The sequence below is a fragment of the Pedococcus bigeumensis genome (assembly GCF_006438965.1).
Lineage (GTDB): Bacteria > Actinomycetota > Actinomycetes > Actinomycetales > Dermatophilaceae > Pedococcus > Pedococcus bigeumensis_A.
Window position 1 is genome coordinate 168,162 of the sequence record NZ_RCZM01000003.1, and the last position, 56,449, is coordinate 224,610.

53 protein-coding genes (2 of these 53 only partly in view) are annotated in these 56,449 nt (G+C 70.5%); 30 read left to right on the forward strand and 23 right to left on the reverse strand.

Translation table 11 applies throughout. The features are described from left to right. From rraA to EAH86_RS09240, 10 genes are all read left to right on the forward strand, one after another. Nucleotides 1-359, forward strand: partial view of a ribonuclease E activity regulator RraA gene (rraA, locus tag EAH86_RS09190; RefSeq protein ID WP_140739497.1) — the 3' portion only. Its footprint begins 115 nt before the window's first position; only the last 359 of its 474 coding nucleotides appear in the window; its start codon lies beyond the left edge, outside the window; the stop codon is at nt 357-359. 148 nt (nt 360-507) lie between these two features. Next, complete coding sequence (locus tag EAH86_RS09195; RefSeq protein ID WP_140739500.1) at nt 508-1,269, forward strand: IclR family transcriptional regulator; 762 nt, start codon at nt 508-510, stop codon at nt 1,267-1,269. 54 nt (nt 1,270-1,323) lie between these two features. After that, a complete protein-coding gene (locus EAH86_RS20205; protein ID WP_161988613.1) occupies nt 1,324-2,055 on the forward strand; it encodes a M15 family metallopeptidase in 732 nt (243 codons plus the stop codon). 35 nt (nt 2,056-2,090) lie between these two features. Next, nucleotides 2,091-2,681, forward strand: a complete 591-nt coding sequence (gene mobA / locus EAH86_RS09210) for a molybdenum cofactor guanylyltransferase (RefSeq protein ID WP_161988614.1) — start codon at nt 2,091-2,093, stop codon at nt 2,679-2,681. Further along, a complete protein-coding gene (locus EAH86_RS09215; protein ID WP_140739513.1) occupies nt 2,678-3,655 on the forward strand; it encodes an NAD(P)H-quinone oxidoreductase in 978 nt (325 codons plus the stop codon). The genes mobA and EAH86_RS09215 overlap by 4 nt, the downstream gene beginning before the upstream one ends. A gap of 49 nt (nt 3,656-3,704) precedes the next feature. After that, a complete protein-coding gene (locus EAH86_RS09220; protein ID WP_140739516.1) occupies nt 3,705-4,067 on the forward strand; it encodes a DUF1304 domain-containing protein in 363 nt (120 codons plus the stop codon). Nucleotides 4,068-4,250: 183 nt separating this feature from the next. Beyond that, nucleotides 4,251-4,901 carry a PadR family transcriptional regulator gene (locus EAH86_RS09225; protein WP_140739519.1) on the forward strand — a complete coding sequence of 217 codons (651 nt, stop codon included), beginning with the start codon at nt 4,251-4,253 and terminating at the stop codon, nt 4,899-4,901. Continuing rightward, nucleotides 4,898-5,635: an ABC transporter ATP-binding protein gene (locus EAH86_RS09230; protein WP_140739522.1), complete on the forward strand. Its 738-nt coding sequence runs from the start codon at nt 4,898-4,900 to the stop codon at nt 5,633-5,635. Before EAH86_RS09225 ends, EAH86_RS09230 begins: the two co-directional genes overlap by 4 nt. 8 nt (nt 5,636-5,643) lie before the next feature. After that, nucleotides 5,644-8,499 (forward strand): ABC transporter permease, encoded by a 2,856-nt coding sequence (locus EAH86_RS09235; protein WP_140739525.1) that lies wholly within the window; start codon nt 5,644-5,646, stop codon nt 8,497-8,499. A 135-nt stretch (nt 8,500-8,634) separates the two neighbouring features. After that, entirely contained in the window at nt 8,635-9,240 is a 606-nt protein-coding gene (locus tag EAH86_RS09240) for a bacterial proteasome activator family protein (protein WP_140739528.1), read from the forward strand. 21 nt (nt 9,241-9,261) lie between these two features. On the opposite strand, the gene EAH86_RS09245 is transcribed toward EAH86_RS09240, so the two are convergent. Further along, nucleotides 9,262-10,542 carry an MFS transporter gene (locus tag EAH86_RS09245; RefSeq protein ID WP_140739531.1) on the reverse strand — a complete coding sequence of 427 codons (1,281 nt, stop codon included), beginning with the start codon at nt 10,540-10,542 and terminating at the stop codon, nt 9,262-9,264. Between the two features lie 82 nt (nt 10,543-10,624). On the opposite strand from EAH86_RS09245, the gene EAH86_RS09250 reads away from it, so the two are divergent. Continuing rightward, the gene (locus EAH86_RS09250; protein WP_140739534.1) at nt 10,625-12,280 is read left to right on the forward strand and encodes a DUF885 domain-containing protein; all 1,656 of its coding nucleotides are present in this window, start codon (nt 10,625-10,627) and stop codon (nt 12,278-12,280) included. A 131-nt stretch (nt 12,281-12,411) separates the two neighbouring features. Here EAH86_RS09250 and EAH86_RS09255 read toward each other — a convergent pair whose 3' ends face one another. Together EAH86_RS09255 and EAH86_RS09260 are read right to left on the reverse strand one after the other, a co-directional pair. Then, nucleotides 12,412-14,067 carry an FAD-binding dehydrogenase gene (locus tag EAH86_RS09255; protein ID WP_140739537.1) on the reverse strand — a complete coding sequence of 552 codons (1,656 nt, stop codon included), beginning with the start codon at nt 14,065-14,067 and terminating at the stop codon, nt 12,412-12,414. A gap of 9 nt (nt 14,068-14,076) precedes the next feature. Further along, complete coding sequence (locus EAH86_RS09260; protein WP_140739540.1) at nt 14,077-14,757, reverse strand: HAD family hydrolase; 681 nt, start codon at nt 14,755-14,757, stop codon at nt 14,077-14,079. 71 nt (nt 14,758-14,828) lie between these two features. On the opposite strand from EAH86_RS09260, the gene EAH86_RS09265 reads away from it, so the two are divergent. Continuing rightward, nucleotides 14,829-16,478, forward strand: a complete 1,650-nt coding sequence (locus EAH86_RS09265) for a metallophosphoesterase family protein (RefSeq protein WP_140739543.1) — start codon at nt 14,829-14,831, stop codon at nt 16,476-16,478. Nucleotides 16,479-16,513: 35 nt separating this feature from the next. Continuing rightward, a complete protein-coding gene (locus EAH86_RS09270; protein WP_140739546.1) occupies nt 16,514-17,125 on the forward strand; it encodes a DUF5701 family protein in 612 nt (203 codons plus the stop codon). A 16-nt stretch (nt 17,126-17,141) separates the two neighbouring features. Here EAH86_RS09270 and EAH86_RS09275 read toward each other — a convergent pair whose 3' ends face one another. The 3 genes from EAH86_RS09275 to EAH86_RS09285 are packed head-to-tail and all read right to left on the reverse strand — an operon-like array spanning nt 17,142 to nt 19,623. Next, nucleotides 17,142-18,059, reverse strand: a complete 918-nt coding sequence (locus tag EAH86_RS09275; RefSeq protein ID WP_140739549.1) for a sucrase ferredoxin — start codon at nt 18,057-18,059, stop codon at nt 17,142-17,144. Continuing rightward, complete coding sequence (locus EAH86_RS09280; protein ID WP_140739552.1) at nt 18,056-19,297, reverse strand: cupin domain-containing protein; 1,242 nt, start codon at nt 19,295-19,297, stop codon at nt 18,056-18,058. The genes EAH86_RS09275 and EAH86_RS09280 overlap by 4 nt, the downstream gene beginning before the upstream one ends. 29 nt (nt 19,298-19,326) lie before the next feature. Next, complete coding sequence (locus EAH86_RS09285) at nt 19,327-19,623, reverse strand: BatC protein (RefSeq protein WP_140739555.1); 297 nt, start codon at nt 19,621-19,623, stop codon at nt 19,327-19,329. Nucleotides 19,624-19,885: 262 nt separating this feature from the next. Here EAH86_RS09285 and EAH86_RS09290 point away from each other — a divergent pair, with 262 nt between their 5' ends. Then, a complete protein-coding gene (locus EAH86_RS09290) occupies nt 19,886-20,935 on the forward strand; it encodes an SGNH/GDSL hydrolase family protein (RefSeq protein WP_206665791.1) in 1,050 nt (349 codons plus the stop codon). 92 nt (nt 20,936-21,027) lie between these two features. Here the strand turns inward: EAH86_RS09290 and EAH86_RS09295 are convergent, their stop codons facing one another. The 11 genes from EAH86_RS09295 to EAH86_RS09345 form a co-directional block, all read right to left on the reverse strand. Beyond that, nucleotides 21,028-22,305 (reverse strand): sugar ABC transporter permease, encoded by a 1,278-nt coding sequence (locus tag EAH86_RS09295; protein WP_140739558.1) that lies wholly within the window; start codon nt 22,303-22,305, stop codon nt 21,028-21,030. Then, nucleotides 22,302-23,129, reverse strand: a complete 828-nt coding sequence (locus tag EAH86_RS09300) for an ATP-binding cassette domain-containing protein (RefSeq protein WP_140739561.1) — start codon at nt 23,127-23,129, stop codon at nt 22,302-22,304. Before EAH86_RS09300 ends, EAH86_RS09295 begins: the two co-directional genes overlap by 4 nt. Before the next feature lie 142 nt (nt 23,130-23,271). Next, entirely contained in the window at nt 23,272-24,357 is a 1,086-nt protein-coding gene (locus tag EAH86_RS09305; protein WP_140739564.1) for a substrate-binding domain-containing protein, read from the reverse strand. A gap of 93 nt (nt 24,358-24,450) precedes the next feature. Next, nucleotides 24,451-25,647: an ROK family transcriptional regulator gene (locus EAH86_RS09310; protein WP_140739566.1), complete on the reverse strand. Its 1,197-nt coding sequence runs from the start codon at nt 25,645-25,647 to the stop codon at nt 24,451-24,453. A 25-nt stretch (nt 25,648-25,672) separates the two neighbouring features. Continuing rightward, nucleotides 25,673-27,523 (reverse strand): glycoside hydrolase family 3 protein, encoded by a 1,851-nt coding sequence (locus EAH86_RS09315; protein WP_140739569.1) that lies wholly within the window; start codon nt 27,521-27,523, stop codon nt 25,673-25,675. 109 nt (nt 27,524-27,632) lie between these two features. Beyond that, nucleotides 27,633-29,303 carry a glucoamylase family protein gene (locus tag EAH86_RS09320; protein ID WP_241668300.1) on the reverse strand — a complete coding sequence of 557 codons (1,671 nt, stop codon included), beginning with the start codon at nt 29,301-29,303 and terminating at the stop codon, nt 27,633-27,635. Nucleotides 29,304-29,402: 99 nt separating this feature from the next. Further along, complete coding sequence (locus EAH86_RS09325) at nt 29,403-30,230, reverse strand: carbohydrate ABC transporter permease (protein ID WP_140739572.1); 828 nt, start codon at nt 30,228-30,230, stop codon at nt 29,403-29,405. Between the two features lie 7 nt (nt 30,231-30,237). Continuing rightward, complete coding sequence (locus EAH86_RS09330) at nt 30,238-31,194, reverse strand: carbohydrate ABC transporter permease (protein ID WP_140739575.1); 957 nt, start codon at nt 31,192-31,194, stop codon at nt 30,238-30,240. Nucleotides 31,195-31,196: 2 nt separating this feature from the next. Beyond that, complete coding sequence (locus EAH86_RS09335; RefSeq protein WP_140739578.1) at nt 31,197-32,468, reverse strand: sugar ABC transporter substrate-binding protein; 1,272 nt, start codon at nt 32,466-32,468, stop codon at nt 31,197-31,199. A gap of 67 nt (nt 32,469-32,535) precedes the next feature. After that, the gene (locus EAH86_RS09340) at nt 32,536-33,564 is read right to left on the reverse strand and encodes a LacI family DNA-binding transcriptional regulator (protein WP_241668301.1); all 1,029 of its coding nucleotides are present in this window, start codon (nt 33,562-33,564) and stop codon (nt 32,536-32,538) included. A 146-nt stretch (nt 33,565-33,710) separates the two neighbouring features. After that, nucleotides 33,711-34,652: a sugar-binding transcriptional regulator gene (locus tag EAH86_RS09345; RefSeq protein ID WP_161988615.1), complete on the reverse strand. Its 942-nt coding sequence runs from the start codon at nt 34,650-34,652 to the stop codon at nt 33,711-33,713. A 126-nt stretch (nt 34,653-34,778) separates the two neighbouring features. Here EAH86_RS09345 and EAH86_RS09350 point away from each other — a divergent pair, with 126 nt between their 5' ends. The 6 genes from EAH86_RS09350 to EAH86_RS09375 all read left to right on the forward strand — a co-directional run bounded on the left by EAH86_RS09350 (nt 34,779) and on the right by EAH86_RS09375 (nt 42,116). Continuing rightward, nucleotides 34,779-36,143, forward strand: coding sequence for an ABC transporter substrate-binding protein (locus EAH86_RS09350; protein WP_241668302.1), 1,365 nt, complete (start codon nt 34,779-34,781; stop codon nt 36,141-36,143). Next, complete coding sequence (locus tag EAH86_RS09355) at nt 36,143-37,087, forward strand: carbohydrate ABC transporter permease (RefSeq protein ID WP_140739590.1); 945 nt, start codon at nt 36,143-36,145, stop codon at nt 37,085-37,087. The genes EAH86_RS09350 and EAH86_RS09355 overlap by 1 nt, the downstream gene beginning before the upstream one ends. Before the next feature lie 61 nt (nt 37,088-37,148). Further along, nucleotides 37,149-38,030: a carbohydrate ABC transporter permease gene (locus EAH86_RS09360; RefSeq protein WP_140739593.1), complete on the forward strand. Its 882-nt coding sequence runs from the start codon at nt 37,149-37,151 to the stop codon at nt 38,028-38,030. Further along, complete coding sequence (locus EAH86_RS09365; RefSeq protein WP_140739596.1) at nt 38,027-39,547, forward strand: mannitol dehydrogenase family protein; 1,521 nt, start codon at nt 38,027-38,029, stop codon at nt 39,545-39,547. The genes EAH86_RS09360 and EAH86_RS09365 overlap by 4 nt, the downstream gene beginning before the upstream one ends. A gap of 4 nt (nt 39,548-39,551) precedes the next feature. Then, entirely contained in the window at nt 39,552-40,574 is a 1,023-nt protein-coding gene (locus tag EAH86_RS09370) for an NAD(P)-dependent alcohol dehydrogenase (protein ID WP_140739599.1), read from the forward strand. Nucleotides 40,575-40,700: 126 nt separating this feature from the next. Then, on the forward strand, nt 40,701-42,116 hold the full coding sequence (locus EAH86_RS09375; protein WP_140739602.1) for a xylulokinase: 1,416 nt from the start codon (nt 40,701-40,703) through the stop codon (nt 42,114-42,116). Nucleotides 42,117-42,157: 41 nt separating this feature from the next. Here the strand turns inward: EAH86_RS09375 and EAH86_RS09380 are convergent, their stop codons facing one another. Then, on the reverse strand, nt 42,158-43,375 hold the full coding sequence (locus EAH86_RS09380; protein WP_140739605.1) for an MFS transporter: 1,218 nt from the start codon (nt 43,373-43,375) through the stop codon (nt 42,158-42,160). Between the two features lie 121 nt (nt 43,376-43,496). Between EAH86_RS09380 and EAH86_RS09385 the strand changes: the two genes are divergently transcribed. Together EAH86_RS09385 and EAH86_RS09390 are read left to right on the forward strand one after the other, a co-directional pair. Further along, nucleotides 43,497-43,952, forward strand: a complete 456-nt coding sequence (locus tag EAH86_RS09385; protein ID WP_140739608.1) for a MarR family winged helix-turn-helix transcriptional regulator — start codon at nt 43,497-43,499, stop codon at nt 43,950-43,952. Nucleotides 43,953-43,990: 38 nt separating this feature from the next. After that, entirely contained in the window at nt 43,991-44,479 is a 489-nt protein-coding gene (locus EAH86_RS09390) for a cupin domain-containing protein (protein ID WP_140739611.1), read from the forward strand. Between the two features lie 7 nt (nt 44,480-44,486). Here the strand turns inward: EAH86_RS09390 and EAH86_RS09395 are convergent, their stop codons facing one another. Continuing rightward, the gene (locus tag EAH86_RS09395; RefSeq protein WP_140739615.1) at nt 44,487-46,010 is read right to left on the reverse strand and encodes a PucR family transcriptional regulator; all 1,524 of its coding nucleotides are present in this window, start codon (nt 46,008-46,010) and stop codon (nt 44,487-44,489) included. A gap of 102 nt (nt 46,011-46,112) precedes the next feature. On the opposite strand from EAH86_RS09395, the gene EAH86_RS09400 reads away from it, so the two are divergent. The 6 genes from EAH86_RS09400 (at nt 46,113) to EAH86_RS09425 (ending at nt 51,801) form a co-directional block, all read left to right on the forward strand. Next, nucleotides 46,113-47,381, forward strand: a complete 1,269-nt coding sequence (locus tag EAH86_RS09400) for an NAD(P)/FAD-dependent oxidoreductase (protein WP_140739618.1) — start codon at nt 46,113-46,115, stop codon at nt 47,379-47,381. A gap of 163 nt (nt 47,382-47,544) precedes the next feature. Continuing rightward, a complete protein-coding gene (locus tag EAH86_RS09405; protein WP_140739621.1) occupies nt 47,545-47,844 on the forward strand; it encodes a metal-sensitive transcriptional regulator in 300 nt (99 codons plus the stop codon). A gap of 49 nt (nt 47,845-47,893) precedes the next feature. Next, on the forward strand, nt 47,894-48,112 hold the full coding sequence (locus EAH86_RS09410; RefSeq protein WP_140739624.1) for a heavy-metal-associated domain-containing protein: 219 nt from the start codon (nt 47,894-47,896) through the stop codon (nt 48,110-48,112). Beyond that, entirely contained in the window at nt 48,109-49,077 is a 969-nt protein-coding gene (locus EAH86_RS09415) for a hypothetical protein (RefSeq protein WP_140739627.1), read from the forward strand. The genes EAH86_RS09410 and EAH86_RS09415 overlap by 4 nt, the downstream gene beginning before the upstream one ends. Continuing rightward, nucleotides 49,067-51,352 (forward strand): heavy metal translocating P-type ATPase, encoded by a 2,286-nt coding sequence (locus EAH86_RS09420; RefSeq protein WP_140739630.1) that lies wholly within the window; start codon nt 49,067-49,069, stop codon nt 51,350-51,352. The genes EAH86_RS09415 and EAH86_RS09420 overlap by 11 nt, the downstream gene beginning before the upstream one ends. A gap of 83 nt (nt 51,353-51,435) precedes the next feature. Then, complete coding sequence (locus EAH86_RS09425; RefSeq protein WP_206665792.1) at nt 51,436-51,801, forward strand: hypothetical protein; 366 nt, start codon at nt 51,436-51,438, stop codon at nt 51,799-51,801. Nucleotides 51,802-51,969: 168 nt separating this feature from the next. Here the strand turns inward: EAH86_RS09425 and EAH86_RS09430 are convergent, their stop codons facing one another. Further along, a complete protein-coding gene (locus tag EAH86_RS09430) occupies nt 51,970-53,082 on the reverse strand; it encodes a lysylphosphatidylglycerol synthase transmembrane domain-containing protein (protein ID WP_140739633.1) in 1,113 nt (370 codons plus the stop codon). A gap of 148 nt (nt 53,083-53,230) precedes the next feature. Next, complete coding sequence (locus tag EAH86_RS09435; RefSeq protein ID WP_140739636.1) at nt 53,231-53,590, reverse strand: UBP-type zinc finger domain-containing protein; 360 nt, start codon at nt 53,588-53,590, stop codon at nt 53,231-53,233. Between the two features lie 135 nt (nt 53,591-53,725). Here EAH86_RS09435 and EAH86_RS09440 point away from each other — a divergent pair, with 135 nt between their 5' ends. Further along, complete coding sequence (locus tag EAH86_RS09440) at nt 53,726-54,223, forward strand: DUF427 domain-containing protein (protein ID WP_140739639.1); 498 nt, start codon at nt 53,726-53,728, stop codon at nt 54,221-54,223. A 31-nt stretch (nt 54,224-54,254) separates the two neighbouring features. On the opposite strand, the gene EAH86_RS09445 is transcribed toward EAH86_RS09440, so the two are convergent. Further along, entirely contained in the window at nt 54,255-55,205 is a 951-nt protein-coding gene (locus EAH86_RS09445; protein WP_140739642.1) for a hypothetical protein, read from the reverse strand. Next, entirely contained in the window at nt 55,198-56,118 is a 921-nt protein-coding gene (locus EAH86_RS09450) for an amidohydrolase family protein (RefSeq protein WP_241668303.1), read from the reverse strand. Before EAH86_RS09450 ends, EAH86_RS09445 begins: the two co-directional genes overlap by 8 nt. A 90-nt stretch (nt 56,119-56,208) precedes the next feature. Between EAH86_RS09450 and EAH86_RS09455 the strand changes: the two genes are divergently transcribed. Next, nucleotides 56,209-56,449: the 5' portion of a VOC family protein gene (locus EAH86_RS09455; protein ID WP_140739645.1), read on the forward strand. Its footprint extends 230 nt past the window's final position; only the first 241 of its 471 coding nucleotides appear in the window; the start codon lies at nt 56,209-56,211; its stop codon lies beyond the right edge, outside the window.

Here is a 56,449-nt window from a genome sequence, read left to right on the forward strand (position 1 = left end):
CCATCCGGTGCCACCGCGACAACGCGATGGTCAAGGCCACCCTCACCGAACCCGGTGCCGGACGGGTCCTCGTGGTCGACGGGGGCGCGTCCCTGGAGTCGGCCCTGATGGGTGACCTCATCGCGGCCAGCGCGGTAACCAACGGCTGGGAGGGTGTCGTCATCCACGGCGCCGTCCGCGACGTGACGGCGCTGCGCGACCTCCCGCTCGGCGTGCTCGCGCTCGGCTCCAACCCGCGCAAGAGCGCCAAGGACGGAGTGGGCGAGCGCGACGTGGTCGTCAGCTTCGGCGGCGTCGACTTCGCCCCGGGGCAGCGGCTGTTCGCCGACGAGGACGGCATCCTCGTCACCCGAGCCTGACGCCAGCGGGCCGCCCGCCCGCCGGCCGCCGGCTCGCCTGGCCACAACACCCTGGGGTATGCCGCGAGCGCACGTCCGCCCGCGGCATACCCGATGGTCGTGGCCGGAAAGCCGCGCCCGCGCGTCTCGCACCTGAGACACTGGCGAGGTGGCCAACGCACCCGCCGCCCGGCACACCCTCCAGCTGCTGACCCTGCTCGCGCGGCACACCGAGCCGCTCCCGGCGGGGTCGATCGCGCGCGAGCTCGGACTGCCACGCTCGACGACCTACCACCTGCTGGCGGTGCTGAGGGACCACGGTTTCGTCACCCACCTCGAGGAGGAGCGGCGCTACGGCCTGGGCGTCGCGGCCTTCGAGCTGGGCTCGGCCTACCAGCGTCAGGCCCCGCTGCAGCGCATCGCCCGCCCACTGCTCGGCCGGCTGGTCGATACGACGACGCACAACGCCCACCTCGCCGTGCTGCACGGCCGCGACGTCCTCTACGTCATCGAGGAACGCGCACCCGGGCGGCCGCTGCTCGTCACCGACGTCGGAGTCCGCTTGCCCGCGACCCTGACCGCGAGCGGCCTGGCCATGCTGGCCCAGCTGCCGGCCGCCCAGGTCCGCGCACTGTTCCCGCACCGCGACACCCTCGTGCAGCGCGACGGTCACGGACCCACCTCCGTCAGCGAGCTGCGGCGCGAGCTCACCGAGGTGCGGACGCGCGGGTACGCGCTCGAGGACGACTCGGTCAGCGTCGGGCTGTCGTCGGTGGCGCGGGCGGTCCTCGACCACACCGGGCACCCCGTGGCCGGTGTGGCGCTGACCTTCCCGCGGGACGAGGTCGACGAGACCGAACGCAGTCGCCTCGTGGCCGCCGTGACGCGGGCTGCCGCCACGCTGTCGGCCCGGATCGGCGGGGTCCGCTGACATCTGCCCCTCTCCTGCCACACTCGTCTGGGCCACAGCAGAGGGGGTGAAGCCATGACCACGACGCACCTGTCGGCTGGTCGACGTCGTCGTCAGCGGCTGCGCCGCACCCTGGTCGTGACCGCCGTCCTCGTTGTCGGTGGCGGAGCAGCCGGGTATGCCGCGTGGCACGACGGCGACTCCACCTCATCTGCGGCAGCGTCCCCGGCTGCCGGCCAAGCCGGCGCGCGTGCCTCATCCGGGGCCCCGGGGAAGGCCAAGTCGGCCAAGCCGGCCAAGCCGGCCAAGCGCAGCGTCGGTTCGACGTCTGGAGCCGGTGCTGGCGCGAAAGCGGTTGCAGGCAAAGGCTTTCCACCGGTGGTGATCGACCGCATCCCCACTCCGACGACCAGCCTGCCGTTGTCCGCACCGATCCCGGGTACGACGAACATGCAGCCCGCCGCTGCCTCCGCCTTCAAGCGAGCCTTCGCCGACGCGAGGGCCGACGGCCTGACGCCGGAGATCCGCTCGGCCTGGCGCAGCGCCGAGTGGCAGCAGATCCTGTTCGACCGGGCCGTGACGAAGTACGGCTCACGCACGGAGGCCTCCAAGTGGGTGCTCTCCCCGGCGAGGTCGGCGCACGTGAAGGGCTACGCGATCGATGTCCACCCGCAGGCGATGGCCAGCTGGCTCGAGGAGCACGGCCCGGCGTACGGGCTGTGCCGCACCTACGACAACGAGTGGTGGCACTTCGAGTACCTCGCGACCTCCACCTGCCCACCCCGTCAGCCCACCGCAGCAGGCTGAGGGCCGCGAGCACGCCCGCCCCCCACAATGGCGGGGTGAGCATCCCCTCCGTGACGGCCATCGTCCTCTGCGGTGGCGCCGGGCGCCGGTTCGGTGGCGACAAGACCCGCGCCGACCTCGCGGGCAGTCCGGTGCTGGACCACGTCCTCGACGGCCTTCCGTCCGCCTGGCCGGTGGTCTGCGTGGGCGACCCCCGCCCCACCGCGCGCCCCGTCGCGTGGTGCCGCGAGGACCCGCCCGGCGGCGGACCGGTGGCCGCGATCGCTGCTGCGCTCCCCCACGTCGACAGCCCCGTCGTCGTCGTGCTCGGCGGTGACATGCCGTATGCCGCGAGCCCGGCTCCCGACCTCGCCTCCCGCCTTGCCGTAGGCCCGGGCCTCGACGTCGTGCTGGGCCGCGATGGCGACGGGCGGCTGCAACCGCTGCTCGCGGCATACCGGACCGAGGCGTTGTGCGCTGCACTGCCGAAGCCTGCGGCCGGGACCCCGCTGATGCGGCTGCTCGACTCGCTGCGCACCCTGGTCGTCGCGCTGCCGGAGGGCGCCGCCCTGGACGTCGACACCACCGCGGACCTCGACCGGGCGCGTCGTAGGCCGCGTCCAACGCGCCATAGGCTCGACCCGTGAAGGCGATCACCATCCCGCAGCCCGGCGACGCTTCGGCGCTCGTGCTGACCGACGTCCCCGACCCGCTGCCGGCTCCCGGCGAGGTCCGGATCCGGATGGCGGCGGCCGGGGTCAACCGCGCGGACGTCATGCAGCGGATGGGCTTCTACGCGCCCCCTCCGGGTGCGTCGGAGTACCCCGGCCTCGAGGTCAGCGGCACCGTGGACGCTGTGGGCGACGGCGTTGACGGCTGGAGCGCGGGTGACGAGGTGTGCGCGCTGCTGTCCGGAGGGGGCTACGCCGAGCTGGTCTGCGTGCCGGTCGAGCAGGTCCTCCCGGTGCCGACCGGCGTCTCGCTCGCCGACGCGGCAGCCCTGCCCGAGGTCGTGAGCACCGTGTGGTCCAACGTGTTCATGACGGCGAATCTCCTTCCGGGACAGACCTTCCTGGTACACGGTGGGTCTTCCGGCATCGGCACGATGGCAATCCAGCTGGCCCGTGAGGTTGGGGCCCGCGTCGCGGTCACCGCCGGGTCGGCCGACAAGCTCGAGGTCTGTCGGGAGCTGGGCGCCGAGATCCTCGTCAACTACCGCGAGCAGGACTTCGTCGAGAAGCTGCGCGCGGCCACCGCCGGTGCCGGTGCGGACGTGATCCTCGACAACATGGGGGCCAAGTACCTCGCTCGCAACGTGGATGCGCTCGCCCCGAACGGGCGGCTCGTGGTGATCGGCCTGCAGGGTGGCGCCAAGGCCGAGCTCGACCTGGGCCAGCTGCTGCGCAAGCGGGCGGCCGTGATCGCGACCTCGCTGCGCGCCCGGCCTGCAGACGAGAAGGCGACCATCGTCGCGGCCGTTCGCGAACACGTCTGGCCGCTGATCGGGGCCGGTCGGGTCCAGCCGGTGATCCACGGCCGCTACCCGCTCGCACAGGCGGCGGAGGCGCACCGCGAGCTCGAGGCCAGCGGCCACATCGGCAAGATCCTGCTGACCCCCTGACCTGAGCGAGTCGCCCGCACGGGCTGGCCTCGTCTGCCACCCTGAGGCCATGAACGCTGTCGCCACGGTGCTCGTCGCAGTCGTCGCCCTCATCCACGTCTACATCGTCGTGCTGGAGATGGTCCTCTGGACGACACCCCGCGGTCGGGCCGCCTTCGGCCTCACTCCGGAGTTCGCCGAGCAGACCAAGGCGCTGGCCGGCAACCAGGGTCTCTACAACGGCTTCCTCGCGGCCGGCCTGGTGTGGGGCATCGTCGGCCCGGACCACCTGCGCTTCGGGTTCCAGGTGTTCTTCCTGCTGTGCGTCGTCGTCGCCGGCCTCTACGGCGCGGCCACGGCGAGCCGCAAGATCCTGTTCGTCCAGGCGGTCCCGGGCGCCCTCGCGCTGGCCGCCGTCCTCCTCGCCCGCTGACCACCAAGGGCCAGGGCTCGCACTTCTGGGCACCTGTCCCCCATCCGGGTGGCGGTTCCGGTCACGCACCCGACACCCGTGGCCAGAGGTGCTTGACGCAGCACCTCTATACTCGGTATACATCTCTTCACCAGTGGTAATACTGGGTATGTAGGGGACACACAACGGGGATGGTGGGGCCGGATGTCGGTCAAACAGGGGCTCTTGGCCCTGCTGGCGACGGAGCCGATGTATGGCGCGCGGTTGCGCGCCGAGTTCGAGTCCAGGACCGGAGGGACCTGGCCGCTCAACGTCGGGCAGGTCTACACGACGCTGGCCAGGCTCGAACGCGACGGCCTGGTCGAGGCGATCGGGGAGGACGCCGAAGGGCGGATCTCCTACCGCCTGACCCGCACCGGCCGCGCCGAGGTCGCGATGTGGTGGGCCTCACCCGTCACCCGGGAGACCACCCCCCGTGACGAGCTCGTCATCAAGCTCGCCCTGGCCGTCACGGTCGACGGCGTGGACGTCAACCGCGTGGTGCAGACGCAGCGGACCGCCACCCTGCGCCACCTGCAGGACCTCACCCGCCTCAAGCAGCGGGCCACCACCCACCACGAGGCGGCAGCCGACGGCGACGGCCAGGTCGACCTCGCCTGGCTGCTCGTCCTGGAGAACCTCATCTACGCCGGCGAGGCCGAGGTCCGCTGGCTCGACCACGTCGAAGCCCGCCTGGTCCGCGAGGCGAACCGCCCGCGCAAGTCCGCCGACGGCATACCCACCACTGTGCAGGACGGCACCACGGACAGTGCGACACGGATGGTCAGCAACGCACTCAAGGGGGGAACACGATGAGCAACGCACCGAGCAACGACGTCATCCTGCGCCTGGACAACGTCACCCGTGTCCACGGCACCGACGGCACCGCAGTCCGGGCCCTGGCAGGGGTCAGCCTCGACGTCCGGGCTGGGGAGCTCGTCGCCGTGATGGGCCCGAGCGGCTCCGGCAAGTCCACCCTGCTCAACCTCGCCGGCGGGCTGGACGCGGCCACCAGCGGACAGGTGATCATCGAGGGACAGAGCATCGGCACCCTCAAGGGCGACGCGCTCGCCAAGCTGCGCCGGCGCCGGGTCGGCTTCGTCTTCCAGGACTTCAACCTGATCCCGTCGCTCACCGCCGTCGAGAACGTCGCCCTGCCGCTGGAGCTCGACGGCCAGCGGGTGGGCAAGGCGCGGCGCCGGGCCATCGACGCCCTGAGCATGGTCGGCGTCCAGGACCTCGCCGACCGCTACCCGGACAAGATGTCCGGCGGCCAGCAGCAGCGCGTCGCCATCGCCCGCGCGCTTGTCGGCGACCGCCGGCTGGTGCTCGCCGACGAACCCACCGGGGCCCTCGACTCGCACACCGGCGAAGGCGTGCTGCGCGTGCTCCGCGAGCGCTGTGATGCCGGCGCGGCCGGCCTGCTGGTCACCCACGAGGCGCGGCACGCGGCCTGGGCCGACCGGGTCGTGTTCCTGCGCGACGGCGTGGTCGTCGACAGCACGGGGACACCTGACACGGCCGAGGCCCTGCTCGAGCCGACCGCCTGAGTCGCGCCATGACCACCCTCATGGAACGAGAGGCACCAGCAGGTATGCCGCGTGGTTCCGACCGCGACGAGGACCAGAGCTCGCGACTGTCCCGGTGGCGCGCCTCGTGGCGGGTTGCCCTGCGGATGGCCAAGCGGGACGCCTGGCGCTACAAGGGACGCAGCGTCCTCGTGCTCATCATGGTGGCGCTGCCGGTCGGCGTCCTCGTGGGCACCCTGGTGTTCGCGACGAGCTCGTCGGTCAGCAGCGTGGAGCGCATCCCCACCTCCCTGGGCAGTGCACAGGCCCTCATCCAGGGGCCCTCGGAACAGGTGGTCTGGCAGACCGCAGACCCCAACGAGGGCTGGTCCACCGACTCGAACAGCCAGCCCGACAAGGCGACGCCGGTGCCCGGCTTCAACCCCGGTGAAAGCCTCGGGTCCGCAGCCAACGTCGCAGCGCTCCAGCAGGTCACCGGCGGCACGGTCGTGCCGGTCGGGGAGATGACCCTGCGGCGCGTCCTCGACGAGAGGCGCACGCGCGGCATCCAGGTGGCGACCTTCGCGGCCGGCACGGTCGACCTCGGGACGAAGGCCACGCTGGTCTCCGGACGGTGGCCCGCCACCGCGGGCGAGATCGCCGCAACGCCCTACGGCATCAGCCGGGGCATGCCGGACCACGGCACCACCACGCTCCGCTCAGCGGGCAAGAGCATCGACGTCACCGTCGTCGGCGTCGCCAACTTCTTCAACGGGTGGGGGGGACAGCCGGACGCCATCTCGGCGCGCCCTCTCGACCCAGAGGCGGTCCTCGACTGGCAGTACCTCCTCCTGCGCGACGCGGGGGTGCCGTACTCCGAGGTGAAGAAGCTCAACGCCTACGGGCTCCAGGTGACCAGCGCCGAGGCGCTGCGCAACCCGCCCTCCCCGGCCGCGCTGCCGCCGACGATGCGGCAGATGCAGGACTACGCGGCCCGGGACGTCCAGACCATGGTGGCCATCGGCGGCGTGTTGCTCCTCCTGGTCACCACCCTGTTGGTCGCCCCGGCCTTTGCTGTCAGCGCCTCTCGTCAGCGGCGGACCCTGGCGCTCGCCGCCAGCAACGGCGCCGAGACCCGGCAGCTGCGGCGCAAGGTGCTGGCCCAGGCCCTGCTGCTCGGAGCCCTGTCGGCCATCGTCGCGGCCGGCCTCGCAGTCCTGGCTGTGCGCGTGGTGATGTGGGTGCTGGTCGCCCGGCGACCCTGGACCACGTTCCGCTTCTTCGAGGTACCCCTGTGGGCCGTCGCCGCGGTCATCGTGATGGCCGTCGTCAGCGCCCTTGTCGCGGCGCTCATCCCCGCCTTGCGACTGCGGCGGCTCGACATCGTCGGCGTGATGAAGGGCCAGAACGTCTCACCCCGGCTCAACCGGGTGGTGCCCGTCCTCGGAGTCCTCCTTGCCGGCACCGGCGGCGTCGGCCTGGTTGCCGCGGTGGCGACCAAGCAACGTGAGTACACGATCGCAGGGCTGGCCATCGCGCTCACCGTGGGCGCCCTCATGCTCGTCCCCCTCGTCCTGGTGGTGGCGGGCCGGCTGTCGGCCCGGCTGCCCGTCGCCGCGCGGATGGCCACCCGGGACGCCGCCCGTCACCGGGCGCGCTCCGTGCCGACGGTCGCCGCGATCATGGCCGGGGCTATCGCCCTCACGGCCTTCAGCATCGGGCTCGCGAGCGACACCGAGCAGTCCATCCGCGACTACCAGCCCCAGCAGCCGGCCGGTCAGGGCGCGATCTTCGTCGCCAGCGACCTGTCCGTGCTGGCGCCGGGCGCAGTCGACCCGGCGCTGGAGGATGCCGAGGAGCTCGTCCGCGGCCTGACGCCCGACCTGGTCTCGACGAGGCTCGCGCAGGTGACGACGCCGTTCGACCCCAAGAACCCCAACGCCCCAGTGCCGTTCGTGACGGTCGTCAAGCCCGGCTGCACGGTCGACCGGGCCGTGACCGACGCCCAGTCCGACCAGCAGAGCGGACGCCCGGTGTGTCAGCTCCTCGGCACCAACGGGCAGCGCAGCATCGCTGTCCTCCCGGCCGCGGACATCACCCGCCTGCTACGCCTGTCCCCCTCGGACTCAGCGCGGGTCAGCAACGGAGGAATCGCCGTCAACGAGGCCGCCCTGATCTCGACGGCTGGCACGGTCGCGGTCGCCAGCGGGACGGTCACCACCAACCAGAACACCGGTCTGGTCGAGTCGCTGAAGGACACCCGTACTGCCGCCCTGCCTGCCGTGGTCGGCAAGCTCCCGATGGCCCAGGGCCAGTACGGCGGTGTGGTCACGCCCGAAACCGCCTCGAAGCTGGGCTGGTTCGTCGGCAGCTACTCCCTGCTGCTTCGCAACCCCGATGGCGCGATCAGCAAGGCCGACGAGAAGGCCCTGTCCGAGCAGCTCGGCGAGGACGGCGGGGTCTACGTCGAGCGAGGCTTCGTCCGCGACGACATCCTCATCATGCGGATCTTGTTCGTGGCCTTCGGGCTGCTCTTGCTCATCGTCACACTGATCTCCACGGCGCTCGCTCTGGCGGAACAGCAGAGCGACATGGGCACCCTGGCGGCGGTCGGTGCCACCAAGGGCACGAGGCGCCGACTCGCCGCGGCGCAAGCTGCGACGGTGGCCTTCATCGGTGCCCTGGTCGGGATCGCGGTGGGGCTGGCCCCCGGCATCGCCGTCAGCTACCCCCTGACCGCGGACTCCTACGACCCGGAGACCGGTCGCCAGCTGGCCCCTGACCCGATCACCGTCATCCCGTGGTTGCCCCTCGGCCTTCTGCTGGTGGCCGTGCCCGTGATCGCTGCGCTGCTCTCCGCGGCAGCGATCCGGCGAGCTCCGGCGCTGACGCGGCGGGCCGACTGAGACGGGTCCACCGCGGGATGTCGGTCGGGGGGCCGACACCCGCGGTGGACCGCACCTCCCGCATCACCGTGATGGCTTCCCCCTCTGCACCTGGACCGACCACACCCGGGGCAGCCCTGGCGCCCGTGGGGCAGGATGGGTGACATGAGCCAGACGCCAGACGAGCAGCAGACCGACCCGGCCGGCAACGGCGATCAGCAGCAGCGGGTCGTCGTCGTCACCCAGGACGGCATGGGCATCGCCCCGCACCGTGAGGGTGAGGACGGGCCCACCAACCCGGCCGACCTCGTGGAGCAGCCGGCCAAGGTGATGCGGATAGGGTCGATGATCAAGCAGCTCCTCGAAGAGGTCCGCAACGCCCCACTCGACGAAGCCGGGCGGGCCCGCCTCGCGGAGATCCACCGCCGCTCGATCAAGGAGCTCGAGGACGGCCTCGCCCCCGAGCTGATCGACGAGCTCGAGCGGATCGCGTTGCCCTTCAACGAGAACGTCCCACCCACCGACGCAGAGCTTCGGATCGCCCAGGCCCAGCTCGTGGGCTGGCTGGAAGGCCTGTTTCACGGCATACAGACCGCGCTCTTCGCCCAGCAGATGGCGGCGCAGCAGCAGCTCCAGCAGATCCGTCGCGCCCTGCCGCCCGGCCACGCCCCCGAGGGCGGACAGGGCATGGAGGGTATGCCGGGAGCTCCCGGCCTGCGCCCCGACACCGGTGAGGGCGGCCCCACCGGTCAGTACCTCTAGGGCCGGCCCTTCCCGGGGCGGTCAGGCCGTTCTGCCCGCTCGTGTCAGGGCGTCCTCGGCTGCGACCCGGCGCAGCGGCGAGAGCCAGGCGTAGGCCGCCCCCACGAAGCCCACACAGACGAGGCCCACCATGGCCGGTCGCACCGAGAAGGCCGTCGCGAGAACCCCGCCCGCCACTGACCCGACCGTCCAGCCAAGACCCCAGGACATCATCCGGCCGGCCGTGTTGACCCGCCCGAGCAGGTGCTCCGGGGTGACCTGCATCCGGTAGGTGAGCGAGGTGATCAGCACGAGCTGGTAGGCCACGCCCCACACCACCATGCCCACACTCGCCAGCACCCAGCTGGGGGCGAGCGCGGTGGCGAGACCGGCGACCGCAGACACGGGGATGGCTCCCAGCGTGACCCGGGCGGCGGGATAGCGGCGCAGCAGCACCGGGGTCAGGGCGGAGGCGGCGACTCCGCCGATGCCCCAAACCGCGAAGACCAGTCCGAACCGCCACCCGGACGTACCGATGTGGAGCACCTGGTCCGCCCACGGGACGAACAGCGCGACGAAGCCGGCACCGCCGGCGGACTGGAGGGCTCCCACGATCGTGTTGGAGCGAACTCCGGGATGACGCCAGAGAAAGGTCACTCCTTCGCGGATGTCCTTGAACACCACCGATGGTCGCAACGGAGCGAGGTTGGCCCGCACGGTGGACAGGGCGCGACGGACCATCCGGATGAGGAGTGCCGACACCAGGAAGCTGAGCGCGTCGACGGCGAGCAGGGTCGATGGGTGGGCCACCGCGAGGGCGAGCCCCACGGCGGCCGGGACCACCAGGTCGAGGACGCCACCCACGCCCCAGATGGCCGCGTTGGCCTCGCCGACCCGCTCCCGGCCGACGAGCACCGGGAGGGCCCCGAAGTTCGCGCCGTCGAAGAAGGTGAACAGGCTCTGGGCGAGGAGTCCGGCGATGAGGACGTGGGGCACGGTCAGGACGTCCAGCCAGTGGGCGACCGGGACCGACCCGATGACAACGACGTTGGCGAGGTCGGCAGCGACCATCACGCGCTTGCGGTTCCAGCGGTCGCTGAGCGCGCCGGCGAAGAGACCGATCAGCAGATAGGGCAGCGCGTCCAAGGTGGTCGTCAGCGCCGTCAGGGCCGGCGAGCCGGTGAGTGTGTAGACGAGGACGGGCATCGCCACCACGGTGATCAGCGAACCGGTCAGCGAGACGATGCGCGCAGCCCAGTAGAGCCGGAAGTCGCCGTCGTTGCGCAACCGGCCCCGGTCGCCAGTGCTGCTGTCGCTGCTCACCGGCCCGAGTCTGCCGGTTCAACCCCACTTCAGCTCAACCCTCGAGTTCCAGCGGCCCGGTCGGGCCGGTACGTTCGAGGTCATGACCGACTCGGTGCAGCAGCTGGCGGACGACTTCCACGACTACCGCATGCGGACCTCGCCCACCTGGGCGCACATGCTCGGCGACTACCGGTTCGCCGACCAGTACGAAGACGGGTCGAGGGCAGCGGAGGATGCCGAGATCGCTGCCCTGCGTGAGTTTGCCGCCCGCGCCGAAGCCATCCCTGACGAAGGCCTGGGCGGGCCCGACCGGGTGACCCGCGACATCGTGGCCTTCGACGCGACCACGTCCGCCGACGTCGGCGAGGCGCACTCGTCCGAGTTCGGTGTAGACCCGGTGTTCGGAGTGCAGGTCGCCCTCGGCGTCGCCATCGCCGGCCTGTCGCTGCCGACGGCCGAGGTCGCCGACGCGATGGTGCCCAAGTACCGCGGCATCGCGCAGAGCATCCGCGACTTCGCCGAGCGGCACCGCGAGGGAGTGGCGGCAGGACGCACCCCCGCGACCTTCGCGGTGGAGCGCGCGATCGAGCAGATCGAGCGATGGCTGGCCACCCCCCTCGCCGAGGACATGCTGCTCACCTCCACGACCGAACCACCCGCCGGCTACGACGTCGAGGCGTGGCGCGGCCGGCTCTCGGACGTCATCGCGACCGACGTCCGGCCCGCCCTCGAGGTGTTCCGCGACGTGCTGCGCGACGAGGTTGCGCCGGTCATGCGACCGGACGAGCAGTGCGGTCTGTCCTGGCTCCCCGACGGCGGGCAGACCTATGCCCGCCTCCTTGCCCGCGACACCACCACGACCCTGTCGGCCGACGAGATCCACCAGATCGGCCTGGACCAGATCGCGTCCCTGGCAGAGGAGTACCGCACCCTCGCGCCCGCAGTGGTCGGCACCGACGACCTCCCGTCCATCTACCGCGCGCTGCGCGAGGACCCCGCGCTCCGGCACTCGAGCACCCCCGACATCGTCGCTGCGTGCGAGGCGGCGTTCGCCAAGGCCCGGGGCGTGATGCCCGAGTGGTTCGACCGCCTCCCCGTGGCCGACTGCGTGGTGAAGTCCACCGACGTGGGCGCTGCTGCCTACTACTACCCGCCGGCCGACGACGGCAGCCGCGGCGGCACGTTCTACATCAACACCGCTGACCCGGCGCACTGGGGCCGCTACGAGCTCGAGGCGCTTTCCTACCACGAGGGCATCCCGGGCCATCACCTCCAGCTGGCGATCGCCGGCGAGCTGACCGACGTGCCGAAGTACCGCAAGTTCACGATCTTCAACGCCTACGCCGAGGGCTGGGGGCTCTACACCGAACGCCTCGCCGACGAGATGGGCCTCTACACCAGTCCCCTCGAACGCCTCGGCATGCTGACGATGGACTCCATGCGCGCGTGCCGCCTCGTCGTCGACACCGGGCTGCACGCGATGGGCTGGAGTCGGCAGCAGGCCGTCGACTACATGGTCGCCAACTGCCCGCTCAGCGTGGGTGGTGTCAAGGCCGAGATCGACAGGTATGCCGTGCACCCGGGTCAGGCGTGCGGCTACATGATCGGGCGCCTGGAGATCCTGCGGATCCGTCGCGAGGCGCAGGAACGCCAGGGCGAGCGGTTCGACATCAAGGCGTTCCACAACGCGGTGCTCGACGGTGGCAGCGTCCCGCTGGCCGTGCTCGACACCGTGGTCCGCACCCGCCTCCCCTGAGCCTGCCCGCCAGTCTGTGCACAGACTCTGGGCCAGGTGCGCACTGATGCGGTCTCTGCGCACAGGTGCCAACGTCTGTGCACAGACCTTGGCGGGGGTCGGGGGTATGCCGGGTGGTCGCCTCGGGTGGGTCAGCTGACGGCCGCTGCCGCTGCGCGTCCCGCGGTGCGGCCGGAGAAGATGCAGCCGCCGAGGAAGGTGCCCTCGAGCGCGCGGTAGCCGTGCACCCCACCGCCGCCGAACCCGGCGACCTCGCCCGCGGCATACAGGCCGGGCACCGGCTCACCGGACGCGGTCAGGACGCGCGACGAGAGGTCCGTCTCGAGACCACCGAGGGTCTTGCGGGTGAGGATGTTGAGGCGCACCGCGATGAGCGGGCCGGCCTTGGGGTCGAGGATCCGGTGCGGGGTGGCGGTGCGAATCAGCTTGTCACCACGGTAGTTCCGCGCGCCGTGGATCGCCGTCACCTGGGCGTCCTTGCTGAAGTCGTTGTCGATCTGCCGGTCGCGGTCGACGATCTGGCGCTCGATGTGGGCCAGCTTCAGCGGCGCATCGGGGGTCAGCGCGTTCATCTTGGCAACCAGCTCGCCGAGCGTGTCGGCGAAGACGAAATCGGCGCCCTTGTCGAGGAACGCCCGGACCGGTGCGGGCATGTCCGCTCGCGCTCTCCCGAGCACGTCCTTGACCGACTTGCCGGTCAGGTCCGGGTTCTGCTCCGACCCGGACAGCGCGAACTCCTTGCCGATGATCTTCTTGGTGAGGATGAACCAGCTGTGGTCGTGCCCGGTCTGGCGCAGGTGCGACAGGGTGCCTAGGGTGTCGAAGCCGGGGAACAGTGGCGCAGGAAGCCGGTCGCCGTTGCCGTCGAACCACAGCGAGCTCGGCCCGGGCAGGATGCGGATCGCGTGGGACGGCCAGATCGGGTCCCAGTTCTCGATGCCCTCGACGTAGTGCCACATCCGGTCGCGGTTGACGAGACGACCACCGGCGGCCTCGGTGATCGCGAGCATGCGACCGTCGACGTGGGCCGGCACTCCCGTGAGCATGTGGTCGGGCGCCGTGCCCAGCCGCGAGGGCCAGTTGGCCCGGACGAGGTCGTGGTTGGCCCCGATGCCACCACTGGTGACGACGACTGCTTGCGCGGTCAGCTCGAACTCGCCTGCGCTGTCTCGGTTCGTGGGTCGCCCGCGGTCGGCGCCGTCGGGGGCGAGCAGGGTCCCGCGCACGCCCGTGACCGTGCCGCCAGAGGTGACCAGCTCGTCGACCTGGTGGCGGTGCCGGATCTCCACCCGACCGGACGCAACGTGCTCCGCCACCCGTCGCAGGAAGGGTGCCAACACCCCGGGACCGGTCCCCCAGACGATGTGGAACCGCGGCACCGAGTTGCCGTGCCCGGACGCGGAGCCGTCACCGCGCTCGGCCCAGCCCACGACCGGGAAGAACCGCATGCCCTGCCCGTGCAGCCAGGACCGTTTCTCCCCCGACGCGAAGTCGACGTAGGCGCGCGCCCACTGGGCCCCCCACTTGTCCTCGTCCTCGAGCCGGTCGAACCCCGCGGAGCCCTGCCAGTCCTGCCACGCGAGGTCGACGCCGTCCTTGATCCCCATCCGCCGTTGCTCGGGGCTGTCGACGAGGAACAGTCCGCCGAACGACCAGTGGGCCTGCCCACCGAGGTTGGCCGCACTCTCCTGGTCGACGACCAGGACGCGTCGTCCCGCGTCGGCGATCTCGGCAGCAGCGACGAGTCCGGACAGCCCGGCTCCGACCACGATGACGTCAGCGTCCATGGGCCCAACCTACGGGCCGGTAATCGCCGCCGTCACGTGAACGCGGCCAGCCACCACGGAGAACCGCACGTCCGCCAGCGTCGCCACGACAGCGTCGGCCACGAGGTCTGACTCGGCAGTCGTCGTCGTGACCGCGAGGGTGGTGCACCCGGCAGCGCGGGCCGCGTCGAGACCACCGGGCGCGTCCTCCACCACCAGGCAGTCGGCCGGGTCGACCCCGAGCCGCGTGGCCGCGAGCAGGAACGGGTCGGGGTGGGGTTTGCCCTGGGCAACGTCGCTCGCGGTGACGACCACCCCTGGAGCAGGGAGCCGTGTCGCGGCCAGTCGCGTGTCAGCCAGCGGACGCGTGCACGAGGTGGCGATCGCGCACAGCTCCACCTGGCCGGTCAGGGCAGCCAGCGCGTCGAGGGCGCCCGGCAGCACCGTGATGCCGTCGGTGTCAGCGATCTCGATGGCTTCGATCCGGTCGAAGGCGGCGTCCAACCGCTCGGGGGGCAGCAGCGTTGCGATGATGCCCTTTGCGGGCACGCCGTGGAAGCCGGTCAGCCGCCTCGGGTCGACCCCCTCTTCCTGCGCCCACCGCACCCAGGACCGGATGACGACGGGGATCGAGTCGATCAGCGTGCCGTCCATGTCGAACAGCACCGCCGCGAAGGTGCGGCCTTCGAGCGTCCCCAGGCTGCGCGGCATACCGCAACCCTAGGAGGTCGCGAGTGGCGAAGCGGCGGTGGTCCAGCAGCGGAGCCGGTTACGGTGGAGAGGTGAGCACGCCGCCCGATAGCCCACACCGGTGGCGTCGTGCGTCCCGGTGGCTGCTGCGGATCGGTGCGCTCGTCCTCCTCTTCGTCGCCTGCAACAGCGGTGGTGTCGCCGCGACCACGCTGTTCCCGAGCAGCGCCGACACGCTCAACTACGGTGCCGACCTGCACTTGTCGCTGAGTCCGGGTGACACGTCGGCGATCCAGAGCCCGACCATCTTCGGCGACATCCGGATGGACTTCGGTGGTGTGGTCCCGGCTCCTGGCGTGGTGGCCAACGTGCACGTCAAGGAACGCATCACCGACCTGCTCGCCCGGCCCAACATCTCCGTGCGGTCGCTCCAGCCGGGCCCGCTCGAGCTCGAACGTGCCGCCCGCGGTGGAGCCATCGCGCTGGGGTGGCGGTTCGCCGTGGGCGCCCTCGTCGTCGCCCTCCTCGCCCTCGGCGGGTATGCCGCGTGGCGGCGGCGGGCGCCCCGGGTGCGGTGGTCAGCGGTGGTCGCCTCCGTCTGGGTCGCGTCGTGCCTGGCGACCTTCGGCGTGATCGGGGTGACCTACCAGCCGGAGCGGCTCGACAGCTTCACGACGACCGGGATCCTCGGCACGGTCCAGCGCAACGCCGATCTCCTGGAGGGCGTCGAGACCCGGGCCGAGCAGGTCACGCCCTACCTCAAGAACCTGCTGGCCCTCTCCGCTGCGCTGCAGGGCAAGTACGCCCCCCAGGCGCTCGACCAGCCCGTGGCCGCGCGGCTGCTCCTGGTGTCGGACATCCACGGCGGGAACCAGTACCCCCTGATGAAGACGATCGTCACCCAGGAACGGATCGATGCGGTCATCGACTCGGGCGACCTGGTCAACTTCGGCAGCGCCACCGAGGCGGAGGCGGCCGGCATCTTCGAGGGCATCGCCTCCCTCGGGGTCCCGTACCTGTTCGTCAAGGGCAACCACGACGGCCGGACCGACGTCGACCGTGAGCTGCTGGACCGGCTGGCCAAGGTGCGCAACGTCGTGCTGCTCGAGCCCGACGCCCAGACCTACGCGGTCGAGAGCATCCACGGGGTGCGGATCGCCGGCTTCAACGACCCGCGGTGGTTCGGCGACGACAACACCAACAACGCGGCCAAGCAGAAGCCGGCGGCGGCCCGGTTCAACGCTGCGATGGCCGACCAGCCGGTCCCGGACATCGTCGTCTCCCACGAGCCAGCTGCCGCGAAAGACGTTGCCCGGGCGGGAATCCGGATCAACGGCCACATGCACGTGAGCCAGCTCGAGGGTTCGCGGATCGGTGTCGGCACCTTTACCGGGGGCGGGCCCTTCAGCCACTTCATCGCCGGCGACACCGCAGACGGTGGCAGTGGGAACAAGGCCGATGCCGGGGAGCTCACCGGCCAACCCTCGGCGTTCGACATCGCGACGTTCGGCACCGACTGTCGGCTGGCGTCACTCACCCGCTACCAGTTCCGCAACGTCATCGAGGGGCGCCCAGCCTACGACGACGTGACCCTCATCAACGGGTCCCGGATCGAGGACAAGGCACCCGACCCGGCGCCGCCTGCCAGCGAGGCCGACGCCACGAGCACCGCGACGCCGACCCGGACCTGTGCGACCACGATGGAGCAGACCCGGGAACGCGTGACCGTCGCCCCACGTTGAAGCTCGGCCACCAGCACCGTGCCCAGAGGAGAACCGTGACCGGGACCGAGTTCGACCGACAGCTCCAGACCTACCTCGACGCCAAGTACCCGACCCTCGCGGGCATCGACGAGAGCGAGTTCGTCGAACTCGTCGAACCGTTGCGGGACAAGGCCTCCGACGCCACGGCCACGAGCGATGGCCGGATCCCGTTCGCCCTCGTCGTCACGTCCCGGCTGGTCAGTCCGGACCAGGTGCTGCCGACCGTCCACTGGAAGGCCACCACCGGCTGGACCGAGTACACCGCCGACGACCTGGCCGGCTACCACCCGATCGGAGGTGTGGACGTCCCGGACCACGCGGCATACCTCGCCACCGACGTCGACACCGGGAAGGCGACCCTCGACGTGCGAGCCAAGGACGCCGTGCCACTCATCGAGGGAGAGGGGCGTACGGCGCTCACGATCGACGAAGGCGTCAGCCTCCTCGCGCTGTGGCCGGGAATCCTCAAGGACCGCAACGCCTTCTTCCTTCCGGGCTCGAGGGATGCGAGCAAGCGCGTGGCCGCCCTGTGGGTCAGCAAGGGGCACCCGCGGCTGGGCTGGTGCTGGGAGGGCAACCCGCACACCTGGCTGGGATCGGCGTCGTGCGGCGGCAGGGTCGCCTGACCCCGCCGAGCTGCGTTCAGTCGTGGCGGTCGGCCAACGAGGTCGTCCACACGAAGGCCGACGCGTCTGACTCGGCCCGACAGGTGAGCCGAGCGGCGGGCTGCCGCGTCCGGTGCACCGTCACCTCGGTCCGCGCCGGCACCTCTCCGGCACCGAGCACCTCCACGCGCCAGTCGTCAGCGGTCATCTCCACCGCGCCGGGCCGGACGTCGCCCACGGCTGCGGGGCCGTGCGCACGCAGCACTGCGGCGAGGGCGGCCTGCACGGGCGGGGGGTGAGCTGAGAAGCCGCGGAGGTGTTCGGTGTCGACGGTTCCGAGCAGGTGTCGCTCCAGGACGTCGACGGCGGACTCTGGGTCGAGGCTGCCGTACACGGTGCCGTCCGGGACCACCAGGACGTTGGCGGCGAACCGGTCGCCGCCGATGTGGGTGCACTCCCAGGCCTGGTCCGGCCACCGGGCGGCGAGAGCCAGCGCGACGGGTCTGCCCCGCACGGCGCAGCAGATGTCGTGCCGTCCGTGGGTGCAGACGAGCAGCAGCGGGGGGGGCAGGCCTGCCGGACCGGGTTCGTGGGAACCGTGAGCCGGACCCTCGACGAGCACGGCGAGGGCCGCGCGCAGGTCGTCGGACTCAGTCCAGGTCCCCCACTGCTGGCGGCCGTCCAGGTCCACCACGCCCCATCGCCGCCAAGCCCCGCGGCGAGCGCCGGCACCGCGCTCGACGGGCCGACGGACGAGGACCACGCGTCCCCGGACGGACAGGGCAGCTCGGTGCAGACGGTCCGCCATGTCCGGGCTGATGCCGTCGCTGTCGAGCGCCACCGGAGCCCACCCACCCGGGTGCTCGACGAGCAGCCAGCGCGTGGCCGGCGCCGCGGTGCCGATCAGCGGGTCGCCACGTTGCCGTGCGGAGGTCGAGCACCTGGGGGTGGTCATGCAGGGACGACGACGCCGGAGCGCAGGAGAGTGCGGGTGAGCTCCAGGCCGAGCTCGGCCGCTGTCGCGGTGCCCCTGTCCAACAGCCCTTCGATCGCCGCCAGATCGGTGCGTTCGACGGCGGTCGTGCCGACCCGGCTGCGCAGCACGGTGCGACCACCTGCGGCCGGCAGCAACACGGCAGCGACATGGGCACGAAGGGCAACCCTCGACGTCTCGGTGAGGGCGTTCGCCGCCTCGGCCTGGGCCAGTGGCGCCAGTGGCGCGGGGCGTTGAGCGGCTTGGGCCGAACCCGCCAGCCCGGCGAGGAGGTCACCCGCATCGACCTGCTGCAGCGCCTCGAGCAGCGCTGCCCGTACCGCCTCGACGTCGTGGGGGGCCGGCCCCTCCCCCAGCAGGTCGGTGCCGAGCGGTAGGGCCAGGCGCATCTCTGGTGACCGGCTGGCCCGGGTCAGGGCGGTCTTCACGAGCTCGTCCGCGACCTGGCGGCGGGTCCACGGGTGGACCCCGATGGTCAGGTGGATGCTCGTGCCGCCCAAGGCCGTGGCCGAGTGCAGGTATCCGCGCGGTAGGTAGAGGCAGTCACCGGGGGCAAATGTCTCCTCGATCAGTGGCTCGTTCTGCGCGGCCTCCTCGACGGCGCCTCGCCGGGCGGTCCATGGCTCGTCGCGCAGCGGCAGCTCGTGCACGGGTGGGCGGATCCGCCACCGCTTCTCGCCCGCGATCTGCAGTACGAAGACGTCGTGGACGTCGTAGTGGTCGCTGAAACCGGTGTTCTCCGGCGGGGTGACGTAGGCGTTGACCTGCACCGGGTGGCCGAGCTCGCCGGCCAGCGTCTGGGAGAAGTCGATGATCGGGCGCCAGGTCCGGTGCAGCCCCTGCAGCACCAAGGTCGCGCCCTCGGAGAAGTGGTGCAGCACCGCGTCGTCGCTGACCTGGTCACCGATCGCTGCGCCGATCCCCCCACCACGGGTGAAGGTGCGGTCCTCCAGCGTCGTGCCGTCGCGCGCCATCCGCAGGAACGGCGTCCGCAACCCACGACCCGAGACGAGCTCGTCGACCCCGTCGGCGGAGAAGAGGTCGCCGAAACCCGCCGGCAGGTCGGCAGCCCGGCTGAGCAGGGGTTCGCGCGACCAGTACCGCTCGGCGAAGTCGGTCGGCGTGACCGCCACGAGGCGCGACAGCACCGAGTGCCCACCGCTGCCGGTGGGCACTCGGTGCGGTGACGTGGTCGTCACCCGGTCACCGGGTCGCTGCTCGGCGACCGCTACGCCTGGCCGTCGGCGCCACCGTCCGCGCCACCATCAGCGCCGCCGTCGTGACCTCCGGTGTTCGCGCCGCCATCCGCCGGCCCGTCACCCGCGCCACCGTCAGCGCCGCCATCGGCACCACCGTCGTGTCCGCCTGCGTTGGCGCCACCGTCAGCCGGACCCTCACCTGCGCCACCGTCGGCGCCGCCATCGGCACCCCCGTCGGTGCTGCCCGGCATACCTGCCGCCCCGCCGTCAGCTGGTCCCTGGCCGCCTTCGTCGTCGCTTGCTTCGTTCAGGGGGGTTTCGGTCATGGCTGGATCTCCCTACCTTCGGGCGGCGCCTCGTCGCGTCGCTGTCCCTTCCTATGCCACTGCGGCGCGCGCCGCCACTCAGAACCTGGCGTTTGTGCAGGTCAGGGCGCCGGAACAGGTGTCGGCGCCGACTCCTTCGGGTGCCACCGGCCAGTCCCCACCGGAGGTAAGAACTTGGCAACGGTTCGTCCTCACCCCGCCATGCCCGCCTCCGCAGCCCTACTGTGCGATCACCGATCCACTGGACTGCAGGGAGAGATCAATGGCGATGACCCGCACGTTCGGCGTAATCGCGGCACTGGGTGCCGCAGCCGCCCTCACCGTGTCAGCAGCACCCGCTCAGGCCGCGAACTCCTATGTGGCACTGGGGGACTCGTATGCCTCAGGTACAGGCACCAGGACCTACATCAACGACGGCACGTCGTGCCAGCGGTCCGTGTACGCGTACCCGTCGCTCATCTCGGCGAGCAAGGGACTGACCCTCAACTTCCGGGCGTGCTCTGGTGCGAAGGTCGCCGACGTCACCAACACCCAGCTGAGTGCGCTCACCACCGCGACGACCCAGGTGTCGATCTCGGTGGGCGGCAACGACGCCGGCTTCGCTGACGTCCTCACCGAGTGCGCCCAGCCCGGCTGGATGAGTGACTGCAACGGCGCGATCGACGGCGCGCAGAGCATCATCAACAGCACGCTGCCCGCCAAGCTCGCCACCCTCTACGCCTCGATCAAGGCGAAGGCGCCGAACGCCAAGGTCGTCGTCGTCGGCTACCCCCGGATCTTCCAGGGCGAGGACTGCAACGCCTTCACCTGGTTCTCACCGGCCGAGGAGACCCGGCTCAACCAGACCGCCGACCTGCTCAACAGCAAGACGTCGGCGCAGGCCAGCGCCAAGGGCTTCACCTTCGCCAACCCGACCAGCCGGTTCGTCGGCCACGCGGTGTGCGACAGCACCGAGTGGCTCAACGGCCTGTCGAACCCGGTGGGCGAGAGCTACCACCCCAACGTCGCCGGCCACCGCGACGGCCTCGCCCCGCTCGTCAGCACACCACTGACGGGCAGTGCCTTCAAAGTCAGCAGTGTGACCCTGCGCAAGGCTGAGCTGTCGGCCGACCGCATGGCCGGCCACCAGCGTCGCTACGCGGCTGTCGATGCCTTGATCGCACCCGAGCAGTTCCGCACGCCCGACCTGACGACCGCCGCTGCCAAGGCCGCGGCGAAGCGGGCGGGTGTCGACCTCGGCTCACGGGCCAGCATCGACGCCGCGGACCGCACATGGTCCCAGCGCCAGGCCAAGGAGCTCGCCGCGCGCTGAGCCGCTCCAGCAACGGGGCCAGCACAGGACAGGAGGGGTATGCCGGGTGGTGACCACCCGGCATACCCCTCCTGTCGTTGTGCGGTGAGACCTCAGGCGCGACCGTGCGCGGCGCGGCTGCGACGGCTCAGGGAGTCCACGATCACCGCGAGCAGCAGGACGCCGCCGGTGATCATGTAGCGCTCCGGAGAGCCCAGGTTGACCAGGCTCAGGCCGTTGGAGATCGACTGGATCACCAGGATGCCCAAGAGGGCGGAGTAGGCCGAGCCGCGCCCACCGAACAGCGAGGTGCCACCGATCACTGCGGCCGCGATGGCGTTGAGGTTGGTGTCCGTGCCGCCGCTGCCCTGGTTGGCCGACGCGAGGCGTCCGGCCGCGAGCAACCCGCCGAGCGCTGCCAGCGTGGAGCAGAACACGAACACGGAGATGTACACCCGCTTGACGTTGATACCGGCCCGCCGGGCTGCCTCGACGTTGCCACCGATCGCGAGCACCGAACGGCCCCAACGGGTCCGCTGGATCACGAAGTCGAAGATGACGACCAGCGCGACGAACAGCAGGAACATGTAGGAGACGCCGCGGTCGCGGTTGAGAACGTAGACCGGGATGCTGAGCAGCAGCAGGATGGCCACCGCCCGCACCCCGAGCGTCACCACGGGAGTCGTCGAGAGGCCCGCAGCGGTGCGCCGCTGGTTGGCGCGCAGTCGGGTCGCGAGATAGACGAGCACCACGACGACGACGAGGATGTAGGACGCCGCGTCGGACAGGAAGCTGGCCTGGGCGAACTTCACGAGCCCGGAGTCGAACGGGATGTTGATCGACCCCTCCTTGCCCAGCACCTTGAGCTGGAGCCCGAGGAACGCGAGCAGGCCGGCCAGCGTGATGACGAAGCTCGGCACACCGAACCGCGTGTAGAGCAGTCCGTAGAGGGCGCCGATGACCGCGCCAGCGACCAGCGAGGCCAGGATCGCGAGTGGGAGCGACCAGCCGTGACCGACGAAGCCGACGGCCAGGATGGCCGCGGACAAACCGCTGATCGACCCGACCGACAGGTCGATCTCGCCGAGCAGCAGCACCAGCACGATGCCCAAGGCGATGGTGCCCGTGGCGGCGCTCTGCTGGGTGAGGTTGACCAGGTTGCGGCTGGAGAGGAACGCGTCGTTCTCGAAGGCGAACACGCCCCAGATGACGACGAGCCCGACGACGACGGGCAGCGAGCCCAGGTCACCGCTGCGCAGCCGCGACAGGAACGCCCGCAGGAAGCCTCCGACGCCCTGCGAGGCGATCAGCCGCTCGTCCTGGAGGTCGGCGGGGAGGGCGGCCGTGGCGTCGACGGACTGGGCCTCGGGGGTCGGGGTGGGGGTGCTCATGACTGCTCCTCCGTGGTGGCAGTGGGGGCGGCAGTGTGGGTCTCGCGACGCGCGGCCCGTTGGGAGACGGCGTTGGTCGTGGCGCCGGTGATGGCGGCGATGATCTCCTGGCTCGTGGTCTGGCTGACGTTGAAGGTGCCGTTGTTGCGGCCCAGGCGCAGCACGCTGACCCGGTCCGCGACGGCCATCACGTCGGACATGTTGTGACTGATGAGGATCACGCCGAGTCCGTTCTCCCGCAGGCGTTCCACGAGGTTGAGCACCTCTGCGGTCTGCGCGACGCCGAGCGCTGCGGTCGGCTCGTCGAGCATCACGACCTTCGGCGCGCCGAGCAGCGAGCGCGCGATGGCCACCGTCTGGCGCTGTCCGCCGGACAGGCTGGCGACGGGGATGCGCACCGACGGGATCTTGGCGCTGAGCTGGCGCAGCAGCCGCCAGGACTCCTGCTCCATCGTGACCTCGTCGAGGGCTCGGCCGCGGTAGAGCTCGCGGCCGAGGAACAGGTTGGCGACCACGTCGAGGTTGTCGCACAGTGCGAGGTCCTGGAAGACCGTCGCGATGCCGAGGCCCTGGGCTTCGGCCGGGCTGGCGACGCTCTCGGCCTTGCCGTCGAACGTCATCTGGCCGTCGTCGGGCGTGTAGACCCCGGCGATGGTCTTGACGAGCGTGGACTTGCCCGCCCCGTTGTCACCGACGAGCGCCACGACCTCCCCCGAGTGCACGTCGAAGTCGATGTCCTTGAGTGCCTGCACGGCACCGAAGCGCTTGGAGATGCCGGTCAGCGCCAGGACGGCTGTCGTCGGCGGGGAGAGGGTCGCGGTCATGTCAGTCCTTCGGGTGGTTCGGTGGGGCCGGAGCGGATACGGATGCCGTTGCGCCGGAACAGGTTCGAGGCTTCGGTATGCCGCGTGCACCGGCGGGTGGGAACGGCGCCGAGGCGCTGTTCCCACCCGCTGGTGCGGGGTGTCAGCTCAAGCCTGCCTTCGTGCAGGCGTCTGCGAAAGCGGCAGTGCAGATGTCGGCGACCTTGTAGACGTTGTCCTTGATGATCGTGTCCTTGACCTTGTCCTTGGTGACCGCGATCGGGTCGAGGATGGTCGAGGGCACGCCCTCGGTGTCAGTGGTCGATGCGGGCTTCTGCTTGTTGGCCAGCGCGAGGGCTGCCTTGGCGGCGGCCTCGGCCTCCGGGGGGACCGGCTTGTAGATCGTCATGGCCTGGTCACCGGCGAGGATCCGCTGGATCGCGGCGAGCTCGGAGTCCTGACCCGTGACGGGCGGCAGGGGCTTGACGCCGCCGGCCTTGAGGGCGGCGATGGCGCCACCACCGGTGCCGTCGTTGGCTGCGTAGACACCGACGAGGTTGCCCTTGACGGCCGAGATCTGGCCCTCCATCCAGGCCTGCGCCTTGTCGGGGCTCCAGTCCGGGGTGTCGTACTCGGCAGCGATCTTGAAGCCGCTGGAGTCGAGCACGCTGTGGGCGCCCTTCTTGAACGACCCGGCGTTGGGGTCGGTCGGCGAGCCGTTGATCATGACGATGTCGCCGGACGTCTTGCCACCGGCCTTGATGGTGTCGACGAGGGTCTGGGCCTGGATCTTGCCGACCGTCTCGTTGTCGAAGGACACGTAGTAGTCGGCGCCGGCGATGAACCGGTCGTAGGCGACGACCGGGACGCCCTGGGCCTTGGCGCTGGCGACGACCGAAGCTGCGGCCTTGCCGTCAACCGGGTCGAGGACCAGCACGTTGGCCCCCTGGGTCAGGGCGGCCTCGGCCTGCTGCTGCTGCTTGGCAGGGTCCTGGTCGGCGTTGCTGTAGATGATCGTGCAGGCGGCGCAGTCCTTCTTGACGGCGGCCTCGAACAGCGGCCGGTCGAAGGTCTCGTAGCGGGTGGTCTTGGACTCGGGCAGCAGGAGGGCGATCTTCTTGCCGCCGCCACCACTGGACGAGCTGCTACCGGAACCGGAGTCGTCGCTGTTGCCACAGGCAGCCAGCGACGCGAGGCCGAGGCCAGCCACGAGAGCGGCCCCGGCGAGACGAATGGAACGGGTGGGCATAGCTGATCTCCCTTGGTCAGACACCGGCAACCACGTTGGTGCGGGCATGGTGTGAGTTAATCGCTGACCCACCCTTGACGTCAAGAGTTGAATTCAAGAAATAGACGCGGCAGTTGCCAGGACGCCCTCGTTGGCCGGCAGCAGGGCGGCTGCGCAGACCAGCGCACCGACCACATCGGCGTCCGTCTCGAGCTCGCTCTCCCGCAGCACGACGGACGCGGCGGCACTCGGGATGGCGCACCGTTCGAGCGACGCGCGCATGGGGCTGATGATGATCGAGCCGACCCGGGAGAGCTGCCCGCCGAGCACGATCACCTCGGGATTGAGCAGGTTGACCAGGCCCGCGACCGCGACGCCGAGGTGCCGGCCGGCGTCCTCGAGCACGCGTCTGCAGCCGGGGTCGCCGTCGAGGGCGCGGGTGATCACGTCCCGCAGGCTCAGCGGTCCGTGCGACGCGGCGAGGGCGTCGAGGAGGCCGCGCGCTCCGATGTAGGTCTCCAGGCAGCCACGGTTGCCGCACCGGCAGACCGGGCCGTTCTCGTCGATGGTGAGGTGGCCGATCTCGCCCGCAGTGCCAGCGGCCCCGCGGAAGAGGTCACCGTCGAGGATCAGCCCCGCTCCGACGCCGTAGGAGAGCTTGATGTAGACGCCGTGTTGAACTCCTTGCAGGACACCACATCTCAGTTCGCCCAGGGCCGCCAGGTTCGAGGTGTTGTCGACCGCCACAGGGGCCTGGAGCCGTCCCTGCATCTCGGCCGCCACCGCCACGCCCCGCCACCCGGGCAGGATGCTCTCGCTACCCACCTGCCCGGAGACGGAGTCGACCGGGGCGGGGATGCCCACGCCGACCGCGCGCACGTCGGCCATCGTCTTGCCGGCCTTCTCGACGAGGTCGAGCAGCAGGCGGGAAGCCCGGTCCATGCCCTCGTCTGCGGCGTGGTCGGCCGGGAGTGGCATCCGTTGGCGCCCGATGATGTTCCGCGGTCCGGTCCCGAGGGCGACCCGCACGTCGCGGTCGCCGAACGCGATCCCGGCGATGAGCGTGCTCCCGGTCGCGAGCGACACCAGGACTGCTCTGCGGCCGTTGCGGATGCTCGGCTCGAGCTGGACCGCACCCGCGCTGTCCAGCTCCTTGACCATGTTGGACACGGTGGCGGGGCTGAGCCCGGTGAACCCGGCGATCTCGACCTGGGTCATGGCTCCCTGGTCGCGCAGGGCATCCAGGACACGCAGGCGGTTGGCTTCACGCAGGGACGCCTGCGAGCCGGGAGCCGCCTGGGATGAATTCACGGCATAAACATAAAGGGTGGGGCCCTCAAACGGTAGGGATGACCTGTAGCCCGTGTCCGAAGCCGAACAGCGGGTCGTCGTAGCCGGGCACGTCCTCGCCGTGCCTGCGGACCTGCTCCATCGACCGCGGCAGGTCGAAGGGCAACCGGCCCACGGGTGCGATCGCGCCGGTGAGCGCGTCGACCAGGGCTTCGTCGCTGGTGCCATAGCTGCCTACCAGCGCAGTGGTCAGCGGCAGCAGCGAGGTGAGGACCGCTGGCCGGTCCAGGACGACGTCGACGACCAGGGGGCAGTGCGCGACGATCCGGGCCAGGCGCGCGACCAGGCCCGGCGGGAACTCGAGCGAGCCCTGGTGGAACCACGACTCGAGGAAGAGGTCGAATCGCGGGTCGAAGGGCGCCATCAGCCGCACGAGTGCGATGTCGGCATCCTCGGGCCGGTCGACCTGCTCGCCAAGCGCGGCGACGGTCTCCGGCGACATGTTCTCGGCATAGACGCGCTGGCCCGTGGCCAGCGGCAGGACCGGCGCGCGGCCCTCCGCGCCGTTCTGTAGGACGGTCACCGACCGGGCCTGGGCGGCATACCCGGCATCACGAAAGTCCTTGCGTCCCAACGTCTGCGCGGCGTGTTCCTCGTCGACGTAGGGGTTGTCGAAGAGGCCGAGCCGGAACTTCACGGTGAGCAGTCGGCGGGCCGACTCGTCGATGCGTGCCTCGCTCACCCGACCGTGCCCCACGAGGTCGAGGAGGAGCTCGACGCACTCCTCGCCGCCGAACTGGTCCGACCCGGCCTCGATGATCAGCTCCATCCGCCCCGCGGGGTCGAGGTGCTCGACCCCCCAGGCTCGGGCGGGGAGGACCTGGTCGCCGACGTGGTTGTCGTTGACGAGCTCCCAGTCCGTGACGACCACGCCGTCGTAGCCGAGCTTCCCCCGAAGCAGGCCGGTGATGATCTGCTTGTTGTAGCCGAACCCGACCTCCTCGATCGGCTCGCCGTCGACCTCGAGGGCGATCGGCATCCCGTAGTAGGGCATGATCGCCGCGGTCCCGGCGGCGATGATCGGCGGGAACGGCTTGAGGTGGTCGGCAAAGCGCCCACCGGGATAGACCTGCTCCCGGCCGTAGGGGAAGTGCGCGTCCTCACCGTCCTTCTGGGGACCTCCGCCGGGGAAGTGCTTGCTCGTGCACGCCACGCTGCCGGGTCCGAGCGAATCCTGTTGGAAGCCTAGGAGATAGGCCACCGCCATCTCAGTCACGAGATCGGGGTCCTGGCCGAACGTGCCCGACTGGCGGGCCCATCGAGGCTCGGTGGCGAGGTCGAGCGTGGGGTGCAGCGCGGCACGGATTCCCACAGCGCAGTACTCCTGGCGCGCGATGTCGCCGAACTCCCTGACGAGGTCCGCATCGCGGAGGGCAGCCAGCCCCAGGGACTCCGGCCACTGCGAGAACGACTTCGCAGCGAAGGAGGCGCCGGCGTTCTCGATGAACGCGTGCCGCGGGTCGGTGGAGACGGTGACGGGTATGCCGTGCGGCGTCTGCTCGGCCACGGCCTGGAGGGCGTTGTGCCAGCGGGCCGCCATCCGGGGGTCGTCGAGGGCGTGCACGTTGAAGTGGGTGAGGTGCTTGCGGAGCACCACGTCGGAGGTGGCCGACTTGCTGATGGCGCCGGGCTCCTCGAGAACGGTGCCGTCGGCGCCGGCCTCGATCACGGTGTGGAACATCAGGCCGACCTTCTCCTCCAGGGAGAGCCTGGGGAGCAGGTCGGCGACCCGTTCCTCCACGGTCAGGCGTGGGTCCTCGAAAGGGTCCATCCGGTCGTTCCCGTTGAGGTCGCGGTACTCGACTCCCTCGGGGCTGGTCTTCCTGACCGGCTGCATGGGGTCCTCTCACATCGGCGTCTCGTGGTGGGTCCGGGAAGGTCGTCTCGGGCGCCGTGTGCCCCAGGCCTCAGGGGGTGCCTGAGGCACACGACGGGTCCGGAGGCGACTAGGCGATGCCTGCGCCGAACTCTTCCATGCCGATGACGGGCTGCAGGGCCCGCTTGACGGCATCGGTGCTGAAGGCGCGCCGGAGCACGTTGTCCGCCAGGACGTTGCCGATCGCGCCCATGACCATGGCCTGGTCGAGGGACAGGTAGCGCTCGGCGATCTTGCCGGACTTGACGGCGACGGCGTCGTAGAAACCGCCGGCTCCGTAGGCCTTGAGCTCGTCCTGGATCTTCGCGAGGTTCGTGAAGGCGTTGCCGGGCTCGTGCATCATCGCGAGGAACGCGGCGTGGGGGGTCACGACCCCGTCGCCGAACGTGGGGTTCGGGTTGACGGCGTCACGGCAGTCGGCGTAGGCCAGCTTCACGTCGGTCTTCTCCTGGTCGGAGAAGTAGCCCTCGGGGTTGAGCCCCAGGACATCCAGGCCGTACTCGCGGTAGCCACCGGCCGGGTTGCTCGAGGGCGAGAAGCCCCAGTAGCCGTAGCCGGCCTCGTTCAGGCCGTGCTCCCTCTGGGCACGGACGTGCAACGGGTGGTTGATGCCCCAGCTGCGCGGTGCCCAGCTCAACTCGGGCACGAACACGTCGGGCATGAGCTCCTCGAACATGCTGCCGCCCCAGCCCGGGACGATGTGCATGCCGCGGTAGCTGTAGGCGCCTTCGTAGACGTCGACCCCGAGGTAGGTGCGGTTCTGGCCGACCGGCTGCATCTCCTGCCAGTTCCAGCCGCAGTCGTCGGGGAAGGTGCGCCACATGGCGAAGTAGTGGTTCGCAGGGACCTGGCCGGTCAGGATGCCGAGGTAGCTCGTGATGCGGGTCTCGGACACGGTGGTGTCGTAGTGGTGGTTGGTCAACCAGACGTCCGGACCGACGCCGATGTGGTTGCCGTAGAAGCCATCCGTGCGGTTCGGCGGCTGCACGGGGAAGAACCCACCGTGCATCAGGCCGGGCTTGCGCGACGCGTTGGTGTCGTAGAAGGCATCCCAGCGCATCCGCTTGAAGAGCCGGTTCGCGAGCGGTGCAACACCGCGATCGGCCGAGGCGACCACCCTGAGGGAGGCGCCCAGCCAGCCGTTGTCCACGCTGGAGAGGAACGGGTCGATCCGGTCCCCGCTGCCCGGGAAGCTGGTGAGCTTCGCGCCGGTGGACTCGTCGTACCAGTTGTAGTACATGCCGCTGGGGTCGTGGTGCTCCATGCGCAGGAGGGTGTTGAGCGTCTGGACGAGGCGTCGGGTGCACTCCCCCTTGGTGATGATGCCGAGGTCGCGAGCCACGATGGCCGACCACATGTAGCCGGCGATGTTGGTGGGCGAGGTGTAGCCGGAGCGATCGGCTACCCCCAGACCGCCGTTGATGTTGTCCGCCGGCAGACCGGTCTTGGCGTCGGTCATGGCCACCAGGCTGTGCCAGGTGTCCTTGGCCCAACCGAGGACCCGGGCCTTCTGCGCCGCGGCGCCGAGGTCGGTGGCGCGCGCGAAGGCGGGAGCGGTCACGGCGGGGGCACCGGCGGCCGACGCACGACCTGCCGTCAGGCCCACCGCCGCCACAGCGGTCGCGCCGACGAGCAGCTGACGACGGCTCGGCGAGGAGTACCCGGTCGCGGCCAGGGGGCTGGCCGCACTGTCGGGTGCCATCTGCGGCGTACTGGACGTGGGGAGGTGAAGCTTGGCCATGGGTGATGCTCCAATCGGGGTTGGTTCACTTGCTGCCGGGGTGGTGCGGCCTGACCGAGTCGCGGTCTGACCGAGTGGTGCGGTCTGACGTGGGTGCGGTTACTTGATGCCAGTCGTGGCGATGCCTTCGATGACGCGGCGCTGGAAGATCAGGAAGACCAGCAGCACGGGTAGCACGACGACGGTTGCGCCGGCGAGGAGGAGCCCATACTGCGTCGAGTTCTGGCCGGTCGAGTAGAGCGCCAGGGCCACGGGCAGCGTGTAGGTCTTCTCCTGCTGGGCCACGACGAGCGGCCAGAGGAAGTTGTTCCAGCTGCCGAGGAAGGTGAGGATCCCCAGCGTCGACAGTGCCGGTCCGGCCAGCGGGAGGAAGATCTGGCGGAAGATGCGCAGCTCACCCGCACCGTCCACCCGCCCCGCATCGAGCAGGTCCCGTGGGAGTCCCAGGAAGAACTGCCGCATCAGGAAGACGCCGAACGGCGCCGCCAGGAACGGCAGGATCAGCCCGGGCAGGCTGTCGATCAGGCCGATGTTCGCCACCAGCACGAACAACGGCACGAAGGTCACGACGCCCGGGATCATGAGGGTGCCCATGACCACGCCGAAGAGCGCCTTCTTGCCCTTGAAGTCCAGCATCGCCAGCGCGTAGCCGAGCATCGAGCAGAACAGCAGGTTACCCGCGGTCACGGCGACCGCGACGACGGTCGAGTTGAAGAAGTACTGCTTGAAGTTCAACCGTGAGAACAGCTGCGTGTAGTTGTCGAGGGTGGCCGTGTGGGGCCACCAGGTGGGCGGGCTCTGGAGCAGTTCGCCCTGGGTCTTGAAGCTGCCCAGGATCATCCACACGAACGGTGAGATGACGGCGACGAGGAGCACGGTCAGGACCCCGTAGAGGAGCCACCGCCCGCGGGCGTTCATTCCAGTCATGACGACCTCACGTGTTGTCACGCAGCAGGCGGAACTGGATGGCAGCCACGATCGCGATGACGACGAAGATGATGTAGCTCATCGAGGCCGCATAACCGTAGTTGCCGAAGCCGAACTGCTTGTAGGTGTACATGGACATCGAGATGGTGCTGTTGAGCGGGCCACCGTTGGTCATCACGAAAGGCTCCTCGAAGAACTGGAGGTAGCCGATCGAGGTGGTGACCGACACGAACAGCAGGGTCGGCCGCAGCATCGGCAGGGTGATGTGGCGGAACCGCTGCCACGCCCCCGCGCCGTCGATCGAGGCCGCCTCGTGGAGCACGTAGGGCACGCCCTGCAGCCCGGCCAGGAAGATGATCATGGCGGTACCGAAGTTGCGCCAGGAAGCCATCAGGATCAGCCCGGGCATGGACCAGTGCGGGTCACCGAGCCAGTTGGGGCCGGTGATGCCGACCCAGCCGAGGACGGTGTTGATGAGGCCGAACTCCTCCTGGAGGAGGAACCGCCAGACGACGGCCACGGCCACGATCGAGGTGATCACCGGCGTGTAGAAGCCGAGGCGGAAGGTCGAGCGGAACCGCGTGATCCCCTTGTCCAGCGCGACGGCCGCGGCAAGCGCGATGCCCAGGGTCAACGGCATACCGATGACGACGAAGTAGGCGGTGTTGAGCGCCGCCTTGCGAAAGACCGGGTCGGCGAAGGCCCTGGTGAAGTTGTCGAAGCCGATGACGTTGACCGAGAACGGGCTTCGCAGGTCGCGCGACTTGGTGTCCGTGAGGCTCATGAAGAGCGACTGGACGACCGGCCACGCGGTGAAGACGAGGAAGAGCAGGCAGAACGGCAGTGCGAGCATCCACGCCGCACGCCCTTCGCCGAGCGGTCGTCGCCCAGCGCCCCCCGCGCGGGGGGACGGGCTGGTGCTGCCCGTCTCCCCGCGGGGGGTCACCTCGGTGGTGGTGGACATGACTACTGGCCGGTGCCGATCGAGTCAGCCTGCTGCTGCACGGTCTTGAGGGCGGCAGCGGGGTCGGCGCCCTGCTTGGTCACCTTCTCCATCTCGGTGTCGAAGCCGGCGACGACCTGCTCCCAGGTGGGGAAGCTCGGCGGGGCCTGGGCCGTCTCCAGCTGCTTGCCGAACACGGCGAGCTTGGTGTCAGCGGTGAGGGCCGGGTCCTGCCACGCCGACTTCACGGCGGGGAGGTCGGTCGAGGACGAGTACCACTTGACCTGGGTCTTGGGGTCGCTCAGCCACTGGATGAACTTCCAGGCGGTGTCGCGCTGCTTGGACTTCTTGAACACCACGAGGTCAGAGCCACCGACGAAGGACGACGACTTGGTCTTGGCCGGGATCGGCATGACGTCGTACTGGTCCTTCTTGACGCCGACCTTCTCGACCGCGGACATCATCCACGGGCCCGAGACGAACATCGGCACGCGGCCGCTCTTGAAGTCCGGCTCGGTCGTCGGGGTGGCCGGGGCCGCCTTGTCCGAGATGCCGTCGGTGAAGTAGCTCTGGTAGTACTTCACCGCGTCGAGCACCTCCGGGCTGTCGAAGTTGTAGGCCTTGCCGCTGTCCTTGGTGAGGTCGGCGTCGTTGGACCAGCCGAACGGCATGATCGACTGCCAGGAGCCGACACCGCCGGCCTGGAAGCCCATGCCGTACTTGGCACCGGCCTTGGTCTGCATCGCCTTGGCCATCGACTTCAGGCCGTCCCAGTCGGTGGGGGCCTTGTCGTAGCCGGCCTTCTTGGCGAGGTCCGTGCGGTAGTAGACCAGGCGGGTCTCGACGTACCACGGGACACCGAAGGAGGTGCCGTTCACCTCGGTCGTCTTCTGGGCGCCGTCGAAGAACGCGGACTTGTCGATGGCCGGGGGCGTGGGGTCGAGCGCGTCGTTGCCGGCGAACTCACCCATCCAGGTGGTGCCGACCATCGCGGCGTCCGGCGTGGTGCCGGCCGTGATCGCGGTGGTGAACTTCTGGTAGGCCGCGTCCCACGGGATCGCCGTGACGTTCACCTTGGCGCCGGGGTTGGCTGCCTCGAACTCCTTGGCGAGGGCGGGGAGCTTCTCGCCCTCTGCACCCATCGCCCAGACGGTGATGGTGCCGGTGGCCTTGCCTGAGCTGACGTCCTTGCCTGTCTCGGTTGCCTTCGAGCCTGCGTCGTTCCGGCCGCAGGCCGTCAGGGTGAGCGCTGCGGCAGCAATCGTCGCGACCGCCATGGCGGAGGTGCGTCTCATCGGGTTTCTCTCTTTCTTAGGAGGGATTACGGGAGATGAAGTTTGGAGGGGGTATGCCCTGGACGGGTCAGCGCGAAACGCCCTCTGGGGGACAGCCGCAGGACGACCGGATGACCAGGCTGGTCGGGATGACCTGCGGTCCGTCCCCGACCGGTGCTCCGGTGATCCGCTGGTGCAGTCGGTCGGCGGCACTGGCGCCGAGCTCACGGACCGGTTGGCGCACGGTGGTCAGGCCGGGCTCGACGTAGCGAGCCGTCATGACGTCGTCCCAGCCGACGATGGCGATGTCGTCGGGAACGACCTGGCCGCCCTCACGCAACCGCTTCATCACGGCGAGCGCGAGCTCGTCGTTCGCGCAGACGAGTGCGTCTGCGCGCAGGTCACCGGACAGCAGTCGGTCGGCAAGTGCCCGACCGTCGATCTCACGCAGCGCGATCCGCACCGGCTCGGCCGCGGAAAGGTGAGCCGCCTCGTGGGCGGCGACGAAGCCGGCATACCGGTCCCGGACGTCCGGTCCCGATGCGGGGTCACCGGCGAAGAGGACGCGGCGGCGACCGTGGCCCAGCACGTGGCTCGTGATCGCCTCGGCGCTGCCGGTGTTCTCGGAGGTGACCGTGTCGATGTCGGGACGTGCGTCGCCGGCAATGAGGACAACGGGCTTCGAGCCGTGCATGGCGGTCACGGTGGCGTCCGGGATGGCCGATGAGCCGAGCATGGCCAGCCCGTCGACGCGGGTCGCGAGGTTGCGGACGGCGCGGACGAGGTCGCTCTTGCCCTCGGCCAACATGAGGACGACGCTCTGACCGAGCTCTGCGGCGCGCGACTCGAAGCCCATCAGGAGCTCGGAGTAGTACGGACCGGAGAGCTCGGGGAGCACCAGGCCATGGGCCTCGTGGTGGCGCACAGCGAGGCTGCGGGCGGCGGCGAGCGGCACGTACTTGAGCTCGTCGGCCGCTGCCAGGACGCGCAGCCGGGTCTTCTCCGACACCGCCGTGGACCCCTGGAGGACCCGGGAGACCGAGGCGATGGAGACACCAGCACGCTCGGCGACGGAGTAGATCGTCGTCCCGCTGCTGGGTGTCGAGCCGGTTGCCACAGGTCTGCCTTTCATCGTTGAAAGCGCTTACATCCGAGATCGACCTTGCCACGGGTCGGGTGATTGGCGCAAGAGGTACCAGTCGTGAGCGTTGTCCGCACGGGTCCGAATTGACCGACTGGAGCCGGTCGGGAGACGGCCTCGGATCAGGTGGCGAGCAGCACGTCGGCGAGGGTCGCGTCGACGACCAGGCCGTGCACCAGACCGCCGTCGAGGGCGGCCCTCACCGCCGTCGCCTTGGAGGCACCGGCGACCACTGCGATCACCTCAGGCACCCGGGCCAGGTCCTCTGGGTCCATGGTGATCAGACGCGCAGCGACCTTGGGCCGCAACGTTTTTCCGTTCCCGTCGAAGAAGATCCCAGCCAGCTCGCCGACGACTCCCCGGCTCGCGAGGTCACGCTGTTCGGCGTCGTCGAGCAGGTCGTGGATGGTCGACTCGCCGGGCTGCCAGGCTCCGATGCCCACGACCGCCTTGGTCACGACAGCCGCCCGGGCCAGGCCCTCGACGACGGCCTGCTGACGACGCAGCGCATCGGCGCTGGATTTGGTGTCGAGGACAAAGGGCGCATAGAAGACATGTGCCTTGCCACCGGACAACCGGGCGGCCCGCCGGACGATGTCCACGGCACTGCTGTCGAAGTCGGGCAGCGCGATCGCCCCGGTGAGCTGGACCACCTCCACGCGCGGCAGCGTGGTCAGCGCGGCAACCACCGCGTGCACGTTGCGCGACCACGGCAGCCCCAGCACGTCGCCGTCGACCAGGACCTCCGACAGCAGGTCGGCGGCCGCCCGACCGAGCTGGTGCCGGACCGCCACCGGGTCGGCGTCGGCGGTGTCCACGACCACCGCGTGCGCCAGACCGAACCGCTCCTGGAGCTGCGCCGAGGCGTCGACGTCGAGAGATCCCTGCCGGACGATCTCGATGCGGACCAGCCCACGCTCGCGGGCCGACTCGAGCATGCGGGCGACTTTGAAGCGGCTGATCCCCAGCTCGTCGGCGATCTCGACCTTGGACTGGTTCTGGAGGTAGTGGCGGCGCGCGACGGCGGCCAGCATCACCAGCTCGGCCGGTCCGTCGTCGATCACGTGCACATCCTTGCCGTTGACAGGTTCGCCTTGCGCCGATTTACTCAGACTTACTCGTTTGGGCATCATGACGCTCATATGAGCACCAGTCAAACTGACGCCGTCAATGGCGACGGAGGAGGACGCGTGCGAAGTCGAAACTCCAAGGCCACGTTGGTCGCAGCGACGACCGGCCTGGCGCTGAGCCTCTCGGCCTGTGCCGGGTGGGGCGGTGGCGGCGTGGGGGGTGGTGGTGCGAACAGCATCAACGTCCTGATGGTCAACAACCCCCAGATGGTCGACCTGCAGAAGCTGACGGCCGACAACTTCACCAAGGAGACCGGGATCCGGGTGAACTTCACGGTGCTCCCCGAGAACGACGTCCGCGACAAGATCAGCCAGGAGTTCTCCAGCCAGGCCGGCCAGTACGACGTGGCGTCGTTGAGCAACTTCGAGATCCCGATCTATGCCAAGGCGAAGTGGATCGCGCCCCTCGACAGCTATCTCGCGTCGGACACCGAGTTCGACCAGGCCGACATCCTCAAGTCGATGACCACCTCGCTGTCGAGCGAGGGCAAGGTCTACGGCGAGCCGTTCTACGGCGAGTCGTCCTTCCTGATGTACCGCAAGGACGTCCTCGCGGCCAAGGGCATCACCATGCCGGCCAAGCCCACCTGGCAGGAGGTCGCCGACATCGCGGCCAAGGTCGACGGCGCCGAGCCCGGGATGAAGGGCATCTGCCTGCGCGGGCAGCCCGGCTGGGGCCAGATCTTCGCTCCGCTGACCACCGTGGTGAACACCTTCGGTGGCACCTGGTTCGACAAGGACTGGACCCCCAAGGTCGATGCGCCCGAGTTCAAGGACGCGGTCAACTTCTACGTCGACCTGGTCCGGGCCCACGGTGAGAAGGGTGCACCGCAGGCCGGGTTCACCGAGTGCCTCAACAACCTCATCCAGGGCAACGTGGCCATGTGGTACGACGCGACGTCGGCGGCGGGTTCGCTCGAGGCAGACGGCTCGAAGTTCAAGGGTCAGTTCGGCTACGCCCCCGCTCCGGTGGTCAAGACCGACTCCGCGGGATGGCTCTATGCGTGGTCGTGGAGCATCCAGCAGGCGAGCACCAAGAAGGACAACGCCTGGAAGTTCATCTCGTGGGCGAGCGGGAAGAAGTACGAGGAGCTCGTGGGCACCAAGGTGGGCTGGACCAGCGTCCCGGCCGGCAAGCGGGCCTCGACCTACGAGAACCCCGAGTACCTCAAGGTGGCCTCAGCCTTCGCGGAACCCACCAAGGCGGCCATCGAGTCGGCCGACCCCGAGAACCCGGGCGCGCAGCCTCGACCGGCCATCGGGATCCAGTTCGTCGACATCCCCGAGTTCCCGGATCTCGGGACCCAGGTCAGCCAGGACGTCAGCTCGGCGATCGCCGGGAAGATGTCGGTGGATGACGCATTGAAACGTGGCCAGCAGCTCGCCGAAGACGTCGCCGAGCGCTACCAAGCAAGGGGGCAGTGATGTCGTCCACGACCGCCACCAGGACCGGCACGGACACCGCCCGGCCGCCTGCTCCGAGCAAGGCGCTCCAGCGTTCCGGGGACTGGGCCCGTCGGGCCCCGCTGCTCCCGGCGCTCATCTTCACCATCTTGATGACCCAGCTGCCGTTCGTCGCGACGATCGTCATCTCGTTCATGAACTGGAACGCCTACTACCCGGACGAACGCGGCTTCGCCGGTGTCGACAACTTCGCCCGCGTCTTCACCGACACAAACACCCGCAAGGCGGTCTGGGTCACCATCCTGCTGACCGTCTCGGTGGTGCTGATCTGCCTGGTGCTCGGCCTGGGCATCGCGCTCCTGCTCGACCGCAAGTTCCGCGGCCAGGGCATCGTGCGGACGATGATGATCACGCCGTTCCTTATCGTGCCGGTCGCCGCGGCACTGCTCTGGAAGCACGCGCTCTACAACCCGGAGTACGGCCTGTTCAACGGACTGCTCAAGACGGTCTTCGGTGATAACGCACCGCAACCGGACTGGATCACCAACAACCCGTTGGCCGCGATCATCGCGGCGCTGGTCTGGCAGTGGACGCCGTTCATGATGCTGATCCTGCTGGCCGGCCTGCAGAGCCGTCCGCTCGACGTCGTCGAGGCGGCCCGCATCGACGGCGCCAACGCCTGGCAGATCTTCACGAACATGACGCTCCCGCACCTGCGCCAGTACATCGAGCTGTCCGGCCTGCTCGGCGCCATCTACGTGGTGCAGAACTTCGACCACGTCTTCACGATCACCTCTGGTGGCCTCGGCACGGCGAACCTGCCGTACTTCATCTACCAGACCTTCTACACCGCCCAGGACTACGGCCGGGCCTCCGCCGCCGGCGTCGTCGTGGTCATCGGCACGATCATCATCGCCACCGCCGCGTTGCGGACGGCGTTCAGCCTGTTCAAGGAGGACTCCTGATGAGCATCACCCCACAAAGTTCTGCGCTCCTCCGTCGCTCCGATACTTTGCGGGGGCCCCGATGAGCACCGCCACCACATCTGGGACGGGGACCTCCTCGACCGGCACCACCCAAGAGGTCCGTCACGCCAAGCCCCCGCGCAGCGGCGTGATCCTGACCGCTGCTGCGTGGGTCATCGGGATCCTGTTCGCACTACCGGTGCTGTGGATGATCCTCACGTCGCTGCACAGCGAGAACGACGCTGCCAAGAACCCGCCGGACTTCTTCGCCCCGCTCTCGCTGGATGGCTACCGGTCGTTCTTCGACGCCGGTCCCTGGCCGCCGCTGCTCAACTCGCTGACGGCCAGCGTGCTGTCCACGATCCTGGTGCTGCTGCTGGCCTTCCCCGCGGCGTACGCGCTGTCGATCCGGCCGGTGAAGAAGTGGACCGACGTGCTGTTCTTCTTCCTGTCCACCAAGATGCTCCCGATCGTGGCCGGCATCCTGCCGCTCTACCTGTTCGCCCAGAAGGTCGGCCTGCTCGACAACATCTGGTGGCTGATCCTGCTCTACACCTCGATGAACCTGCCCATCGCGGTGTGGATGCTGCGCTCGTTCCTCGCCGAGGTGCCGGTCGAGATGCTCGAGGCGGCCTCGGTCGACGGCGCGAGCCTGACCCGGACCCTCAAGGACATCGTCGCCCCGGTCGTCATGCCGGGTATCGCCTCGGCAGCGCTGATCTGCTTCATCTTCAGCTGGAACGAGCTGCTCCTCGCTCGCGTGCTGACCAGCACGGTGGCGGGCACGGCGCCGGTGTTCTTGACTGGGTTCGTGACCAGCCAGGGCCTGTTCCTCGCCAAGGTGTGTGCGGCCTCGTTCGTCGTCTCGCTTCCCGTCCTCGCGGCCGGGTTCGCGGCGCAGGACAAGCTCGTGCAGGGCCTGTCGATGGGTGCCGTGAAGTGACGGGATCAGCCCCGATCGTTTTGTCCCAGAACACGATCGGTGAGCTGGGAGAGGAGGTATGCCGGCCGGCATACGACCGCTCGAAGGTCACCGCGAGCATCGTCCACTTCGGTGTGGGTGGCTTCCACCGCGCCCACGAGGCGATGTACCTCGACGCCCTGATGAACGAGGGCAAGGCGCTTGAGTGGGGGTTGTGCGGCGTGGGAGCGCTGCCGCACGACCGCAGGATCATCGACACGCTGCGAGCCCAGGACGGGCTCTACACGCTGGTCGTGAAGCACCCCGACGGCCGACGCGAGCCCCGGGTCATCGGGAGCATCGTCGAGGTGATGTTCGCGCCCGACAACCCCAAGGCGGTCGTCGACCGGCTCGCCGACGACCAGACCCGGATCGTGTCGCTGACCATCACCGAGGGCGGCTACCTCGTCAACCAGGTGACCGGCGAGTTCGACGCGTCGGACCCCTCGATCCAGGCCGACCTGGCTGCCGACTTTGCCGGGGGCGCTGCTCCCGCAACGGTGTTCGGGTTCATCACCGCCGGGCTTGGCCGGCGCCGCGCGGAGGGGCGGGCACCGTTCACGGTGATGAGCTGCGACAACCTGCCCGACAACGGCGACGTCGCGAAGCGGATGATCTGCGCTTTCGCCCGGCTCAAGGACCCGGACCTCGCAGACTGGATGGAGGCCGAGGTCGCCTTCCCCAACTGCATGGTCGACCGCATCACCCCCGTCACCACCCCCGAGGACATCGAGGGGCTGGCGGCCGACTTCGGGGTCAAGGACGGCTGGCCGGTCGTGTGCGAGCCGTTCACCCAGTGGGTGCTCGAGGACCGGTTCCGGCTCGGGCGTCCGCCGTTCGAGGACGCCGGCGTGCAGATGGTCGACGACGTCGTCCCCTACGAGCTGATGAAGCTGCGGCTGCTCAACGCCAGCCACCAGGCCCTGTGCTACCTCGGCTTCCTGTCCGGCTACCGCTATGCCCACGAGGTCTGCCAGGACCCGCTGTTCGCGTCGTTCCTGCTCGCCTACATGGAGCGCGAGGGGAGCCCGACGCTGCCCGAGGTGCCGGGCGTGGACCTCGACGCCTACCGTCACCAGCTCGTCGAGCGCTTCGCCAACCCCGAGGTGCGCGACACCCTCGCCCGGCTGTGTGCCGAGTCGAGCGACCGCATCCCCAAGTGGCTGGTCCCGGTCATCCAGGCCAACCTGCTCAGCGGTGGCGAGATCCAGCTGTCCGCCCTCGTCGTCGCCTCGTGGGCTCGCTACGCCGAGGGTGTGGACGAGCAGGGCAACCCCATCGAGGTCGTCGACCGGCTCAAGGACCGGGTCATGGCGGCTGCCGCCAAGCAGCCGGACGACGCCCTGGCGTTCCTGCGTGACCGCGACCTGTTCGGCGACCTGGCCGACGACGAGCGGTTCGCCGCGGCATACGTCAAAGCCCTGGAGCGCTTGCACACGCTCGGCGCACGGGAGACGCTGGAGGCCTGGAGCGCCAAGGCAGGCGCCGGAGAAGGGTGAGGCCATGCGCGTCGCGGTGCTGAACAGCCCCGGAGACGTGGAGGTGGTCGAGCGGCCCACACCCACCCCTGCCGCCGACGAGGTCCTGGTCCGCGTGCTCGCTGTCGGCGTCTGCGGCTCCGACACGCACTACTTCGACCACGGTCGGATCGGCCGGTTCGTCGTGGAGTCCCCGTTGGTCCTCGGCCACGAGGCATCCGGTGTCATCGAGGCGGTCGGCGGCTCAGTGGACGACTCGAGGGTGGGACAGCGTGTCTCGATCGAGCCAGGCGTGCCGTGTCGCGCCTGCGAGCAGTGCCTCGCCGGTCGCTACAACCTCTGTCCCGACATGGTGTTCCACGCCACCCCACCGGTCGACGGCTCGTTGGCCGAGCTCGTCACGATCCACCACGCCTTCGCCCACCCGGTCCCCGACTCGGTGAGCGACGAGACCGCGGCGCTGCTCGAGCCGCTGTCCGTCGGGGTCTGGGCCTGCCGCAAGGGCGCCGTCGGACCCGGGTCGCGGGTCCTGGTCACCGGCGCCGGACCGATCGGCCTGGTCTGCATCCAGGTCGCGCGGGCGTGTGGCGCCAGCGAGATCGTCGTCGCCGACCTCAACGAGGCTCGGCTGGCCGTCGCCACCGAGCTCGGCGCGACCCGCACCATCACGTCGGGCGGCCAGAGCATCGCCGACGGGTATGCCGGCCGGTCGGCACCCGAGGTGCTCCTCGAGTGCTCGGGGCACCCGGGGGCGACGGTGGACGGCATCCGCGCACTCGCTCCGGCCGGGCGGGCCGTCCTCATCGGGATGGGCGGCGACGAGCTGCCCCTACCGCTGTCGGTGGTCCAGGAGCGCGAGCTCGTCGTCACTGGCACGTTCCGCTACGCCGGCACCTGGCCCGCAGCGATCGCGCTGGCCGCGTCGGGTCAGGTCGACCTGGAACGCCTCGTGACGGGACGGTTCGGGCTGGCCGACACCGCGGCAGCGCTGACCGCTGCCCGGGACACCCCCGGGGCGATCAAGTCCGTCATCACCCCTCAGAGCTGACCTGACACGAACGACACGGCATCAACTGACGCCGGACCGCCGACCGCACCGCGACGGACCCGCCGCCACCGACACCACCGACACCACCGACACCACCGACACGGCACCACAGACACGGAGGAACCCATGCCCGACGCCCCCCGCACCCTCGTCGCCGGGGTCGACTCGTCCACCCAGTCGACCAAGGTCGTGGTGTGTGACAGAGCGACCGGTGAGATCGTGCGCAGCGGTCGGGCGCCGCACCCCGACGGCACCGAGGTGCACCCGGACCGCTGGTGGGAGGCCTTCGGGGCCGCGACCACCGACGGGCTGCTCGACGGCGTGGCCGCGATCTCGGTCGGAGGCCAGCAGCACGGGATGGTCGCTCTCGACGAGTCGGGTGAGATCGTGCGCGACGCGCTCCTCTGGAACGACACCAGGTCGGCCCAGGCCTCCCGCGACCTCGTCGACGAGCTCGGGTCCGCCGCCTGGGTCGACCGCACCGGCTCGGTGCCGGTCCCCAGCTTCACCGTCACCAAGGTCCGCTGGCTGGCCGAGCACGAGCCGGAGAACGCTCAACGGGTCGCCCAGGTGGTCCTGCCCCACGACTGGCTGACCGGTCAGATCCTCAAGCAGGGCAACGCCTTCGAGCGACACGTCACGGACCGGGGTGACGCCTCGGGGACGGGCTACTTCTCCCCGGCGGACGGGACGTACCTGCCGGACATCCAGCGGCTCGCGTTCGGACGCGAGTTCGGGACGCCGCGGGTGCTCGGCCCTTCGGAGCCAGCCGGCAGCACCGACGGCGGCATGGTCGTGGGCCCCGGCACGGGTGACAACGCGGGGGCCGCCCTTGGCCTGGGTCTGCGGCACGGCGACGTGGTGGTGTCGCTGGGGACGAGCGGGGCCGTCTTTGCCGACCACTCGGTCCCGGTGAAGGACCCCAGTGGTGACGTGGCCGGCTTCGCCAGCGCATCCGGTGGGCACCTGCCGCTGATGTGCACGCTCAACGCCGCGCGGGTGCTGACCGCAGCGGCGCAGCTGCTGGGCACCGACCTGGCAGGGCTGGACCAGCTGGCGCTGGCCGCCGAACCCGGGGCGGGCGGCCTCACCCTGCTGCCCTACCTCGACGGGGAGCGCACGCCCAACCTGCCCGAGGCCACCGGCACGCTGGGCGGGATGACCCGGGCCAACACGACCCCGGAGAACCTCGCGCGGGCCGCCGTCGAGGGGATGCTGGCCAACCTCGTCGCCGGGGTGGACGACCTGCGCGACCTCGGCATCCCGGTCGACCGCGTGCTGCTCATCGGTGGCGCGTCGGCCTCAGCTGCCGTGCGGGCCGTGGCTCCCGGACTGTTCGGGGTGCCGGTGGCGATCCCGGAGCCGGGCGAGTACGTCGGACTCGGCGCCGCGAGGCAGGCGGCCTGGGTGCTCAGCGGCGAGCAGCAGCCACCGTCCTGGCCGGTCCGGATCGAGACGACCCTGGACCCACCGGCCGACGGCCGCGGCGCCGAGGTTCTGGCCCGCTACGCCGCCCTGCTCTCCGCCGTCCACCAGCACTGACTCCCCCCCGCTTCCCTGGAGTCTTTGAAGGATCTGCCACGTCAGGACGTGGCAGATCCTTCAAAGACTCGGTTGTCGAGAGGGTCGCTCGCCGTGACATCCGCGCTGCGCCGCACACGGCGGGCGAGGTAGTCGGCGACGAGCAGCCCGATCAGGGCCCCGAGGCTCAGGGCCGCACCGTCCCAGATGGTCGAGGCATAGCCGAGCCCGGCGCTGATGGTGAGGCCGCCCAGCCACGCGCCCGCGGCATTCCCGATGTTGAAGGCCGCGATGTTGGCGCCGCTGGCCAGCGTTGGTGCCGACCCGGCATACGTCATGATCCGCATCTGCAAGCCGGGGACGGTGGCGAACCCGAACCCGCCCATGAGCACCAGCGAGACGGCAGCCATCACCGGCGAGACGGCGGTCAGCGCGAAGACGGCCATCACGACGGTCAGCCCGGCGAGCACGATGGCCAGGGTCCGCGACACCGACCGGTCGGCCGCCTTGCCACCGACCCAGTTGCCGGCGAACAGGCCGAGCCCGAACAGGACAAGCAGCCACGGCACCGTCGACGTCGCGAAGCCGGACACCTCGGTGAGGGTGTAGGCGATGTACGTGAAGGCGCCGAACATCCCGCCGAAGCCCAGCACCGTCACCAGCAGCGACAACCAGACCTGACCGGTCCGGAAGGCACCGAGCTCACCACGCAGGCCCGCGTCGTCGCGCGAAACGGGTTGCGACGGAACGAGGGTCGCCATGCCGATGAGCGCCAGCACCCCGATCACCGTGATCGCCCAGAAGGTCGCGCGCCACCCGAGCTGCTGACCGAGCAGCGTGCCGAACGGCACGCCGAGCACATTGGCCGTCGTCAGCCCCGCGAACATCATCGCGATGGCGCCAGCCTTCTTCTCCGGGGCGACGAGGTTGCCCGCGACGACCGCGCCGATGCCGAAGAAGGCGCCGTGGGTGAGGGCAGCGAGGATCCGGCCGAGCAGCAGCACCTCGTAGGTGGGGGCGATCGCGGAGACGAGGTTGCCCGCGATGAACAGCACCATCAGTGCGGTGAGGACGTGCTTGCGGTTGAACCGGGTCACCGCCGCGGTCAGGCCGATCGCGCCGACGGCGACGCTCAGGGCGTAGCCCGAGATCAGCCAGCCCGCCGCCGCCTCGTTGACGCCGTAGTCGGCGGCCACCTCGGGGAGCAGTCCGGCGATGACGAACTCGGTGAGTCCGATCCCGAAGCCCCCGATGGCGAGGGCGAGGAGTGCGAGGGGCATGACGTGCCTTCCGAGGAGGTGGTGGTGCGGGCCGGCTGGTACGCCGCGCGTGCAACTACCAGCGCATGCAGCAAGTTAGTTGCAGGCGCGGCTTATTGCAAATGCGGGTTATAGTGGAGACATGGGAATCGCAGACGACGCCGTCGAGATCCGCGCCCAGGGGTGGCGCACCCTCGCCGCCCTGCACGGGTTGATCGAGTCAGCACTGGAGCGCGATCTCACCGGTGGGCACGACCTGTCGGTGGTGGAGTTCACCGTCCTCGATGCGCTGTCCCGCCAGGACGGCTGGCACATGCGGATGTCCCAGCTGGCCCGCGCAGCAGCCCTGTCCAACAGCGCGACCACGCGGTTGGTCAACCGCCTCGAGGACCGCAAGCTGATCAAGCGCATCCTGTGCGCCGACGACCGCCGCGGCATCTACACCGAGCTCACCCCGGCCGGCGTCAAGCTGCTTGACGCGGCCCGGCCGACCCACGACCGGGTGCTCGAGCAGGTCATCCGCCAGGCCGAGGAGACGCCCGAGCTGGCGCCCCTCGTCGACGCGCTGCACCGCCTGCCTGCAGCCGTCGCGGTCTGAGGCTGCTGCCCCTCCCGGATCCGGGCAGGATGGGCGACATGAGCTATCCACCGCCCATCTACGACGGCACGACCGGTGCGGTCAGCGCCACCATCCGGCTCAGCGCTGCCGAGCCAGATGTGGTCTACCCCAACGGGAACCGGGTCCACTACCTGTCGACCGGCGAGTCGACGGGTCGGCTCTTCGGCCTCTACCGCTGGGAGTTCGCCGGACCACCCAGCGGTCCGGACTCGCACTTCCACAAGACGATGGCCGAGTCGTTCTACATCCTGTCCGGCGAGGTGAGCATCTTCGACGGGGCGCGGTGGAACGTCACCCGGCCGGGCGACTACGCACACGTCCCACCCGGTGGGCTGCACGGCTTCCGCAACGAGTCCGGCGCCGCCTCGATGCTGCTGCACTTCGCACCCGGCGCTCCGCGCGAGGCCTACTTCGAGGGGTTGGCCCGAGCCGCGGCCGGGGAGACGATGACCGATCAGGAGCGCGCGGAGTTCATGCGCTACCACGACAACTACTGGGTGGACTGACCCGAGGCTACTGGCCCGACTGACCCCGCTCCGCCGCGATCTGGAGACGGATGGCCAGCCGCACCATCGGGTCGTCGAGGTCGAGTCCGGCGAGGTCGGCGATGCGCGCCATCCGGTAGCGCATCGTGTTGGGGTGCACGTGGATCGAGCGCGCCGCGCGCGTCGGTGCGCCGGGGTGGTCCAGCCAGGCAGCGAGCGTCCTCAGGTGGTCGCTGTGGTGCGCCGCGTCGTGGTCGCGCAGCACGGCGAGCGGCCCCAACGGGTCTCCGACCAGCGTGCTGGCTGCCCGCGCCACGGTCACCTCCGCCCACACCTCCTCGTGCGACGCGACCGGACTGCCTTGCCCCACCACGCGATCGGTCTCCTGCGCCTCACCTCGCGAGCGCTCCAGCTCCCCCGGTCCGTAGGCCGGGCGGCCGGCGCGAGCGGTCAGCGCCACGGCCTCGTCGCGCGCCTGGGCGACGACGGAGCTCAGCCAGCCCCACGTGCCCGGTGACCCGTCGTCACTGTCGCGCACCACGGCATACCCGCGGCCGTCGAGGTCGGCGAGCAGCGGCTGGTTCCACGCGTGGCGTCGGCAGACTGACTCCCACAGGTCGAGGAGGCGGACCGAGTCGCCTTCGCCGCCCAGCGCGACGACTCGCCACGGGCCGGGCGGCAGCCAGTCCTCAGCGCCCGCGACGTTGCCGGACAGGACACCGCGGAGCCGGTCGGCAGCCACGCGTCGGGACAGGTCAGCCTGGGCTCTTAGGCGCAGCAGGTGCAGGGCGACGACCGACGAGGTCTGGACCAGCTCGCCGACGAGCGCCGCGGGCGGGCGCTCCTCGACCACGGCCCAGATGGAGCCCAGCCACTCGCCACCGGCGCGCACCGGGATGACCAGGCGGGGCTTGGTTCCGCCCGACGCGGGGACGAACACGGGCTCGGCCGAGCGGGCCAGCCGTCGGAACACCCCCTGCGCGCGCAGCGTCGCCAGCACCTCGTCGGGCACCCGACGGCCGACGATCGTCGAGACGCGGGCGGGGTCGGCGAGGTCCTGGCGAGAGGAGTAGGCAAGCACCCGCGACTGGGCGTCCTCGATGGTCACCGGGGCGTCGACAAGTGCGGCTGCGGCGTCGGCAAGCGCGAACAGGTCGTCCTGGACGGGCGCGTCGTCCCGCCTGCCCGGGCCAACCGCGGCCCGGTCGATGACGCCCCTCAGCAGCCAGACGAGGTGCGCCCAGGACGCCTGTTCGGCGAGCTCGACCAGGGCCACGTCCGAGCGGCGGGCCCGGTCCCGGACGGTGCGTCGTCGGGCGATGCTGCGCCTCAGCACGACTCCGCCGGCTCCTGCCGTGGCGGCCCGCCGCACAAGGTCGGCGGCGGCCTCGGCCGACTCGACCCCGACTCCGAGGACGAGGTCCCCGGGCTGGCCCACGATGCCTTGGCCCGGTTCGGCGATGGTGAGGTCGTCGACCTCGGCACCCTCGTGCTCCACCCCGAGGGTGAGCAGGCCACCGAGGGTGGCTACGAGGTCGGTGACGGCGAGCACCCGCCCAGCATCGCGCGGATTGTGCTCTACGCACAAGTGAATGGCACTGCTTCGTGCTGGGGCGACAAGGCGGCACACCCGCTCCGCTGCCACGCTCGATGCATGGCTCCCATCACCGCAGCAGGTCTTCCCGTCCCCCAGCGCGTCGCCGTCGTTGGCGCCGGCATGGTCGGTCTGTCCACCGCCTGGTTCCTCCAGGAGCACGGCGTGGAGGTGACCGTCCTCGACCGCGAGGGTGTCGCCGCGGGTTCGTCGTGGGGCAACGCCGGATGGCTGACGCCGGGCATCGCGACGCCGCTGCCGGAGCCCGCAGTCCTCAAGTACGGCCTGCGCGCCGTGCTGTCGCCGACCTCGCCGGTCTACGTGCCGCCGAGCGCCGACCCCAAGTTCCTCAAGTTCGTCACCGGCTTCACCCGCAACTCGACGATGAAGGCCTGGAAGAAGGCCATGGGTTCGCTGGTGCCAGTCAACGACCTGTCGCTGGAGAGCTTCGACCTGCTGAAGGCCGGCGGCGTCCAGGCGGACACCCGCGAGGCCAAGTCGTTCCTCGCGTCGTACCGCACCGAGGCCGAGCGCGTCACGCTGCTCGAGGAGATCGAGCACATCCACGCTGCCGGCCAGGACATCGAGTTCGACGCACTCACCGGTGACCAGGCCCGCGCGATCGAGCCCAGCCTGTCCGACGAGATCGGCGCGGCCATCCTGCTCAAGGGGCAGCGCTTCATCGACCCCGGCACCTACGTGCACGCCCTCGCCGACTCGGTGAAGGCGCGCGGCGGCAAGATCATGGACGCATCGACCGTCGCCGACATCCGCGACACCGGGGCCGGCGTGGTCGTCACCACCGCCGAGGGCTCGGTCGAGGAGTTCGACGCCGCGGTCCTCGCGACCGGCGCCTGGCTCGGCAAGCTGGCTCGCCAGTTCGGCGTGAAGAACGTCGTCCAGGCCGGCCGCGGCTACTCCTTCTCCGTCGCCATCGACCACGTCCCCAACGGCCCGGTCTACTTCCCGGCGCAGCGCGTTGCCTGCACGCCGATCGGTGACCGCCTCCGCGTCGCCGGGATGATGGAGTTCCGCAAGCCCGAGGCCGCGCTCGACCAGCGTCGCATCCAGGCCATCGCTGAGGCCGCTCGCCCGCTGCTGCGCGGCGCCGACCTCGACAACCGCCAGGACGAGTGGGTCGGTTCGCGCCCCTGCACCGTCGACGGACTGCCGCTCATCGGTGCCACCAAGAGCCCGCGGGTCTTCGCCGCGGGTGGCCACGGCATGTGGGGCATCACCCTCGGCCCGGTCACCGGTCGCCTCCTCGCCGAGACGATGGTCACCGGCAAGCAGGTCGAGCAGCTCAAGCCGTTCGACCCGATGCGCTGACGCCACCGACCCGGCTGACCCTGGTCTAGCACCTCGCAGCACCCCCACTTCTGGCCACTGAGCCGGCATACCGACGGGTTTCCCGCCGGCCGCGCCGCACCAGTGGCCAGAAGTCGTTGGTGCGTGGGGTTGACTTGATACCATAGGGGGGTATGGTTTGAGTATGAGCGAGACCGAGACGCACCACGGCTACCACGACCAGAAGAGCAGCCACCTCAAGCGGTTGCGCCGCATCGAGGGCCAGGTCCGCGGCCTGCAGCGGATGGTCGAGGAGGACAAGTACTGCATCGACATCCTCACCCAGGTGTCCGCCGCCACCAAGGCGCTGCAGTCGTTCTCGCTGGAGCTGCTGGAGGAGCACCTCGAGCACTGCGTCGTCGACGCCGCACGCAAGGGCGGCCCCGAGGCGCAGGAGAAGGTCCGCGAGGCCTCCGACGCGATCGCCCGGCTCGTCCGGTCCTGACCACCCCGCCACTCCCAGAACCCAACCCCCTCCCACCAGGAGCACCCCAATGAGCACCCAGAACTTCTCCGTCGACGGCATGACCTGTGGCCACTGTGCGAGCGCAGTGACCCAGGAGCTCAAGGCCCTCGATGGCGTCACCAGCGTCTCCGTCGACCTCGTGGCCGACGGGACCTCCGCCGTGACCGTCGAGGCCGAGCGCGAGCTCACCCCGGCCGAGGTGGCTGCCGCCCTCGACGAGGCGGGCGACTACAGCCTGGTGCCGTGAACGCCGCGGCCAGGACGGCCCTGTTCGGCGCCGGCGTCGCCGTCGCCTTCGGAGCCGCCTTCGGTGTCGGCCGCGCCGCAGACCTGGGTATGCCGGGTGCCCAGCGGCCCGCGGGCGTCACCGCCGAGGGCGGCATGGCCGGTCACGATGGCGCGGCCGCCGCTCACGACGCCCCCGATGGCGCAGCGACCGGCCACGGCAGCCAAACCGAAGAGGCAGCTGCCGACGCGCTGCCCGGCGGCCTGCAGGTCGCCCAGGACGGCTACCGCCTGGTGCTCGACCACCCGCTCAGCCCGCCCGCTGACGACGCGGCCCTGACCTTCCGCATCATCGGACCGGACAACCAGCCGCTACGCAGCTACACCACGACCCACGACAAGGACCTGCACCTCATCCTGGCGCGACGCGACCTCGGCCGGTACGCCCACCTGCACCCGACGCTGGGCGCCGATGGCACCTGGTCGGTCCTGACCACCCTGCCGCCGGGGAGCTGGCGCGTCTTCGCCGACTTCGACCCGGCGGGTGCTGTAGGACCGATGACGCTGGGTGCCGACCTGCTCGTGTCCGGGACGGTGGACCCCCAGCCCCTTCCTGCCCCGGCCGCGACGGCCGAGGTCGACGGCTACACGGTCGCGCTCAAGGGCACCCTGACCCCGGGCACCGACTCCCAGCTCACCCTGTCCGTGAGCCGTGCTGGACGTCCGGTGACGGGCCTACAGCCCTACCTCGCGGCATACGGGCACCTCGTGGCGTTGCGCCAGGGCGACCTGGCCTACCTGCACGTGCACCCCGACGGGGAGCCCGGCGACGGACGCACCAGGCCCGGCCCGGACATCGTCTTCCACACCACTGCGCCGAGCGCCGGCAGCTACCGGCTGTTCCTCGACTTCAAGCACGGCGACGTCGTGCGGACCGCCGCGTTCACCGTCACCGCCGGTAAGGAGGCACCGCCCCATGGCCACTGAGACCCGGCCCGCGACCGGTGCCGACATCGGCAGCTCGGCGCCGACCAGCGCGGTCGAGCTCGTCATCGGCGGGATGACGTGCGCGTCCTGCGCGACCCGGATCGAGAAGAAGCTCAACAAGATCGACGGCGTCACCGCGACGGTCAACTACGCCACCGAGAAGGCCAAGGTGACGTTCCCCGATGGCGTCACCACCGACGAGCTCCTGCAGACCGTCGAGCGCACCGGCTACACGGCGAGCCTCCCCGCCGTCGAGTCCGCCACCCGTTCCGGTGCAGACAACGCCGACGACCCGACCGCGATGCTGCGCCACCGGCTGCTGGTCTCGGTCGCACTGGCCGTTCCGGTCGTCGCGATGGCGATGGTCCCGGCCTGGCAGTTCCGTAACTGGCAGTGGGCCTCGCTGGCTCTCGCGGGCCCGGTCGTCGTCTGGGGCGGCTGGCAGTTCCACCGCGCGGCCTGGACCAACCTGCGGCACGGGCAGTCGACGATGGACACCCTGATCTCGGTCGGGACGCTGGCCGCGTTCGGCTGGTCGGTCTACGCGCTGTTCTTCGGCACGGCAGGGGTCCCCGGCATGACCCACCCGTTCCGGTTCACCCTCGAGCGCTCCGACGGCGCCGGCAACATCTACCTCGAAGCCGCCGCGGGCGTCACCGCGTTCCTCCTGGCCGGTCGCTACGCCGAGGCGCGCGCCAAGCGAACGTCGGGCGCTGCCCTTCGGGCCCTGCTGGAGATGGGTGCCAAGGACGTCGCGGTGCTACGCGGCGGAGGGGACACGGCCCGCGAGGAGCGCATCCCGGTGGAGCAGCTCGTCGTGGGGATGCGCTTCGTCGTGCGCCCCGGCGAGAAGGTCGCGACCGACGGCACCATCGAGCAGGGCACCTCCGCGGTCGACGCCTCGATGGTCACCGGCGAGTCCGTACCGGTCGAGGTCGGGCCGGGCGATGCCATCGTTGGCGCCACCGTCAACGCCGGCGGACGCCTCGTGGTGCGCGCCACCAGGGTCGGCGCCGACACCCAGCTCGCCCAGATGGCCAGACTCGTCGAGGACGCCCAGAACGGCAAGGCCGACGTCCAGCGCCTCGCCGACCGCGTCTCCGGGATCTTCGTCCCCGTCGTCATCGTGCTCGCCGCCGCAACCCTCGGCTTCTGGGTGGGCACCGGCGCCGGCTGGACCGCCGCCTTCACGGCAGCGGTGGCCGTTCTCATCATCGCCTGCCCGTGCGCCCTCGGGCTGGCCACGCCGACCGCCCTGATGGTCGGCACCGGACGCGGCGCCCAGCTCGGGCTGCTCATCCGCGGTCCCGAGGTCCTGGAGTCCACCCGTCGCGTCGACACCGTCGTGCTCGACAAGACCGGAACGGTGACCACGGGTCGGATGACCGTGACCGAGGTCGTGCCGGCCGACGGCTCGGACACGGCGGAGGTGTTGCGACTGGCCGGCGCCCTCGAGGACGCCTCCGAGCACCCGGTCGCCCGCGCCATCGCCACCGCCGCGCGCGAAGCGGGGACGCTACCGGCCGTCGAGGGGTTCGCCAACAGCGAGGGCCTCGGCGTCCAGGGCACCGTCGACGGCCACGCCGTGGTGGTGGGCCGCCCGCGCTTGCTCGCCGACTGGTCGGTGCCGGTCCCCGACCAGCTCGCGTATGCCGTGACCTCGGCCCAGCAGCGCGGCGCCACCGCCGTCGTGGTCGCCTGGGACGGGGTGGCCCGTGGGGTGATCGCCGTGGCGGACACGGTCAAGGACAGCTCGGCGGAGGCAATCCGGGAGCTGCGTTCGCTGGGACTGCACCCCATCCTGCTGACCGGCGACAACGAGGACGCCGCCCGGGAGATCGCTGCTCAGGTGGGCATCGACGAGGTCATCGCCGACGTGCTGCCGCAGGAGAAGGTGGACGTCGTGAAACGCCTTCAGGCACAGGGCAAGACCGTCGCCATGGTCGGTGACGGGGTCAACGACGCGGCGGCCCTCGCCCAGGCCGACCTCGGTCTGGCGATGGGCACCGGGAGCGACGTCGCCATCGAGGCGAGCGACCTGACCCTGGTCCGGGGTGACCTGCGAGCGGCGCCCGACGCGATCCGGCTGGCCCGGCGCACGCTGGGCATCATCAAGGGCAACCTGTTCTGGGCCTTCGCCTACAACATCGCCGCCATCCCACTTGCCGCTCTCGGCCTGCTCAGCCCGATGATCGCGGGCGGCGCGATGGCCCTGTCGTCGGTGTTCGTCGTGACCAACAGCCTGCGGCTGCGCGGCTTCCAGTCCACCCACTGACGAGTCTTTGAAGGATCCGCCACGTCCTGACGTGGCGGATCCTTCAAAGAAACTCGGTTGGTGGTGGGTGGCAGGATCGGGGCGTGTCCACCGACCTGCGAGCCGTGCTGCAGTCCGCCCTCCTGCCCGCGATGCGCGCCGGCGACAAGGACACGGTTGCCGTCGTGCGTTCGGCCCTGGCTGCCATCGCGAATGCCGAGGCGGTACCGGCCCCCTCCACCCCCCCGGCCGAGGATGGGCCAGTCGCCGGAGCCGCGATCGGCGTCGGCTCCACGGAGGCCCCTCGTCGCGAGCTGACGGCCGACGAGGTGCGCGAGGTCGTGGAGCACGAGCGGCAGGACCGCGTCCAGGCTGCGGAGGAGTCGGAAGCGGGCGGCCTCGGCGAGTATGCCGCTCGGCTGCGTACCCAGGCCGCCATCCTCGGGTTCCTCATCGAGCGGACCGGCTGACCGGCCCGTCCGCCCAGGCCATGAGGGCCATGAGGGCCTTCACGTCCCGATCGGCGCCCGACCCTTGAGCAAGGTCTGTGCACAGATCCGGGTCACGCTGCGCTCAGACCTGGTCTCTGCGCACCCTCCCCAGCCTCTGTGCACAGAGGTTGGGGAGGGTGCCGCGGATCAGAGGGTGGCGATCGCCGGGCGGCGGCGCAGCGACCAGGCCAGCATCGACAGCCCACCCACCGGGATCTCCATGCCGAAGATGAACGCCCGGTAGAGGAGCACCCCCGCGGCCGCGACGGCCGGCTCGCCGTGGAAGGCCACCAGCACCCCGGTCATGCCGAGCTCGACGATCCCCGTGGCGCCCGGCGTGATCGCCACCATCGTCAGGATCCGCTCGATCGCGAAGGCCGCGGCGACCACGGCCGGGTGCACCTCGGCGCCCACCATCCGCAGGCAGGCCCAGAGCAGCACCGCCTGCAACGCGGCATACCCGAGCTTGGCGCCGACCATCCGGCCCCAGCCGGCGGCCACCAGCCCGGCACTCTCGCGACGGAACGACGCCGCCCGCTCGGCATACCCCTCGTCGGCGACGGGCAGGAACCGCACCCGCGCGACCACCCGGTCGGCGCACCGACCCAGCCAGCGGACGGCGCGGTCGTCGCGGGCTACCAGCCATACCGCAGCGACGCTGCCGGTGAGCAGGCCGAGGCCGACGTATGCCGCGGTGCTGACGCTGCTGGACACCTCCACCCCCGCGACGCCGAGCCAGCACAACGCCAGCCCGGGCAGCACGAACTTGAGCAACGTGTCGAAGAGGTTGGTCAGGACGGCCCAGCGCGCGAACGCGGGTGACTCGAAGCCCCAGGACCGGGCCATCCGCCAGTTCGCCACCGTGCCGGCGGCGCCGCCGAGGGGCAGCAGGTTGGAAACGAACGAGCCGGTGAGGTTGAGCAGGAGAGCCCGGCGGTGCGACAGCCCGGGGAGGGCGGCAGTCAGGGCTGGCGTGTGCACCCACAACCCGGCGAGCCAGAGGACCGTGAGGACGGTCAGCTGACCGAGCGACAGGCCCTTGAGTGCGGTGGCGATGTCGGCCCACTCAGCGCCGGCGACCTTGGGTAGGGCGAGGGCCACGATGCCGGTCGCGAGCGCTCCGGACACGAGCAGCTTGGCGGCCCTCCGCCCGCCGCGCCCGCCCCCCGGCGGGCGGCGGGCGACCCGCACCCGCGCGGTCACCGGCCGCAGCGGTGCGGTCAGTGCCGTCGGCGGGAACAGTGCGGTGTGCAGGGCCATGACGGCACGGTCCCGCGTAAGCAGGGTCCGCCACATCGGGGAAGATACCCAGATCCACCCTCCGATCTGACTAGTCACCTCAGGGTCAACCCTGAGCCGACAGCGAGGACCTCGGCGGCCTTCGTGGGCGCGGGTCGCCCGGCAGCCGCTAGTGGATGTGCTGCTGCCAGTCCGCCGGCACGGCGCCCGCCGGACCGGGTGTCGGCTGGTCAACCGGATGGTGCAACGGCTCGGCCAGCTGCGGGCCGAGGAACCCCTGCTCCTGGCCGTAGTCCCAGAACCAGTCCTCCCCCGGCTCGAAGCTGCGGACCACCGGGTGCCCCGTCTCCTCGTAGTGTCGCGTCGCGTGCTGGCGCGGCGAGGAGTCGCAGCACCCGATGTGGCCGCACTGGGCGCACCGTCGCAGGTGCACCCACCACCCTTGCGCCGCAAGGCATTCCACGCAGCCGGTGCCGCTCGGCTGGATCGCGACGTCGATGCCCGGTCGTTCTCCGTGTGGCTGGGTCATGACCCGAATCTAGGCGTCACTGCCTGACACGGCCAGCGTTCGGGCCCACGCGGCCGGGCGCCTCAGGCGGTCGGCCCGGACTGACGTCGCTGCGGCGCGGTGCCGCACAGACAGGACGGGGCATAGCGTGGAGGCATGCCTCGACCCGCACCCGACCCCGCTGCGCCCGGCCAGGAGTCGGTCTGGGCCTACCCACGACCGCCTCGGCTCGAGGCCAGCTCGGAGTCGGTCGAGGTGTGGCTCGGTGGGGTCCGGATCGCGCAGACGACCGCGTCATGGCGGGTGATGGAGACCAGCCACCCGCCGACCTACTACCTGCCGCGCGACGCCTTCGTCGACGGTGCGCTGCGCCCCGCGGAGGGTTCGTCGTGGTGCGAGTGGAAGGGCCACGCGGCCTACCTCGACCTCGTGGGAGGCGGGGTGGTCGCTCACCGCGCGGGGTGGTTCTACGCCCGGCCCACGCCAGGCTTCACCGCGATCACCGACGCCGTGGCGGTGATGCCGGGTCAGGTGGACCGGTGCGTCGTGGACGGTGAGGTGGTCCGTGCCCAGGCAGGCGGCTTCTACGGCGGGTGGATCACCGATCGGGTGGTCGGCCCGTTCAAGGGTGGCCCCGGCACACAGGGTTGGTGAGGCGCCGGTTTCGTCCGTGGCCGGCGCGGCGTCAGTCGCGTCCGCGCGCGTCGTCCAGCGCTGCCTGAGCGGTATGTCGGGTGGCCTCGGCCTGCTTGCGCGCCCGGACTGCGTCGGTGACCGCCCCGAGCGCGCGTTCGTCGGCCTCGCGCGCCTTGGCCAGCTGGCGCTCGACGACGGCCATCCGCTCCCGGGTGTCCTCGGCCCGCTGGCGTGCCGCGTCGACCCCAGCCTGCGCGGCCGCGAGTGCCTTCTCGGCCCCGGCCAGCGCCTCCTCGAGGTCCTCCGCGGACGGCGCCTCGTCGCTCTCACCGTCGTCGCCGTGGTGGCCGTGGCGCCCGCCCACCGAGCCGTCATCGGGGTCAGTGTCAGCCGTGCCTGCACCGGCGCCCGAGCCACGCCCGCGCCCTCCCGGCAGGATGATCAGGATGGCGCCGCCCGTCGTGCGGGCCACCGCCTCGTCGAGGTCGACCTCGCCGAACCCGCTGTAGGACAACGCCCGGGTGAGCTGGCCCGATGTCACCGCCGCAGACGCACGCTCGTCGGCAAGGGCAGCGATCGCCGTCGCGCGGACGTCCTGCTGGGCGGCGGCGCTGAGGGTGCGGCCCGCGTCGCTGACCGTCGCGACCGCGGCTCGGACGAACGCGTCCACCGCGGCGTCACGCTCGCCACGCATGGCGCTCAGGGCTGAGGTCTCGAGACGTGACTGCGCGGACCTCATCTGCGCTCCGAGGTCGGTGAGTGCCTCCACCACGTCAGGCGCGGAGCGCGCCGTCAGGTTGACGGCCCACGCTGCCAGGCTGGGCTTGCGCAGCTTGCCGATCTCGCCGGCGGACCCGTCGCCCGCAGCCTTCGCCTCGGCGACCAGCGCGGACCGCACGGCCATGAATGCGTCGGGTGCCGCGGCATACAGGCTCTGCATGGCTGTGGCGAGGGCGTCGGCGCCGACGCCCTCGGTGGTCTCGGGCGACTGGTCAGGCATCGTCTGCCTCCAAACCGAGGAGGCGGGCGCCGTTGTGCCACAACACCTTCCGCATCCATTCGTCCCCGAGGTCGAGGCGGTGCAACGCCTCCACCTGGTGGGCGTAGGGGTAGGGGATGTTCGGGAAGTCGGTGCCGAGCACCACGCGATCACCCAGGCCGGCAAGGCGTTCGACGTAGGCGGGGGTCAACGGCGCGAACGCGTTGCTGAAGTCGGTCCCCGCCATCGTCGTGTCAAGGTGCACGCGCGGGAAGGTCTGCGCCAGGTCCGCGAAGGCGTCGTACTCGTCCATGCCCAGGTGCGCGATGACCAGGGTCAGCTCCGGGTGGCGCTCTAGGACGGCGGCGACCGCCTTCGGTCCGGTGTAGGCGCCCTCCTTCGGTGCCGAGCCGGCGTGCAGCACCACGGGGGCGCCGGCCCGTTCGAGGGCGGCCCAGGCCGGGTCCAGCACGGGATCGTTCGGGTCGTAGCCACCCACCTGGACGTGCATCTTGAACAGCCGGGCACCGGACTCCAGCGACCGTTCCACCTGCTCGCCGACGCCGGGCTCGGGGAAGAGGGTCGCGCAGTGGACCGCACCGTCCACACGGGCAGCGAACTCGGTGCACCAGTCGTTGAGCCACCGCGCCATGCCTGGCTTGTGCGGGTACGCGAGCGCGGGGATGGCGCGCACGCCGAGAGCGCGCAGGGTCGCCAGCCTGGTCGCCTCGTCGTCGCGGTAGTGGATCGGCCACGGCTGGCCGTAGTGGTCGGCGGCGTCGTCGAAGTAGGCCCACACCTTGGCCAGCACCGGCTCGGGCAGGAAGTGGATGTGGATGTCGGCCAGACCGGGCAACCCGAGCGCCTGCCAGTAGGCCGGGACGTCCGCGTCGGCACGGGGTGCGGTGAGCAGCGACGGAGGTGACGGGGTCACGGTGGCGACGCTACGGCATACCGACCGATGATTTTGGGGGCCGTGGGTGGTCAAAACCTTCACCAGCCACCCACCTGCGAGGAGCGTGCCATGCCACGTCAGTACGTCTGCCTGTGGTTCGACCACCAGGCCCAGGACGCCGCGGAGTTCTACACGTCGGTGTTTCCCCACTCCACGATCGGCACGATCGCCCGCTATCCCGAGGGCAGCGGCGACCGCGCCGGCGAGGTGCTCACGGTGGGATTCGAGCTCGACGGGGTGCCCTACGTCGCGCTGAACGGCGGTCCGCAGTTCACCTTCGACGAGGCCATCTCGATCACCATCGACTGCA

What these genes read in the sequence shown, in the direction of transcription:
- EAH86_RS09360 (WP_140739593.1), top strand. Translation starts at nt 37,149, where the DNA reads ATGAGCACCGCCACCACATCTGGGACGGGGACCTCCTCGACCGGCACC.
- EAH86_RS09295 (WP_140739558.1), bottom strand. Translation starts at nt 22,305, where the DNA reads ATGAGCACCCCCACCCCGACCCCCGAGGCCCAGTCCGTCGACGCCACG.
- EAH86_RS09300 (WP_140739561.1), bottom strand. Translation starts at nt 23,129, where the DNA reads ATGACCGCGACCCTCTCCCCGCCGACGACAGCCGTCCTGGCGCTGACC.
- EAH86_RS09315 (WP_140739569.1), bottom strand. Translation starts at nt 27,523, where the DNA reads ATGCAGCCGGTCAGGAAGACCAGCCCCGAGGGAGTCGAGTACCGCGAC.
- EAH86_RS09400 (WP_140739618.1), top strand. Translation starts at nt 46,113, where the DNA reads ATGGCTCCCATCACCGCAGCAGGTCTTCCCGTCCCCCAGCGCGTCGCC.
- EAH86_RS09355 (WP_140739590.1), top strand. Translation starts at nt 36,143, where the DNA reads ATGTCGTCCACGACCGCCACCAGGACCGGCACGGACACCGCCCGGCCG.
- EAH86_RS09290 (WP_206665791.1), top strand. Translation starts at nt 19,886, where the DNA reads ATGGCGATGACCCGCACGTTCGGCGTAATCGCGGCACTGGGTGCCGCA.
- EAH86_RS09325 (WP_140739572.1), bottom strand. Translation starts at nt 30,230, where the DNA reads ATGACTGGAATGAACGCCCGCGGGCGGTGGCTCCTCTACGGGGTCCTG.
- EAH86_RS09370 (WP_140739599.1), top strand. Translation starts at nt 39,552, where the DNA reads ATGCGCGTCGCGGTGCTGAACAGCCCCGGAGACGTGGAGGTGGTCGAG.
- EAH86_RS09320 (WP_241668300.1), bottom strand. Translation starts at nt 29,303, where the DNA reads ATGGCCAAGCTTCACCTCCCCACGTCCAGTACGCCGCAGATGGCACCC.
- EAH86_RS09335 (WP_140739578.1), bottom strand. Translation starts at nt 32,468, where the DNA reads ATGAGACGCACCTCCGCCATGGCGGTCGCGACGATTGCTGCCGCAGCG.
- EAH86_RS09275 (WP_140739549.1), bottom strand. Translation starts at nt 18,059, where the DNA reads ATGACCACCCCCAGGTGCTCGACCTCCGCACGGCAACGTGGCGACCCG.
- EAH86_RS09385 (WP_140739608.1), top strand. Translation starts at nt 43,497, where the DNA reads ATGGGAATCGCAGACGACGCCGTCGAGATCCGCGCCCAGGGGTGGCGC.
- EAH86_RS09220 (WP_140739516.1), top strand. Translation starts at nt 3,705, where the DNA reads ATGAACGCTGTCGCCACGGTGCTCGTCGCAGTCGTCGCCCTCATCCAC.
- EAH86_RS09255 (WP_140739537.1), bottom strand. Translation starts at nt 14,067, where the DNA reads ATGGACGCTGACGTCATCGTGGTCGGAGCCGGGCTGTCCGGACTCGTC.
- EAH86_RS09330 (WP_140739575.1), bottom strand. Translation starts at nt 31,194, where the DNA reads ATGTCCACCACCACCGAGGTGACCCCCCGCGGGGAGACGGGCAGCACC.
- EAH86_RS09285 (WP_140739555.1), bottom strand. Translation starts at nt 19,623, where the DNA reads ATGACCGAAACCCCCCTGAACGAAGCAAGCGACGACGAAGGCGGCCAG.
- EAH86_RS09225 (WP_140739519.1), top strand. Translation starts at nt 4,251, where the DNA reads ATGTCGGTCAAACAGGGGCTCTTGGCCCTGCTGGCGACGGAGCCGATG.
- EAH86_RS09405 (WP_140739621.1), top strand. Translation starts at nt 47,545, where the DNA reads ATGAGCGAGACCGAGACGCACCACGGCTACCACGACCAGAAGAGCAGC.
- EAH86_RS09430 (WP_140739633.1), bottom strand. Translation starts at nt 53,082, where the DNA reads ATGGCCCTGCACACCGCACTGTTCCCGCCGACGGCACTGACCGCACCG.
- EAH86_RS09240 (WP_140739528.1), top strand. Translation starts at nt 8,635, where the DNA reads ATGGGTGACATGAGCCAGACGCCAGACGAGCAGCAGACCGACCCGGCC.
- EAH86_RS09230 (WP_140739522.1), top strand. Translation starts at nt 4,898, where the DNA reads ATGAGCAACGCACCGAGCAACGACGTCATCCTGCGCCTGGACAACGTC.
- EAH86_RS09260 (WP_140739540.1), bottom strand. Translation starts at nt 14,757, where the DNA reads ATGCCGCGCAGCCTGGGGACGCTCGAAGGCCGCACCTTCGCGGCGGTG.
- EAH86_RS09305 (WP_140739564.1), bottom strand. Translation starts at nt 24,357, where the DNA reads ATGCCCACCCGTTCCATTCGTCTCGCCGGGGCCGCTCTCGTGGCTGGC.
- EAH86_RS09445 (WP_140739642.1), bottom strand. Translation starts at nt 55,205, where the DNA reads ATGCCTGACCAGTCGCCCGAGACCACCGAGGGCGTCGGCGCCGACGCC.
- EAH86_RS09235 (WP_140739525.1), top strand. Translation starts at nt 5,644, where the DNA reads ATGACCACCCTCATGGAACGAGAGGCACCAGCAGGTATGCCGCGTGGT.
- EAH86_RS09250 (WP_140739534.1), top strand. Translation starts at nt 10,625, where the DNA reads ATGACCGACTCGGTGCAGCAGCTGGCGGACGACTTCCACGACTACCGC.
- EAH86_RS09435 (WP_140739636.1), bottom strand. Translation starts at nt 53,590, where the DNA reads ATGACCCAGCCACACGGAGAACGACCGGGCATCGACGTCGCGATCCAG.
- EAH86_RS20205 (WP_161988613.1), top strand. Translation starts at nt 1,324, where the DNA reads ATGACCACGACGCACCTGTCGGCTGGTCGACGTCGTCGTCAGCGGCTG.
- EAH86_RS09440 (WP_140739639.1), top strand. Translation starts at nt 53,726, where the DNA reads ATGCCTCGACCCGCACCCGACCCCGCTGCGCCCGGCCAGGAGTCGGTC.
- EAH86_RS09390 (WP_140739611.1), top strand. Translation starts at nt 43,991, where the DNA reads ATGAGCTATCCACCGCCCATCTACGACGGCACGACCGGTGCGGTCAGC.
- EAH86_RS09380 (WP_140739605.1), bottom strand. Translation starts at nt 43,375, where the DNA reads ATGCCCCTCGCACTCCTCGCCCTCGCCATCGGGGGCTTCGGGATCGGA.
- EAH86_RS09410 (WP_140739624.1), top strand. Translation starts at nt 47,894, where the DNA reads ATGAGCACCCAGAACTTCTCCGTCGACGGCATGACCTGTGGCCACTGT.
- EAH86_RS09375 (WP_140739602.1), top strand. Translation starts at nt 40,701, where the DNA reads ATGCCCGACGCCCCCCGCACCCTCGTCGCCGGGGTCGACTCGTCCACC.
- EAH86_RS09420 (WP_140739630.1), top strand. Translation starts at nt 49,067, where the DNA reads ATGGCCACTGAGACCCGGCCCGCGACCGGTGCCGACATCGGCAGCTCG.